This window comes from Janthinobacterium sp. UMAB-56 (genome assembly GCF_900095265.1).
GTDB lineage: Bacteria > Pseudomonadota > Gammaproteobacteria > Burkholderiales > Burkholderiaceae_D > Janthinobacterium.
Window position 1 is genome coordinate 171,745 of sequence record NZ_LT607670.1, and the last position, 56,094, is coordinate 227,838.

Consider the following 56,094-nt stretch of genomic DNA (forward strand, 5'->3'; position numbering starts at 1 on the left):
GCGTCATCCGCATTGGCGTCAAAGAACGGCGGCTGCAGGATGGACGCGGGGAAGACGATTTCATTCATCGTCGAGCTGTAATAGGCGTTCACCGTTTGCGGCGTCATGCCCCACTCTTCGCGGTTGATCGGCTTGCCGAGCTTGGCCACCTGGCGGGCGGAGCCAAAATTGGCGGCGCGCATCATGTTGCCCACCAGGTCGCCCTGGACGATTTGCAGCTTGGTGTAATCGCGCCACACATTCGGATAGGCGATCTTCGGCGTGAACTTGGCCAGCTTGGCTTGCGCTTCCTTCTTGGTTTCCGGACTCATCCAGTCCAGCGTGTCGATGCTGTCCTTGTAGGCCGCCAGCACGTTTTTCACCAGTTCCTGCATGCGCGCCTTGCGCTCTGCCGGGAAATATTGCGCAACATACAGTTTCCCGACGGCTTCGCCCAGCACGCCTTCGACGGCGCCCACGCCACGCTTCCAGCGCGGCTGGTTTTCCTTCACGCCGCTCAGTACCGTGCCATAGAAGGCAAAGTTCTCATCGACGAAGTTCTTCGACAGGTAGCTGGCGTAGCTGCGCAGCAACTGCCATTCGAAGTATGCTTTCAGGGTGTCCAGGTCGGTGGCGGCCAGCACCTTGTTGTAGCCGGCCAGGTAGCTGGGCTGGTTGACGATGACGTAATCGACCTTGTTGGCGATGCCCAGCGCAGCCAGGCTGGACTTCAGGTCATAGCCGGGGGTCAGGTCGTTCAGCTTGCTGAGGTCGGTCTTGTTGTAGCGCTTCACCGGGTCACGGTTCTCGACTTTGGTCCATTGCACTTCGGCCAGAGCCGTTTCCAGGGCGACCACGGCCTTGGCGCGGGCGGCGGCGTTCTTGTCGCCGGCCATCGCCAGCATCTTTTCCACGTGCGCCTGGTATTTTTCCTTGACGCCAGCCTGCTTGGCTTCCAGGTAGTAGTCGCGGTCTGGCATGCCCAGGCCGCTTTGGCTGACATACGCCGCATATTTCGTCGAGGCACGCGCATCCTGGCCCACGTAGACGGCGTACGGGGTCGACACGCCCGTCTGGCTCAGGTGGGCGATCAGGGCTGGCACGCCCTTCTTGTCGCGCAGCGAGCGGATGCGGTTCAGTTCACCGGCCAGTGGCTTCGTGCCCAGCGCATCGAGCTTGGCTTCATCCATGTAGCTGGCATACAGGTCGGCGATTTTCTGCGCTTCGGAACCGGCCTTCTTATTTTTGTCCTGTTGCGTGGCTTCGATGATGCCGCGCAACTGTGGCGTGGTGTCATCGCGCAGCTTGGCGAACGAGCCCCAGCTCGACTTGTCGGCAGGGATCTCGGCCGTGGCCAGCCACTTGCCATTCAAATGGGTAAAGAAATCGTCTTGCACGCGCACGGCGGGGTCGATGTATTGCACATCAATGCCGGAAACGACACCGGCGGCGGCAGGCGCGGAAGGTGCGACACTGGGCGCCACGGTCGGCGCGGCCACGGCGGATGTGCTGGAGGCCGGTTCGGCGGCATGGGCAAACGCAGCCAACAGGGTCAGGGTCAGACTGCTTAAGAGATAGCGATTCACGGATTGTCCTTATGGGGCATGTCAAAAAGACCGGGCGCAGAGCTGCGGGCGGATAGCCTGCCGCGCCAGGCGCTGCAGGAATGTAGCACGTGACCATGCCCTTTGGCCATCCTTGCCCCCGGACTGCTGCGCAATTGCCGCTCAGTTCGACCAGGCTCAAGGGGCTTTCATTGTCCGGGCCGGCGAGCATGGCGTGGCTCGGAAAAGCGCATGGCGCGTTTATCCATATAAATAGAGCAGGTCGTCGATCAGCTCCAGCTCCTGTTGCGTGAACTGCGTGTTGTTGAACTGCCCGATGCCTTCGAGCACACCCCTAATCGGCACTTGCCGTGACGGATCCTGAACGATGTCGGTCAGCAGATCGACGTCAGGATGCCGCCCTTTCAGATACTTTTCAATCAGCACTTTGAGTGAGACACGTGCCTGTAAATCAGTTAACATTTTTTTTATCTGCGGGGAAAGAAGAAGTTCCAGTCTAAATGAGACTGAGCCCGCAGATAAAAAAAGCCTGCGTCCGCAGACGCAGGCAAAACCACTTCGGGTCGAGAATGCGAATCCACTATAGGGCCGTCGCACACGCTTTTTTTCGACTCTTACAAATGCTTACTCCCCTCAAGATGAACTATACATCGCATACAAAGCGGCAACATATGGCAAGCTGCAAGCCCCATTTTCGCGCGTAGACTGGCCCCGGACACGCTTTTTCCACGGCCGGCCCACGTCGGCAGAGATTCAGGTCTATACTTTCAACAAAGCGCCGCTCCACGGGGACTGGCGCTTGTGCAAGAGACGCTAGCTGCAAAGGTGCAATGATGGGCAAACTCAAAAATACCGGCTTGATCGGCCTTGGCGTGGTGGCCGGCGTCGCCGTGTCGCTGCAATTTTCAGCCATGGCGCAAAGAACCGTCGAGCCGCCCCTGCCGCTGGAAGAGCTGCGCCAGCTGGCCGATGTGTTTGGCCTGATCAAGTCCGATTACGTGGAACCCGTGGAAGACAAGAAACTGCTGGAAGATGCCATTTCCGGCATGGTCGCCTCGCTCGACCCCCATTCAGCCTACCTGGACAAGAAAGCCTACGCCGAGCTGCGTGAAGGCTCAGAAGGCAAGTTCGTCGGCCTGGGCATTGAAATTGGCCTGAGCGAAGACGGCTACATCAAGATCGTCTCGCCCATCGAGGATTCGCCCGCCTACCGTGCCGGCATCAAGGCCGGCGATTTGATCACCCGTCTCGATGGCCAGCCCGTGAAAGGCGTCAGCCTGGATGACAACGTCAAGCGCATGCGCGGCGAACCGGGCACCAAGGTGTCGCTGACCATTGCCCGCAAGGATGAACCGCAGCCGCTGGCCTTCACCATCACGCGCGAGGAAATCCATCAAAAGAGCGTGAAGGCCAAGATGGTCGAGCCGGGCTACGCCTGGCTGCGCGTGTCGCAATTCCAGGAACCGACCGTCGACGACATGGCCGCGCAGATCACGGCCCTGTACCAGCAAGACCCGCACCTCAAGGGCATGGTGCTGGACCTGCGCAACGATCCGGGCGGCGTGCTGCAGGGCGCCATCGGCGTCTCGGCCGCCTTCCTGCCGAAGGACGCGGCCATCGTCTCGACGAATGGCCAGTTGCCGGACTCGAAACAGGTGTTCTACGGCCGCGCCGAATACTATACTTTCCGCTCGGAAGGCGATGCGCTGGCGAAATTGCCGGCGGCCATCAAGAAAGTGCCGCTGGTGGTGCTGGTCAATACGGGTTCGGCCTCGGCTTCGGAAATCGTCGCCGGCGCCCTGCAAGACTACAAGCGCGCCACCATCATCGGCACGCAAACCTTCGGCAAGGGTTCCGTGCAAACCATCCGCCAACTGACGGCCGACACGGCCGTCAAGCTGACGACGGCCCGCTACTACACGCCGAATGGCCGCTCGATCCAGGCCAAGGGCATCATGCCCGACCTGCTGGTCGATGAAAATGCGGACGGCGACGGCTTGAACGGCTTGCGCATCCGCGAAGCGGACCTCTCCAAACACCTGAGCAACGACCGCGACCAAGGCAGCGCCAACAACGGCGCCAAGGCCGCGCCCGTCAACGACGAGATGGAAGAGCAATTGCGCATCATCGCCCTGGAAAAGACCCGCAAACCGCTGGAATTTGGCAGCAAGGACGATTTCCAGCTGCGCCAGGCGCTGAACCACCTGAAGGGTTTGCCGGTGCAACTGGCCAAGGTCGTACCGGTCGTGGTGCAGGCCGACGTCAAGCAAGAGCAAAAGAAATAAGCGACACCGCCAACGGGGGGCGCTATGCCCCCCGGCAAGCCTCCGGGCGACAAAAATCAAGCTTGCGCCACACTTCCCCCTCCGCCGCAACACGAAACTCTCTAAAGTCGAGCCCGTTTGTGTAAAATTTGCTTCACTTATCGGCATCGCGCCGATTGCCAAATTTGAAAGCATAACCATGAAACAAGTCGTCATCAGCGGTACCGGACTGTACACGCCGCCCTTTTCGATCTCCAACGAAGAGCTGGTCATCTGCTTCAATGCCTACGCGGAAAAATTCAATGCCGACAACGCCGACGCGATCGCTGCGGGCGAGGTGACGGCGCTGGACCTGTCGAGCGTGGCCTTCATCGAAAAGGCGTCCGGCATCAAGTCGCGCTTCGTGATGGAAAAGGAAGGCATCCTCGATCCGGCGCGCATGGTCTCGCGCATCCCGGAACGGGGTGATGACGAACTGTCCTTGCAGGCGGAAATGGCTGTCGCCGCCGCGCGCGATGCGCTGGCGCGCGCCGGCCGCACGCCGGCAGACATCGACATGGTACTGGTGGCCTGCAGCAACATGCAGCGCGCCTACCCGGCCATGGCCGTGGAGGTGCAGGATGCACTGGGCATCGACGGCTATGGTTTTGACATGAACGTGGCGTGTTCATCCGCCACCTTCGGCATCCAGCAAGCCGTGGCCGCCGTGCAAAGCGGCCAGGCGCGCGCCGTGCTGGTCTTGAATCCCGAAATCACCAGCGGCCACCTGAACTGGCGCGACCGCGACAGCCATTTTATTTTCGGCGACGCCTGCACGGCCATCATCGTCGAAGCGAAAGACTCGGCTGTGTCCAAGCACCAATTCGAAATCATCGGCACGGAACTGAAGACGCGCTTCTCGAATGCGATTCGCAACAATTTCGGCTTCCTCAACCGTTTTGACGAGTCCGGCGTGGGCAAGGCCGACAAGCTGTTCCGACAGCAAGGCCGCAAGGTTTTCAAGGAAGTGTGCCCGATGGCCGCCGAGATGATCAAGGCGACCCTGGCCAAGGCCGGCGTGGAAGTGGCGCAAGTGAGCCGCTACTGGCTGCACCAGGCCAACCTGAACATGAACTTGCTGATCGCGCGCCTGATCCTGGGCCGCGATGCGCAAGAGAACGAAGCGCCCGTCATCCTCGACACTTACGCCAACACCTCGTCGGCCGGTTCCATCATCGCTTTCCATAAATATCAGGATGACATGGCGGCAGGCAGCACCGGCGTCATCTGCTCGTTCGGCGCCGGCTATTCCATCGGCTGCGTGGTCGTGCGCAAGGTGTAAGCGTTTTGGGACGGGAGGCGCCTGATTGCCCCAATTAGACGCAGATCGCGGTGGATGGCATGCGTTCGTAGCCATCTGGACGAAGATATAGCGTAAATTTTTTGTAAAAAAAGCGGCAGGAAAATTCCAGCCGCAGCTTTGTTGCGTTTATACTCAATCGCTGAACCCCCTCTTTTTCCATCCGCACGTCCCTGTAAGGAACCCACCACGCATGCCCCATGACATCAGTCTGATCACCACCATCGCCGCCGCCCTCGGGTTCGGCCTCATCTTCGGCTTCATCGCCGCGCGCCTGAAACTGCCGGCCTTGGTCGGCTATCTGGCCGCCGGCATCATCATCGGACCGGCCACGCCCGGTTTTGTGGCGGATGCGGAAATAGCCGGGCAATTGGCGGAAATCGGGGTGATGCTGATGATGTTTGGTGTCGGCTTGCACTTTTCCATCGAGGATTTGTGGGATGTGCGCAAGATCGCGCTGCCCGGCGCCATCCTGCAGATCGGCGTCGCCACGGCGATGGGCATGGGCCTGGCCCACTGGTGGGGCTGGAGCCTCGGTGGCGGGCTGATCTTCGGCCTGGCCCTGTCCGTGGCCAGTACCGTGGTGCTGCTGCGGGCGCTGGAAGAACGCGGCATCCTCGACTCGCTGAATGGGCGCATCGCCGTCGGCTGGCTGGTGGTGGAAGACCTCGTCACCGTGCTGGTGCTGGTGCTGCTGCCGGCCTTTGCCGGCGTGTTGGGCGGCAAGGTCGCACCGGAAACCGAGGCCGTCAGCCTGTGGCAAACCCTGGCAGTGACCCTGGGCCAGGTGGCCGGCTTCATCGTCTTCATGCTGGTGGTCGGGCGCAAGCTGTTCCCGTGGATCTTGTGGCAAGTGGCGCGCACCGGCTCGCGCGAACTGTTTACGCTGTGCGTGATCGCCGCCGCCGTCGGCATCGCCTACGCTTCAACCAAACTGTTCGGCGTGTCGTTTGCGCTGGGCGCCTTCTTCGCCGGCATGGTGCTGCGCGAGTCCGAACTCAGTCACCGCGCTGCGGAAGAGTCCCTGCCGCTGCGCGACGCGTTTGCCGTGCTGTTCTTCGTCTCCGTCGGCATGCTGTTCGAACCGAATATCCTCATCGACAAGCCCCTGCAGGTGCTGGCCGTGTGCGTCATTATTATTTTTGGCAAGTCGATTGCCGCCTTTTTGCTGGTGATGGCGCTGCGCTATCCGCCGAAGACGGCCATCATCGTCTCGGCCAGCCTGGCGCAGATCGGCGAATTCTCGTTCATCCTGGCCGCCCTGGGCCTCTCCTTGGGCCTGATGCCGCAGGAAGGCCAAAGCCTGATCCTGGCCGGCGCCATCCTGTCGATCGCCCTAAACCCGCTGGTATTCAGCATGGCCAAGCCACTGCTGCGCGTGATCGGCAACAGCGATTTCGCGCGCAAGTTCGAACGCACCACCGACCCGCTGGCCGAGTTGCCGATGACGGTGCCGCAGGAAAAACTGTCGGGGCAGATCGTCCTGGTCGGCTATGGCCGCGTGGGCCGGCGCATCGCCGCCGCCCTGATGGAGCGGGGCATCCACTTTGTCGTGGCCGAGGAAAACCGTGAAATCGTCGACCTGCTGCGCAAGCAGGGCATTCCGGCCGTGGCCGGCAACGCGGGCGAACCGGCCGTCCTGATCCAGGCCCACATCACGCACGCCACCATGCTCGTCATCGCCACGCCGGACACCTTCCACGTGCGCGCCATGATAGCGACGGCGCGCGCGCTGAACCCCGCCATCATGACGGTGGTGCGCACGCACAGCGAAGAAGAGGCGGAATTGTTGCGCGCGGAAAACGCGGGCAAGGTGTTCATTGGCGAGCAAGAGCTGGCCAATGGCATGGCCGAGCATGTGCTGCAGAGTTTTGAGGCGGCTGGCAAGGGACACGGCGCGCATTGATGCTGGCAGCATAACTGACAGCATTATTCCAGCGGGGGCCAGGTCTGAAAGGACTGGCCCCTTTTTTATAGACTCGCGGCCAGTTCCGCCCCTTCCCGTATGGCCCGCTTGGCATCGAGTTCCGCCGCCAGCGCGGCTCCGCCGATCTTATGGAAACGGGGCACGCCCGTCTGCAGCGCCTTGCCATCCTTGTCAACGGGCGGCATGAGTTCCGTCAAGCTGTCCTGGCCCGCGCAGATGACCACGTTGTCCACGGCCAGCAGGCGCTGCTCGCCGCCCACGGTGATGTGCAAGCCCTGCTCGTCGATCTTGTCGTAGCTCACGCCGGCCAGCATGGCCACGCCGTTTCGCGCCAGCGCCGCGCGGTGCACCCAGCCCGAGGTCTTGCCCAGGCCCGCGCCCACTTTCGACGTCTTGCGCTGCAGCAGGAAAATCTGCCGCACGGGCGTGGGCGCCACGGGCGGCACCAGGCCGCCACCGGTCGCCGCATTCAAGTCCACGCCCCACTCGCCCGCCCAGGTCGAGACAGGCTGGGGCAGCGGATGCGCCGGGTCGTGCAGCAGGTATTCACCCACGTCAAAGCCGATGCCGCCGGCGCCGATGATGGCCACGCGCGCGCCCACGGGCTTCTTGCTTTGCAGCACATCCAGATACGACAGCACTTTCGGATGCTCGATGCCGGGAATGGCCGGCAGGCGCACCTTGATGCCCGTGGCGACGATGACGTCGTCATAGCCGCCAGCCAGCAATTGCTCGCGCGTCACGCGCTGGCCCAGCCGTACGTCGACATGCAGCAGCGCCAGGCGGCGGGCAAAGTAGCGGATGGTTTCCGTAAATTCTTCCTTGCCCGGTATCTGCATGGCCACCTTGAACTGGCCGCCCACGCTGTCGCTGCTGTCGAACAGGGTGACCTCGTGCCCGCATTCGGCCGCCACACAGGCGGCGGACAGGCCGGCGGGACCGGCGCCGACGACGGCCACCTTGCGCGGCACGGCCTTTTTCGCATACACGAGTTCTGTTTCATGGCAGGCGCGCGGGTTGACCAGGCAACTGGCGCGCTTGTTGGCAAACGTGTGGTCCAGGCACGCCTGGTTGCAGCCGATGCAGGTATTGATCTCGTCGGCGCGGCCTGAAGCGGCCTTGACGACAAAGTCAGGGTCGGCCAGGAAAGGACGCGCCATCGACACGAGGTCGCAGTCACCGCGCTCGAGGATGGCATTGGCCTCGTGCGGCATATTGATGCGGTTCGACGCCACCACGGGAATGCTCACTTCGCGGCGCAGCCGGCCCGCCACCGAGGCAAAGGCGGCGCGCGGCACGGATGTGACGATGGTGGGCACCCTTGCCTCGTGCCAGCCGTAGCCGGTATTGAGAATGCTCACGCCCGCCTGCTCCAGGGCCTTGGCGACCGTCACCACGTCATCCCAGGTATTGCCGCCCTCGACCAGGTCGAGCAGGGAATGGCGGTACATGATGATGAAGTTGGGGCCGACGGCGGCGCGGATGCGGCGCACGATGTCCACGGGCAGGCGCATGCGGTTATCGATGCTGCCGCCCCAGCGGTCCTGGCGCAAATTCGTGCGCGCGCACAGGAACTGGTTCAGCAGGTAGCCTTCGCTGCCCATCACCTCAATGCCGTCGTAGCCGGCCTTTTGCGCCAGGCGCGCGCAGCGCACGTAGTCGCAGATGGTGCGCTCGATGCCCCGCTCGCTCAAGGGGCGGGGGCGGAAGGGAGAGATCGGCGATTTCTTGGCCGACGCCGAAACGACGAACGGTTGGTAGCCATAGCGGCCCGCATGCAGGATCTGCATGACAATCTTGCCGCCCTCTTCGTGCACGGCGCGCGTCACCTTGCGGTGGTTCGGCACGTCGCCAAGGAAATTGAGGGTGCCGCCGAAGGGCAGCAGCCAGCCCTGGCGGTTCGGCGAGATGCCGCCCGTGACGATCAGCCCCACGCCACCGCGCGCCCGTTCGCGGTAAAACGCTGCCAGCTTGCCATAGTGATAAAAACGGTCTTCCAGCCCCGTGTGCATGGACCCCATGATGACGCGGTTGCGCAAAGAGGTAAAACCCAGGTCGAGCGGGGCCAGCAGATGGGGATAGGCAGTCATGGTCGGTCCGATAGATGGTGGTATGCAGGCCGTACGGTAACAAGCATTGCTGGCTGCCGCAGCGATTTTCTCTAGACCGGGAGTTCTAAATCGCCCGGCGCGCCCGCTGGCGATGGCTACAGCTTGTGCCGGGCGCAACTTTCCCGTAGGCTAGGTGCATGACGCGACTCTTCCTCTGCCTGTTGATGCTGTGCGCCGTTGCCTCCCCGGCGGCAGCACAAGTGCAGACGCAAGCGCCACGCCTGGACAAGCTCAGGGTCGACGTCAAGCGCATCGAGGTCGACGGGCAGCGCATGTATGAAGTCGATGCCAGCGGCAGCGTGCAGGCGCCGCCGGCGTCCGTGTGGAAGACCTTGACCACCTACGAGCGCATGCATGAATTCGTGCCCGACCTCAGTTCCTGCCGCGTGCTGTCGCGCAACGGCAATGAAGTCATCATCGAGCAGCAGGGCATGGCGCGCTTCCTGTTCATGAATCACGCCATCCACCTAGTGGTGCGGGCCACGGAAACGCCGTTCACGGCCATCGACATCGCCCTCATTTCTGGCGACATGCGGCATTACGAATCGCGCTGGAATTTGTATCCCGTGCCCGAGACGGGCGGCACGCGCATCGTCTTTTCCAGCCGGCTGATGCCGGGCTTCTATGTGCCCGGCATGCTGGGCACGACCATGATACGCGGCGATATCGAGCGCATGATGGCGGCCGTCCTGGCGCGTATCGACAGCCAGTACGCAGATAAATCAGGCTAACATTACGCCAGGTAGGTATCGCGGTCGCGGATTTCCGCGAAATTTTCCAGGCTGCCCAGTTTTACCGTGACGGGATTCAGACTGGCCTGCGGCTGCATCGAGCGCCACGCGAATAGCCATTCCTGCTCGGGGGCTTCGGCGCGCGTCTTGGTGAAGGCGGCGCCCAGTGCCGCGCGCTGGCCGTATTCGACCAGGCCATCGATGCCTGCCCAGCTGGGCAAGGTGCGCTGCACGGCGCGGTGCAGGCGTTCGCCGAATTCTTCCGTATTGTGGATGATCAAACAGGCATCGGCCGGGGCAAACAGGTCGAACAGTTGCTTGTCCCACACTTGCGAAAAGCTCAGGGTCAGACAATTGCCCGCCGGCGCCAGGCGGAACTGCCCCAGGCTCAGCGCCAGTTCGAGTTCACTGCGCTGGCCGTAGCGGTGCAGGGTGGGGGGACGTTTGTAATCGTGCATGCTGGACTCGTTCTTCAATAGTAGGGTAAAACGGCGCGCCGCTTAACGTGGCGGGCGGATATGGCGCCGGATGCGCTGGGCCGTCGCGGCCAGGTAAATTTCGCGCAGTAAATAAATAAAACAGCCGATCAGGCAAAGCACGGCCAGCACAAAGAAGGCCGCGATGTATTTGTCCAGGGTCAGGTTCAGGATGTCGCCCAAAAACAGCATGGCGATGATGACGCAGACGAAGAAACCGCACGCCGTGCTGAGCGAAATCGAGTAATTGATCAAATGGGTACGCCGATACAGGGTATCTAGCTCATCCATATAAAAATCGTTGTAGCCGATGTCGAGCCGGTCTTCCAGCACGCGCGTGCGGTCGATGATGCGGCCCAGGCGGTTGGTCAGCACCACCAACATGGTACCGATACCGGTCAACAGGAAAACCGGCGCAATCGCCAGCTGGATGATATGGCCGATGTCGCCGATCTGTATGTTCATGGATAAAAAGTCGTGGGGTCACACAGGCCCTAGTGTAGCAGGTGGCGCACGCCGGCTGGCCGCATTGCCAGGCGGCGTGCTTGAACGTCATGCGAAGCCGCGCCCCGGCAAGAAGCGCTCGGTGGCGCGCACCAGCGCCGAAGCGATGCCGTGCTCGAGCGCGCCATGGCCCGCATCCGGTATCATTTCCAGCTGCGCGCCAGGCCAGGCCTGCTGCAGGCGGTAGGCCGACAGGGGCGGGCAGATGGCGTCGTAGCGCCCCTGCACGATGACGGCCGGCAAATGCGCGATGCGCCCCATGTTGCGGATCAGCTGGTCTTCCTCGAAGAAACCGAGATTGGCCATGTAATGCGATTCGAGCCGGCCCACGCCCAGGTCGAGCGCATCGTTCGGCGCATCTTCCGGCTGCGGCATCAGGTAGACGCGGCGGCCCTCGAAGCGGCTCCAGGCGCGCGCGGCCGGCCAGTACACGGCTGGGTCGCTGCTGAGGATGCGTTTCACGTAGGCGGCCAGCAAGTCGCCCTGTTCCTCTGGCGGAATGAGCGCGGCAAATTGCGCGTGCAGTTCCGGATAAAACCAGCGCACACCGTCGATGAACCAGTCGATTTCCGCCTGCGTGCAGAGGAAAATGCCACGCAGCACAAAGCCCAGGCAGGCTGCGGGATGCGCCTGGCCATACGCCAGCGCCAGGGTCGAACCCCAGGAGCCGCCAAACACCAGCCATTGGGCGATGCCGAACTGGGCGCGCAAGCGTTCGATATCCTCGATCAGCAGCTGCGTCGTGTTGTTGCGCCATTCGCCCAACGGCGTGGACTTGCCCGCGCCGCGCTGGTCGAACAGGATCACGCGGTAGCGCAGCGGATCGAAGAAGCGGCGGTGCTGCGGCGACAGGCCAGCGCCGGGGCCGCCATGCAGGAACAGCACGGGGATGCCATCGGGATTGCCGCACTCTTCCCAATAAAGGGTGTGGATGTCATCGACCGCCAGCATGCCGTGCCGGTTCGGCGTCAGGGCGGGAAACAGGGGGGACAAAGAATCAGGCATGGCGGTCCTCGGAGTGGCGATCAGGGGCCAGGCACGCGTCCTGGCAGTGATCCAATTATAGTGCGGCCCCGGCGGCTCAGGCCAGCGGCAAGGGCAGGCGGTTCGACGACTTGATTTCGCGCATCGACAGGCTGGACTGGATTTCCGCCACGCCGGGCAGGCGGCGCAACACCGTCGAGACGAATTCGCCATACGCTTCCAGGTCGCGCGCCACCACCTGCAGGAAATAATCGGCTTCGCCAGCCACATTGTGGCACGACAATATCTCGGGTATCGTCGCGATGGCTTGCTCGAACTGCGAGGGCTGCTCGCCGCCGTGGTTGGCAAACACCACGCGAACGAACGCGACCAGGCCTATGCCCAGTTTCTTGCGGTTGAGCAAAGCCTGGTAGCCGGTGATAAACCCTTCCTCTTCCAGGCGGCGCAAGCGGCGCCAGACGGGGGTTTCGCTCAGCTTCAAGCGCTCGGCCAGGCGCGCATTCGACAGCCGTCCTTCATCCTGCAACAACCTGAGTATCTGCAAATCGGTGGCGTCGAGGCTTACTTCTGAAATTTTCATCTAATTTTTGTTTTTATAAGAGTGGAATCTACCCGAATACTAGGGCATCCAGGGCAGGAAAAGCAAGCACATTTCATCGTGACGAGAACATAATGGGGCCCGGCGAGCAGGCTGCAGCGTGCACATGCTGCCGCCCTCCTTTTCGACTGGCCCATGTCCGATTCTACCTTCCTGATGTACCTGCTGGCACTGGCCGGCGCCTTTTTATTGCCGGGCCCCGACATGGCGCTGGTGCTGGCGACGGGCGCCGCGCGCGGTGTGGCCACGGCGCTGGTGACGGCGCTGGGCATCGCCGGCGCGCGCGCGGTCCACGTAGCGCTGTCCGGCGCGGGCCTGGCGGCGCTGATGGTGACGCATCCGCAAGCCTTGCAGTGGGTCAAATGGGCGGGCGCCGCCTACCTGCTGTACCTGGCGCTGCGCCTGCTGCAATCGGCCCTGTCGCCACAAACGGCGCAGGCAGCAACCGCGCCAGCCACGGCGCACAGCGCCCGCGCCAGCCTGGTGCGCGGCTTCCTGACGAATCTGCTCAATCCAAAGGCACTGCTGTTTTGCAGCATGTTCCTGCCGCAATTCGTCACCGGTGGCGACAGTGTCGGCATGCAATACCTGCGCCTGGGCGCCATCCTGGTGCTGATGGGCCTGCTGTTCGACGCCGTGTACGCCGTGCTGGCCGCGCGCCTGGCACGCCGCCTGCGCGGCAAGCCTTCACCTTACGGCAAGTTCGTGCTGCCTTCCGTCTTCGTGCTGCTGGCCGGACGGCTGGTGCTGGGCTGAACTGTCGGCTGCAGCGGCGCACCATCGGCAAAGAAGGCGGGGTAGTCACTCATCAAGTCACGCTCAAGATTGTTGACCTTGCGAAATTGCCGCAGCGACGGCGCCATGGCACGGCCCGCATCCCAGCTGCGCCAGGCATTCGGCGCATCGAACTGCGCCAGCAAGGCGTCGCCCAGATCCTGGTACACGGCGGCCATGTGCGGTTTTGCCTGCAGCACTTGCAGATACAGCGCGGTCGCTTCCGGCCATTGCCCCAGCTTGGCGCGCAAATTGCCCTCGAACAAGGCCAATACGGGCTGTTCCAGCCCTGTTTGCACCCTGAAGGCCTGCACGGTGGCCAGCGCGGCCGTGATGCCGTCCCGCTCCTTGGCCAGCAGCGCCCGCGTCAAGTCGTGGATGGGCTGGCACTCCTGCATCGCCAGTTGCTGCTGGGGTGACAGCTTCTCGACCAGCGCGCCGGTGGAAAAATGGTCTTCCAGCATGCTCAGGAAGGCGTCAAAAGGTTGTGCCGCCGCAAACAGGCGCTCCGCTTCGGCGCGCAGTGCCGGATGCGCCTGAGGGCCCAGCGGCGGCAGCCGCGCCGCTTGCGCCAGCACTCTTTCGAGCGTTGGCGCATCGGCCGCCAGCGGCCGCGGCCGATAGACGGCCAGGGAATACGTGGCGGGCGCGTCCACCACAAGCGCGCTGATGCGGAAATGGCGCGTGACCGTCGCGCTCACTTCCTGGTAGTGCAAGGTGAAGTCGGCGGGAAGGCGCTTGCCGGCGGCCAGCATCTGCAGCACCAGCGGATGGCCGCCCCAGGTGTAGCGCAGATACTGGGCAAACGCCGTGGCCTCGGCGCCGCTGACGGGACTGCCGCTCACCCCAAGGCGCAGCAAAGGCTGCTCATCGAGCGACCACAGCACGGCGCCATCGAGCACCTGGGGCACCAGGGCGCCGCGCCGCCTTGCCAGCGGCACGGACAGCGCTTGCTCGTCATAGACGGGCGACGTGACGTGGGCCGGCAAGCCACCAGCCTGCAGCGCGCCAGCCCTACCCTTGCGGTGTGCTAGCTCAAGATGGCGCAAGCCTGCCACGTCGAACAGCGAATAGGCGTCGTAGGTGGACGCCGCCGTATCGACCACGTAGCGTCCGCGCGTGGCAAAGTCGAACACGGACAGGGTCTTGCCATCGCGCACACTAATGAAATGCGGCCCCAGCACAATATCGCTCTCCTTGCTTTCCCGCGCCGGCAGGCTGGTTTTCAGGCCTGGCTTGGTGACGCGCTCGGTAGTCACCGTGACGTGGAACGCGACGCTGGCCTGGGCCACGCTGGCGCCCAGGAAAAGGATGGCGGCCACGCTGGCGCGGCGCAAGGCAGGAAAGAGCGACATGAAGATGAGGCATGGGAGAAATGCTGATTCTAAGGCAAAGCACGCGCTTGCCCTGTTTTGCTTGCCGGCATAAAAAAAGACAGCCGCAGCTGTCTTCCTGTTGTGCCTCTAGACTGCTTACGACATGTGCTGGCCGCCGTTGATCGAGATATTCGCGCCCGTGACGAACGCTGCCTCGTCGGAGGCCAGGTAGGCCACCAGGCCGGCCACTTCTTCCGGCTTGCCCAGGCGCGCCATCGGAATTTGCGGGATGATTTTGCTGTCGAGCACTTCCTGCGGAATCGCCATGACCATCTTGGTGCCGATGTAGCCCGGCGAAATGGTGTTGACGGTGACGTTCTTGCGCGCCACTTCCAGCGCCAGCGACTTGGTGAAACCATGCATGCCGGCTTTCGCTGCCGAATAGTTGGTCTGGCCGAAGGCGCCCTTCTGGCCATTCACGGACGAAATATTGATGATGCGGCCCCAGCCGCGTTCCACCATGCCGTCACAGACCGGCTTGGTCATATTGAAGACGGAATCGAGGTTGGTGCTCATCACGGCATCCCAGTTCGGCTTGTCCATCTTCTTGAACGTCATGTCGCGCGTGATGCCGGCGTTATTCACCAGCACGTCGACAGGACCGATTTCCGCTTCCACTGCCGCCACGCAGGCAGCCGCCGAATCGTAGTCGGCCACATCGCAGGGATACGCCTTGAAGTCATAGCCCATGTCCTTGGTCGTCGCCAGCCATTCCGCGACCTTCGGATTGCCTGGAGAATATGTGGTCACCACGCGATAGCCGAGCGCCGCCAGCTTGAAACAGACTGCTTCGCCCAGACCACCCATGCCACCAGTTACCAATGCAACTCTTGCCATTTTCATCCCCTCAGTGTCGTTCTATTGCTAAAAAGTTAATTATTTAGTGAAAGCAATCCAGCTTCACCGCATGACTGCGGCGTATCGCACCCAGGCGGCACGCACTGCGTGCAACCGCCCGGGTTCTGTGGCAGCGCTTAATCCCTTTCGATGGCCAGGGCAACACCCATGCCGCCGCCGATGCACAAGGCGGCCAAGCCTTTCTTGGCGTCGCGGCGTATCATTTCGTGGATCAGGGTAACGAGGATGCGCGCGCCGGACGCGCCGATCGGGTGGCCGATGGCAATCGCGCCGCCGTTCACGTTGATCTTGCTGGTATCCCAGCCCATTTCCTTGTTGACGGCAATCGCTTGCGCGGCAAACGCTTCGTTGATTTCCATCAAGTCCAGCTCTTCATGCGTCCAGCCGGCTTTTTTCAGGCACAGGCGCGAGGCGGAGACGGGGCCCATGCCCATGACGGCAGGGTCCAGGCCCGACGAGGCATAGGCCTTGATGCGCGCCAGCGGCTTCAAGCCCAGTTCCTTCGCTTGCGAGGCGGACATCATGATCACGGCGGCGGCGCCGTCATTCAGCCCCGAAGCGTTGCCGGCCGTGACAGTACCGTCCTTGGCGAACGCGGGGCGCAGGCCGGACAGCGATTCCAGGGTCGAACCGGGCTTGATGTATTCATCGCTGTCGAAGACCACCGTGCCTTTTTTGTTGGCGATTTCCAGCGGCAGGATTTCGTCCTTGAACTTGCCCGCTTTTTGCGCCGCTTCCGCCTTCAGTTGCGACTGCAGCGCGAATTCATCCTGCTCGGCGCGCGTCACTTCGTATTTCTTGGCGACGTTTTCCGCCGTGATGCCCATGTGGTACTGGTTGTACACGTCCCACAGGCCGTCGACGATCATGGTGTCGATCATCTTGAAGTCACCCATGCGGAAACCGTCGCGCGAGCCGTTCATGGCATGCGGCGAGGCGCTCATGTTTTCCTGGCCACCGGCGATGATGATGTTGGCGTCGCCGCACTTGATCGCTTGCGCCGCCAGGTGCGTGGCCTTCAGGCCGCTGCCGCATACCTTGTTGATGGTGAATGCCGGGATGGAGCTGGGCAGGCCAGCCTTGATGACGGCCTGGCGCGCGGCGTTCTGGCCGACGGCAGCCGTCAGCACCTGGCCCAGGATCGCTTCGCCGATCAGGTTCGGGTCGATGCCGGTTTGTGCCAGCAAGCCCTTGATTACATGCGCGCCCAGTTCGGACGCAGGAATCTTGGCCAGACTGCCACCGAATTTGCCGACTGCGGTACGGCCGGCGGCCACGATTACGACATCATCCATTTATTTCTCCGATATGCTGGCCACGAGGGCCAAGGTCAAGGTACTAATAGAATCCAATTGGAATCCAGTGAAACCGGGAAGACACAGCAAGCTGTGTTTCATTCTAGCGCGGCATGCGCCGCAGTTCCAGCGCCGCACCGCTGGCGGCGACGATGACGGCCTGCTTGCGGTACTGGCGGGCGGACTGGCGCGGCGGATAGCCGCTGACGGGCCGCAAAACGCTTACGCCTGGCGAGCAGGATGCGTCTTTTTATTTTTATCATACCCTTCATCGGTGCCGCCGAAAGTGGTTTTTAGAAAATTATTGAAGGGAATAATCAGTGGCACGGGCGTTTGCTTTACCACCTGCAACAGCTCGCCAAATTTTTGATGCGATGCAGCAAACTCACCCTTTGTCACAGTGTCGAATTTCTCCTGGGTTTCTTGGGCAACATCCTTTGCCTGGCGGCCATATGCACCGATGCGTTCGATGGCCAGTTGCGACTGCGTGCGCGACAGTTGCAGCAACGCTTGCGTATCCTTCACGGACAGCAGCTGATTGCCCGCCACCGTAGCAGCGGCCAGCGCCGCACGGGCCGTGTCGAGCTGCCAGGCGAGCACGCTGGCGCCGCTGTCGGCAGAGGCCTGGACGTACGCCTGCGCAGTGCTCAATTGCGCTTCCACCACGGCCTTGCCGGCCTGTGCCCATTGTTCGAAAAATGAAAACATGTCCTTCCCCCCAAAGAGTAGACGGCGCCATGTTGCGCCGCACAGTGCTCAACTGTAAGCGGTGCTTCATTGCTGAACCTTGATATTTATCAAGCTTTCCTGTTGGTTTGTTTCCAATTCAACGTTGATCAGGACAACAACTTGATACCGTCGAGCGAAGCGGCACACTGCTCGCGTATCACGCTGACGAAATCGCGCACGTATGCCTTGTCCTGCAGATGCTCGGGCACGGATACGTACAAATCGCTCCACAAGCCGTGCTCACCCACCGGGCGCGCCACCACATAATCGTAATCGACGTAATTCTTGATGGCCCAGTTCGGCAAGGCGGCGATGCCGCGCCGGCTCGCCACCAGCTGCAGCACGGCCACGGTCAGTTCGGCCGTGCGGCGTTCAAACTCGATGCCGGCCGGCCGCAGCACTTCGCGGATCAGATCGATGCGCGCTTCCGGCACGGGATAGGTGATCAGGGTCTCGCCCGTAAAGTCCGCCGCCACCAGCCGGCGCTGCGCCTGCAGCCGGTGCTTCTGCGCCATCACCACCAGCATTTCAAAGCGGAACAGGGGAAACACGGTGAAATCGGGCCCATACGGCGAGCCGATCACGAGGTCCGCCTCGCCCGAACGCAGCAAGTCCACCGGTTCGCTGTGAAAGCCCGACACCAGGTCGATTTCCACTTCAGGCCAGCGCTGGCGGAACGCATCCATCACCGGCATGAGCCAGTCGAAACAGGTATGGCATTCGAGCGCCACGCGCAACTGCCCCTTGTCGCCCTGCGACAGGCGCGCCACGTCGCGCTCGGCCAGCTCGATCTCGGGCAGCAGCATGTCGGCCAGCTCCAGCAGCCGGCTGCCGGTGGCCGTAAACGCAATCGGTATCGACTTGCGCTCGAACAGCGGGGCCTTGTAGCGCTCTTCCAGCAAACGGATCTGGTGCGACAGCGCCGACTGTGTCAGGTTGAGCAATTGCGCGGCACGCACCAGGCTGCCGGAAGAGCGCAAGGCACTCAGGGTGCGCAGATGACGGATTTCTAGCATCGGGAAAGGGAAGGATCTACGTGAATTATTTTCATGTTATTCGGTAAAATGTTTCCTTTTAATTATAGATCAAGTTGCCGCACACTCTAGCGCATTCACATTAAATCTCGATGACATCACGACCATTCGTAGCCATTCCTTGGCTTTCCCCATATCGGCGCTGGAAAGCCACTGGCGTGGCGAGATCTCCGAAGCGGCCCTGGAAGCGACGGGCCGGCAACTGCGGGCGCCTGCAACTGCCCGACTTCCCGACGACGACCATCGGCTTCCACCCGCAAATGGCGGCCATCCGCGCCGCGCATCCCCTCGACCGTCGACATGGTGAAATTACTGCAAAAAACCAGCGCCATGCGTCCGCCCGCCAATTGATGGGTGAAGCCGGACTGCGGTTTGAAGACGCGGGGCGGGGTGGCAACGCCAGCGGCGTTGCTGAATAGGTGCGCGGCTTGATCCGGAACAGCGCCGTCAGGGCGCATGTCCGGCTGCTTTCAGGGCGGCGCAGCGGTTTTCCGCAGCACCGCCCATTTTTTTTGACATGAAGTAGGGGTTGCCCTGCGGAATAGCACGCGCCAGGCCCCTGATGCTGATTTTTTTGCAGTAGAATGCAAGAAATTTACTGCTCCCATTGTTGCCGTACGGAACAGTTGGCTTGCCGCAGTTTCACTTTGATAAATGTTTATGTCCAAAAGCCCGTCGCAGAAGCCTATCGAAATCAAGATTTCCACCGTCGTCGCTGTCTCCGCCATCATGCATAGCGCCGATACGCAGGCACTCGATGCCGCCTTGCGCGACATGACGGGAGGCGTGGCGGACTTTTTCGAGGACGACCTGGCCGTGCTGGACGTGGCCGCCTTGCCACCCGGCAGCACGCCCGTCGACTGGGCCGGCCTGGTTGCACTGCTGAAAAAATATCGCTTGAATGCCGTGGCCGTGCGCAATGCGCCGGCCGAGGTGCATGACGCCATCCTAGCGCAAGGCTTGAGCCTCGACAGCGGCAAGACGCGCGACGACGCGCCGCCCAAGGATGGGCCGAAGGATACCGCCACGGCCGCCGCCCAGACGGGCGCCGACGCACAGGTGATGGTGATCGACACGCCCGTGCGGGCCGGCCAGCGCATTTATGCGCGCGGCTGCGACCTGATTATCACCGCTGTCGTCAACAATGGCGCCGAAATCATCGCCGATGGCAGCATCCACGTGTATTCCTCGCTGTACGGCCGCGCGCTGGCCGGCGCCTCGGGCAATGCCCAGGCGCGCATCTTCGCGCTGGCAATGGAACCGGAACTGGTCTCGATCGCCGGCGTGTACCGCACGTTCGAGGATGGTTTCCCCCCAGAAATGGCGCGCGGACCCGCGCAAATTCGTTTGGCCGGAGACAGAATCGATATACACTCTGTCAATCCGGTCACTCCCGTGAACCGCTCTTAAGCTGCACAATTCAAGAGATATCTGAAAAGGATTATTTGTGGCAAGAATTATTGTTGTGACGTCCGGCAAGGGCGGTGTCGGCAAGACGACCTCTAGCGCCAGTTTTTCCACTGGCCTGGCCATGCGCGGCCACAAGACAGCCGTGCTCGACTTCGACGTGGGCCTGCGCAACCTCGACCTGATCATGGGTTGCGAGCGCCGCGTCGTCTACGACCTGATCAATGTGATCAACAAGGAAGCCACGCTGAACCAGGCCCTGATCAAGGACAAGCACTGCGACAACCTGTTCATCCTGCCTGCCTCGCAAACGCGCGACAAGGATGCCTTGTCGGAAGAAGGCGTGGAACGCGTGTTGAACGACCTGATCAACATGGGCTTCGAATTCATCATCTGCGATTCACCGGCCGGCATCGAGCATGGTGCGCTGATGGCGCTGACGTTTGCCGACGAAGCCATCATCGTGACCAACCCGGAAGTGTCGTCGGTGCGCGATTCGGACCGCATCCTGGGCATCCTGCAAGCCAAGTCGCGCCGCGCGCAGACGGGCGGCGAGCCGGTCAAGGAACATTTGCTGATTACCCGTTACTCGCCGAAACGCGTGGAATCGGATGAAATGCTGTCTTACCAGGACGTGCAGGAAATCCTGCGCATCCCGCTGGTGGGCATCATTCCGGAATCGGAGCAAGTGCTGGCCGCCTCGAACCAGGGCAATCCGGCCATCCATTTCAAGGGCACGGACGTGGCGCAAGCCTATGAAGACGTGGTCTCGCGTTTCCTCGGCGAAGATGTCGAGTTGCGCTTTACCAACTATGAAAAGCCTGGATTACTCCAGCGCATTTTTGGGGCGAAGTGATATGGCCTTGCTTTCTTTCCTGTTCCCCCCCAAGCCGAAGACGGCCACCGCGGCCAAGGAACGCCTGCAGATCATCATCGCCCGCGAACGCAGCGGACGCGATGGTCCGGACTTCCTGCCCGCCCTGCACAAGGAATTGATCGCCGTCATTTCCAAGTACACCAAGGTCAATGCCGACGACATCAAGATTTCGCTGGACCGCCAGGGCAACCTGGAAGTGCTCGACGTCAACGTGGTGCTGCCGGACGCATAAGCTCTACTCCGGCCTCACCGTAAGCAACTCCTGCGCCACTGCGGCGCAGGCATTCACGTGCTGGTTGCCGATCTGGCGGAACACGGCGTAACCGATGGCGGCCGCCACCGCCTGGCCGGCGAAAGGCACGAAGCGCGCCACCTGCTTGGTGGCAATCTTGACGCCACTGCGTTTGAGCAGCTGGAGGATCAGTTCGCGCGACACCAGCTTTCCCACCAGCATGCCGCCCATGCCCACCGCCGCGCGGTAGGCCATCAGCTTGAACTGCGGGTTCAAGCGCTCGATCTGCTCGGGCGTGAGGCCGAATTCGTGGTTGATATCGTTGATCAGCATGGAAAATAGCCCGACATCCGACATCAGGTCGATGCCGGGAATGGGAATGGCCGAGGCGCCGGCCGACATCATGGCACGCCGCTGCACCAGGCGCCGGCAACGTTCGCGCACTTGCTCGATTTCGGCACGACTGGCCGGTATCAGGGTCCAATCGGTAGTGCTCTTGTCTGGCATGGCCGTTTCTCCGCGGTGAGGGGTCGATGGACAAGTGTAACGTAAAGGGCCTGCCCTGCGATTTCACTGGACACAGTTGCAATCTCTGTTATATTTCACTTGAGCATTCCTTAACATAACGATAAGCAGAGCGGGCCGTCTGTTTGTTGCTACACACTCCAAGCCATTATGCGAATTGCCGTACTCGATAGCGACCATAGCCAGGCAGAACTGATCTGCCAGGTGCTCACCGCCGCCGGCCACGCCTGCCACGAGTTTCAGAGTGGCAAGGAAATGCTGGGGCAACTGCGCAAGGACAGTTGCGACATGCTCATCCTCGATTGGCATGTTAGCGATCTGGACGGTGCGGAAGTATTGCGCCGTGCCCGGGAAAAACTGGCGCCTAAGGCGCCGGTGTTGTTTATGACCAACAGCACGGGCGAAGACGACGTGGTCGCAGGCATGACGGCGGGAGCCGACGACTACATGATCAAGCCCCTGCGGCGCAGCGAGCTGACCTTGCGCACCCAGGCGCTGCTGCGCGTGGCCTACCCGGCACAGAATGGCGCCGAATACTTGCAATTCGGTCCTTACACGTTTGAAACCCGCCCCGGCCGCCTGCTGCGCGATGGCGAAGTGCTCGACGTGACGCACAAGGAGTTCGCCTTGGCGCTGCTGTTTTTCCGCAACCTGGGCCGTCCCCTGTCGCGCGCCTACATCCATGAAGCCGTGTGGCAACGCGACACGGCCCTGCCCTCGCGCACCATGGATACCCACGTCTCGCGCGTGCGCAACAAGCTGCAGCTGAAACCGGAACACGGCTACCGTCTGGTGCCCGTCTACAGTTATGGCTACCGCCTGGAAAAACTGGGCGGCTGAATGGCGGCAAACGGCTGACCTGCTCAAAGCACGGGCACAAAGCGTTATAATGTCGCCATAAGTCACCCCAACAGCCCTGAAATGCAACTGCTCGCCGTCGGCCTCAACCATACCACCGCCCCAGTGTCGCTCCGCGAACAGCTGGCGTTTGCGCCTGAGCACTTGGGTCAGGCGGTGATGGCGGCGCGCACCTGGTTCCAGCGCATCGACTTGCGCGACAACGACGAGGCGGCCATCCTCTCTACCTGCAACCGCACCGAGCTGTATGCGGCCAGCCATGTGCCGAACCCGCTCGACGCGGGCGCGCATTTCCTGGCCGACTATCACCAGCTCAACTACAGCGAGCTGCGGCCGCACTTGTATATGCTGCCGCAACACGATGCCGTGCGCCACACCTTCCGCGTGGCCTCCGGGCTGGACTCGATGGTGCTGGGCGAAACGCAGATACTGGGGCAGATCAAGGACGCCATCCGCACGGCCGACGAGGCGGGCGGCCTGGGCACGTATCTGCACCAGTTGTTCCAGCGCAGCTTTTCCGTCGCCAAGGAAGTGCGCAGCAGCACGGAAATTGGCGCCCACAGCGTTTCCATGGCGGCCGCCGCCGTGCGCCTGTCGCAGCGCATCTTCGACAAGATTGCCGAGCAGAACGTGCTGTTCATTGGCGCCGGCGAAATGATCGAATTGTGCGCCACGCACTTTGCGGCGCAAAACCCGAAAAGCATCACGATTGCCAACCGCACCATGGAGCGGGGCGAAGAGCTGGCGCACCGCTTCAACGGCAAGGCCATTCGCCTGGCCGACTTGCCGGAGCAACTGCAGCAATTCGACATCGTCATCTCGTGCACAGCGTCGTCCTTGCCGCTGCTGGGCCTGGGCCTGGTCGAGCGCGCCATCAAGGCACGCCGCCACAAGCCCATGTTCATGGTCGACCTGGCCGTGCCGCGCGACATCGAAGCGGAAGTGGGCCGCCTGAACGACGTCTTCCTGTACACGGTCGACGACCTGGGCAAGGTCGTACAGACGGGTCTGGAAAGCCGGCAAGCGGCCGTGGCGCAAGCCGAAGCCATCATCGATACGCGCGTGCAATCCTTCATGAGCTGGGTCGACGACCGCGCCATGGTGCCCGTGATCCAGCATTTGCATGAAAACAGCGAAAGCTTGCGTCTGATGGAAGTGGAACGGGCGCGCAAGATGCTGGCCAAGGGCGCCGACATCGACGCCGTCCTCGAAGCACTGTCGAAAGGCTTGACAGCCAAGTTCCTGCACGGCCCGCAGCAGGCGCTGCACCACGCGCAAGGCGACGAGCGCAAGCAGCTGGTTACCTTGCTGCCGAAACTGTTCCGCCCCCGCCGTTAGCGCAGCCGCGCTGGCCGCCCGCGCGGCCGCCCCCTGCCCGCCTGCCGGGCTTGCCGGACCCGCACTCTCCCTACCCACTTTTACCGCGAATCGCTATGAAACCATCCATGCTGGCCAAACTCGATCAACTGGCGAACCGCCTGGTCGAACTCGACGAACTGCTGATGCATCCGGACGCCACGTCGAATATGGACAGCTACCGCAAGATGACGCGCGAGCACGCCGAACTGGGCCCGCTGGTAGCCCTGTACCGGTCCTACCAGGAAGCGGGCAACGACATCGCGACAGCGCAAGAGATGCTGGGCGATCCGGACATGAAGGAATTCGCACAGGAAGAGATCGAAGCGGCCAAGGCCACCATGGCACAGCTCGAGCGCGAATTGCAAACCATGCTGCTGCCGAAGGATGTCAATGACGAGCGCAATATCTTCCTGGAAATTCGCGCCGGCACGGGCGGCGATGAATCGGCCCTGTTCGCCGGCGATTTGCTGCGCATGTACACGCGCTTTGCCGAGCGCAACCGCTGGCAAGTGGAACTCGTATCGGCGTCCGACTCAGACCTGGGCGGCTACCGCGAAGTGATCGTGCGCGTGGTCGGCAACGGCGCGTACTCTAAACTGAAATTCGAGTCCGGCGGCCACCGCGTGCAGCGCGTGCCAGCCACGGAAACGCAGGGCCGCATCCACACATCCGCCTGCACGGTGGCCGTGATGCCGGAAGCCGATGAAGTCGAAGACGTCAACATCAACCCGGCCGACCTGCGCATCGATACCTACCGCGCCTCGGGCGCAGGCGGACAGCACATCAACAAAACGGATTCGGCCGTGCGCATCACCCACTTGCCGACCGGCATCGTGGTCGAATGCCAGGACGACCGCAGCCAGCACAAGAACAAGGCGCAAGCCATGAAAGTGCTGGCCGCGCGCATCAAGGACGTGCAGCTGCGCGAGCAGCAGTCGAAGGAAGCGGCGACGCGCAAGAGCCTGATCGGCTCGGGCGACCGCAGCGAACGCATCCGCACTTATAATTTCCCGCAGGGCCGCCTGACGGACCACCGCATCAATTTGACGCTATATAAACTGGACTTCATCATGGATGGGGATTTGACGGACTTGACGAATGGCCTGGCGGCTGAACACCAGGCAGAGCTGTTGGCTGCGCTAGGTGACTAACGGCTGGGGTCAGACCCTCTCCACCGCTGACGGCAGATCAGGCGTCGGCGCCAACGGGGATCTGAACCCGGGGTTTAAGTAGCGGCTAAGCAATAAAAATCCGGCCTTGTGCGAAAATGACCAGCTCGATTCCATCCACCTCACCGTGTCGCCCATGAAAAATTCACGCACCGTCCTCCTGTTGATCGCCGCCCTGTGTTTCCTGATGCTGGGCGTGGCCATGTATTTGCAGCATGCCCTGAATATGGCGCCGTGCCCGCTGTGCGTGATCCAGCGCTACCTGTTCCTCGCCATCGGCATCGCCTGCGTGGCTGGCGCGGCCGCGAAGGGGCCAAAAATCGGCGCCGGCATCGGCCTGTTGGCGGCCCTGGGCGGCCTGGGCGTGGGCGCCAAGCATTTGTATGTGCTGGCCCATCCCGGCTTCTCGTGCGGCATCGACCCCGTGGAAACGGCGCTGAACAAGGTCTTCACGGCCGAACTCATGCCCTTCATGTTTGAATCGTATGGCGCCTGCGAAAACGCCGGCGAGCCGTTTTTCGGCCTGTCGATCCCGCAATGGGCATTCGCCTGGTTCGCCATCTTCGCCATCGGCCTGCTGTGGACCTTGCTGCGCCGTCAGAAATAATTGAAAGCACCATGCCAGAAACACTGATTCCCGCCGGCAGCACTGTCGGCGCCCTGCAAATCCGTCCGCTGCTCGACCCGCTCGACAATCGCATTCTGCTGGGCCACGCGCTGGGCCTGTCGCGCGTCAGCCTGATCACGCAATCGGAGCGTGTACTCACTGCCGATGAAGCCAAACGCCTGTCAAGCTTGCTGGCACGCCGTCTGCAGGGTGAGCCGATCGCCTACATCGTCGGCCAACGCGAATTTTTCGGCCTGCCGTTCGAAGTGAACGAGGCCGTGCTGATCCCCCGCCCCGACACGGAAGTGCTGGTTGAACTGGCGCTCGAGCGCCTGCCGCCAGGCGGACGCGTGCTCGACATGGGCACGGGCAGCGGCGCCATCGCCGTCGCCCTGGCATACACGCGACCCGACGCCGTCGTCACGGCCCTGGATGTGAGCAGCACGGCCTTGGCCGTGGCACGCCGCAATGCCAGCGCCAACGGCGTCAACATCACCTTCATGGCCAGCGATTGGTTCGAAGCGCTGGGCACGGAAAAATTCGACCTGATCGTCTCGAACCCGCCGTATATCGCCAGCGGCGACCGCCACCTGGCCGAAGGCGATTTGCGCTTTGAGCCGCCGGGCGCGCTGACCGACCATGCCGATGGCCTGTCGGCCCTGCGCACCATCGTGTCCGGCGCCGCGCGCCACCTGGCTTCAGGCGCATGGCTGCTGATGGAACACGGCTACGACCAGGCGGCTAGCGTGCGCGACTTGCTGGCCGCCGCCAACTACAACAAAGTGCAAAGCTGGCGCGACCTGGCCGGCATCGAACGAGTCAGCGGCGCTCGCCTGGGCTGACCATTGCCGCCGGCGCAAAGCTTGACCTGGCGGCGCGCCAGATCCCCCCGCAGTTTGTTAAAATATCAAGCGAATTCCTGACCGAAGCGCCGTCCCCCTTGCCCGGGGCGGGCGCTGGCGAGGCAGCGGTTTTTGGGCCGGCGCCGACGCATTTGCCAAAATTCGGTTAATCTCAGCACAAATTATTTATCTGCTGCACAAGAAAGGAAGCTCAAATTGCCCAACCTGTTGACTCGCCGCCTGGCATTGCTGACCGAAGATGCCAACCATGCGCTACTGGGGGGCTTGCGCGGCATCGAGCGCGAAACCCTGCGCGTCGACCATGCCGGCCATCTGGCTTCCACGCCCCACCCCGCCGCCCTGGGCTCGGCGCTGACGCACCCTGAAATCACCACCGACTACGCCGAAGCGCTGCTCGAATTCATCACGCCGGCCGAACAAGACATCGCCGTCACGCTCGACAAGCTCGATACCGTGCACCGCCACGCCTACAGCCGCCTCGGCGACGAGTTGCTATGGAGTCAGTCGATGCCGTGCCAGCTGCCGCCCGAAGCGGAGATAGCCATCGCCAACTACGGCAGCTCGAACATGGGCATGCTCAAGCACGTCTACCGGCGCGGCCTGGCCTTGCGCTACGGCAAAGCCATGCAATGCATCGCCGGCATCCACTACAACTACTCGCTCGACGAGCAGCTGTGGCAAGTGTTGGCCAGCCAGCCTGGCACCAGCGCCAGCGCGCAACATGCGGCGACGACGCCGAAAGACGTGCAGTCGGAAAGCTACCTGGCAACGATCCGCAATTTCCGCCGCTACAGTTGGCTGCTGATGTACCTGTTCGGCGCTTCGCCGGCCCTGTCCGCCGGTTTCCTGCGCGGCCGCGCGCACAAGCTCGACACCTTGTCCGACGACACGCTGTTCCTGCCGTATGCCACCAGCCTGCGCATGAGCGACCTCGGTTACCAGAACGATGCCCAGTCCGGCCTGCGCCCGCACGAAAACAGCCTGGAAGACTACGTCAACGCGCTCACGCACGCCGTCAACGACCCGTATCCGCCGTATGCTGAACTGGGCACGAAGAAGGATGGCGAATGGATACAATTGTCCACCAACGTGCTGCAGATCGAAAATGAATACTATTCGACCATCCGCCCGAAGCGCGTGATCCGCACGGGCGAGCGCCCGATCCAGGCCCTGTGCCTGCGCGGCGTGCAATACATCGAAGTGCGCTGCATGGATGTCGACCCGTTCGAACCGGTCGGCATCAGCCTGGAAACGGGCCGCTTCCTCGACGCATTCCTGCTGTTCTGCGCGCTCGACGACAGCGGTCCCATCTCGGCCGAACAAAGCGCCTGCTACACGAACAATTTCGCCCGCACCGTCAAGGAAGGCCGCAAGCCGGGCTTGACCCTGCGCCGCGACGGCGAGGAAATCACCCTGCAGGCGTGGGGCGAGGAGTTGCTGGCGCGCATAGCCCCTGTGGCGGCCTTGCTCGACGCGCGCCAGGGCGGCACCTCGCATGCGGACAGCCTGGCGGCGCAGGCGGCCAAGCTGGCCGACCCGGATGCGACGCCATCGGCAAAGGTATTGGCCGAGCTGCGCGCCAACGGCGGCTCGTTTGCCGCCTTCGGCCTGCGCCAGAGTGAACGCCACGCCGCCTATTTCCGCGCGCATCCGGCAACGCAGGAACAAAGCGCGTATTTCGACGCGATGGCCGCCAGCTCGCTGGCCGAGCAGCACGCCATGGAAGCGGCACCGGCCGGCAGCTTCGACGATTTCGTCGCCGCCTACCGCGCCAGCACCCTGTGTTCGCACGCCTGATCCTGCCTGACTTTCCGCCTGGCGCCCCATGCTGACCTTCTACAATGAATTGCACAGCCAGCACCGGGGCCGCTTCGAGCTGTTTCGCGGCACCATGGTGCCCTGCTTCGAGACACCGGAGCGGGCCGACATGGTGGTGTCCGAGCTGGGACGGCGCAACCTGGGCCGCATCGTCACGCCGCATGGCGTGCCGCTGACGTCGCTCGAACGCATCCACACGCCCCGTTACCTGCACTTCCTGCGCCACGCCTGGCACGACTGGCTGGCACTCGATCCCGACAACGCAGGCAAGGACGCGCTGCCGTCCGTGTGGCCGGTGCGCACCTTGCGTAGCGACATCGAACCGGACGACTTCACGGCCAAGCTGGGGCTGTACTCGATGGACAATGGCACGCCGCTGACGGCCGGCACGTGGACGGCGGCCAAGACGGGTGCCGACTGCGCCGTCAACGCGGCCCACGCGTTGCGCCTGGGAGAACGGGCCACCTTTGCCCTGACGCGCCCGCCCGGCCATCACGCGGGCAGCGATTTTTTTGGCGGCTACTGTTTTCTCAATAACGCGGCCCTGGCCGCGCAGCATCTGCTCGACGACGGCGCCCGTAAAGTCGCCATCCTCGATATCGATTACCACCACGGCAACGGCACGCAGAGCATCTTTTATGCACGCGACGACGTGCTGTTCGCCTCGATCCACGCCGACCCGCGCAGCGAATACCCGTTTTACCTGGGCCACGCCGATGAAACGGGCAGCGGCGCGGGGCTCGGCTACAACGTCAATCTGCCGCTGCCGGCCGGCACGTCCACGGCCAGCTGGTTCGCCGCGCTCGAAACGGCTTGCCTGCGCATCAATATGTACGCGCCCGACGCGCTGGTGGTGTCGCTCGGTGTCGATACTTTCGTCGGCGACCCGCTGTCACACTTCGCCCTGCAAAGCGGCGACTACCTGCGCGTGGGCGAGCGCCTCGCGCATCTGAACCTGCCCACCGCCTTCATCCTCGAAGGCGGCTATGCGGTCAAGGAACTGGGCATCAATGTGGTGAACGTGCTCGAAGGTTTTGAAACCGCAGAGTAATTTCAGAGTCATAATTCTGGGGTCAGACCCTCAACACCGCTAACGTCAAGCTCAGTGCCAACACAAACGGGGGTCTGACCCCGGCTCTACATATTCCGAAACAAACTCATGAACGGCTGGCTCACGGCCAGGGTTTCCGGCCGCGTCTTCAGGCGCAGGGCGCCGCGTCCCACCTCGTCGCGCGTGACGGCTGCCACCATCTTCATGTTGACGATGGTGGAGCGGTGGATCTGCTTGAAAATGGCCGGGTCAAGCACGTCGAGCAGTTCACGGATCGGTTTGCGCAGCAGCGCCTCGCCGTCCGCCGTCATGACGGCCGTGTACTTGGTGTCGGACTGAAAATAAGCGATGTCTTCCACCATGATCAAACGCGTATCCTTGCCGCTGCTGGCCGTCAGCCACACCAGCGGCGGCGACTTGGCCGCCGCCGGCAAGGCGCGGCTCAATTGCTGCAGCAAGCCGGCCAGCGCGCCATCGCCCGCCTGGGTCTTGCCGGCCCGCGCCCGCACGCGCTGCAAGGTCGCTTGCAGGCGCTCGCGGGCGATGGGTTTCAATACATAATCGACGGCGCCCTTGTCGAAGGCATCGATCGCGTACTGGTCGTAGGCGGTGACGAACACCACCTGCGTGGCGGGACTCGCGTCGAGCGCGCCGGCCGCCACTTCCAGCCCCGTCAGGCCCGGCATGCGGATGTCGAGGAAGGCGACGTCGGGCTTGTGCGTGGCGATGGCCTCGAGCGCCGTGCCGCCGTCGTCGCAGGCGGCGACGATGCGCAAGTTGGGCCACTCTTCGGCCAGCAGGGCCACCAGCGCGTCGCGCAGCAGGGTTTCATCTTCGGCGATGACGCAGCTCATCTCAGGCTGATGCATACGACACTCCTTGCGCCGTGCTGTCAGGCACCGTGATGGTGGCCGTCACGCCATCGGGGAAATTGGCGACAATGGCAAACGCGGCGGCATTGCCGTAGGTCAGGCGCAGGCGTTCGCGCACATTGCGCAAGCCGATGCCCGTGCCGGCGCCGTCGTCGCTGAAGCCCTTGCCGTCGTCGGCCACCGTGACGATCACCGTGCCGTTGCCGCTGCGCGCCATGATCCAGATCGTGCCGCCGCCGCTTTTCGGTTCCAGGCCATGCTTGATGGCGTTTTCCACCAGCGTTTGCAGCATCATGGGCGGCAGCTCCACCTGGCGCAGGTATTGCGGTACCTCGATCTGCAGGTTCAGGCGCGCGCCCATGCGGATTTTCAGGATATCGAGGTAGGCGCGCGCCCGTTCCAGTTCCGTGCCCAGAGTCGACATGGCTTGCTCCGTGCGCGGCAGCGAATGGCGCAGGTACAAGATCAGGTTGCCCAGCATCTCGTCGGCGCGCACCGGGTCGCTGCGCGTGAGCAACTGGGCGCTGGCCAGGGTGTTGTACAGGAAGTGCGGCTCGACCTGCGCATGCAGCAGGCTCAGCTTGGCGACCGTGAGTTCCTTTTCCGTCACCGTCTGGCGCGCCTCGGCCTGCTCGCCGCGCCGGCGCTGCGCCACCCGGCGCGTCATCGCCCGCGTCACCGCTTCCGCGTTTTCCAGGTTGCTGCCATGGTCGACGAGGAACCAGTCGGTCCAGGCATTGCGTGCCGGCTCGCAGATCAAGGTCACGCTGCCCGCCTCGCCATTCGGCGTGACGGTGGCAAGGATCTGGTTCGGCCGCGGCTCGAGGAAACCCAGCAGGCGCATGCGGGGCAAGCCCGTGTGCGTGTACGGCGCGGCGCGGCGCACGCGGGCCTGCACCTGCAGGCTGTCGCGCGCACTTTCGACCACTTCACTGCCCGGCAGTTCACGGATGGCCGCGTCGATCATGTCGAACGCCTCGCCCGCCTCGAACGGAATTTCGATCTGGCGCCGCTGGCGGCTCGACAGGGTGCTGGCATTGACGGCGCCGGCGATCAGGCGCACGCGCCGCACGTGCGAAAACGCATTCGTGATGACGGCGCAGGCCAGCAGCGCGCCGACGATGACAAAAAAGCCTTCTGTCTGCCGGAAGATATAGCGCAGGAAGTTCTCGACCACGATGACGGTGGCGAAAATATACGTCAGCATCGTGGCCAAGGTGAGGCGGAGAATAAAAAAGAGGCTGGTCATGATTTTTCCCTGGGGTGTGAAGTGGGGCCAAGCATAACTATCGGCACCAGCGGCGGTGGCCATTATGCGATGGAAGGCCAATACTGGCGACAAAGGCAAGAAAATAAAGCACAAATGTGCACCGCCGCCAAATAAAATCGCTTGCAATTAAATAGCGCACGATATATATTGAGCACATGGACGCCGGCAATCAGTTCTTCAGACGGTCATCCTGGGGTTACGGCCCACGAAACAAGTAGCACACTATTTAGTAGTCAACTATTTATCTATCCAAAGGAAACCATCATGTCGATCAAACAAGTCCTGTACCGCGCTGTAGCTACCGCCACCGGAGGCCGCGAAGGCCGTGCCGTGTCGTCCGACAATGTGCTGGACGTCAAGCTGACCACGCCAAAAGAACTGGGCGGCAATGGCGCCGTGGGCACGAATCCGGAACAACTGTTCGCCGCCGGCTACTCGGCCTGCTTCATCGGCGCCATGAAATTCGTCGGCGGCCGCGACAAGATCGCCCTGCCAGCGGACCTGTCCATCGAAGGCAAGGTCGGCATCGGCGCCATCGACACGGGCTTCGGCATCGAAGTGGAACTGACAATTTCGCTGCCAGGCATGGAACGCGCCGCCGCCGAAGCACTGGTCGCCGCCGCCCACATCGTGTGCCCGTACTCGAACGCCACGCGCGGCAACATCGACGTCACCTTGACGATCGTGTAATCCCCGTCGCTCGCACTGCACCTCCCCGGCCGCGCCCCCTGGCGCCGCCGGGGATTTTTTTGTGCGGCAATGGTATGCGCAGCGTGATCCCACGCCGACGCCATGAAGCCGGTAAAATCACGGCCACTCTCAAGCAAGGATGACCCATGATCAGCTGGCAATGGAACACGTTCGACGAACTCGGCCCCCACGATTTGTACCAGGTGCTGGCCTTGCGCCAGCGCGTGTTCGTCATCGAACAGCAGTGTATTTACCCGGACCTGGACGGGCATGACCAGCAAGCCATGCATTTGCTGGGCTGGCAAACGGCCGATGGACAACGCCGGCTGGGCGCCTACCTGCGCGTGCTGGCACCGGGTGCCAAGTATGTGGAAATGTCGCTGGGGCGCGTGCTGACGGCGCCCGAGGCACGCACCACGGGCGCCGGCAAGCAGCTGCTGCTTGAGGGCATCGCGCGCGCCGAACGCCAGCACCCCGGCCACGCCATCCGCATCGGTGCGCAGCAGTACCTGGAGCGCTTCTACCAATCCTTCGGTTTTGTCACCGTCAGCGCGCCCTACGACGAAGACGGCATACAGCACGTCGACATGCTGCGCGCAGTAGCGACGGAGAAACCGGCATGACGACGGCCCTCATTTCCTGGAGCGGCGGCAAGGATTCCTGCCTGGCCCTGTGGCGCGCACGCAACGCCGGCATGCGCGTGCCGCTGCTGATCACGGCCATGGATGAAGATGGCCGCAAATCGCGCTCGCACGGCGTGCCGCCGGAACTGCTCGAAGCGCAGGCGGCCAGCCTGGGGGCGCGCCTGCAGCGCTATCACGCCAGCTGGGCCAGCTACGAAGAGAAATTCATCGCCATGCTGCGCGCGGCGAAGGACGAAGGCGTGGACCACGCCCTGTTTGGCGACATCGATTTGCAGCCGCACCGCGACTGGGAAGAAAAAGTCTGCGCCAGCGCCGGCCTGACGGCACACCTGCCCCTGTGGGGCGAAGAGCGGCGCGCACTGGTCGACGAATTTCTCGCCGCCGGCTTCAAGGCCATCGTCGTCTGCATCAATGGCCAGCACTTGCCACGGGAATTTTGCGGGCGCGAGTTCGACGCCGCCTTTTTGGCCGACCTGCCGCCCGGCGTCGACGCCTGCGGCGAAAACGGTGAATTCCACACCTTCGTCTACGACGGCCCCGCCTTCAGCGCCCCCGTGGCGCTGCGCCGCACGCAAGTGCTGCAATATGAGGCACCGGCCAATCTGGGCGGCGCCACCTACTACTTCCAGGAACTCGCCCCGCCTGAGGCGTAAAGGAAGCGCCAAAGCAAAAAGGGCGATTCCGTGGAATCGCCCTTTGTCCCTGCGCCCTGCACGTGCTTATTTTTTCGTCACGCCGATCAGCTTGACTTCAAACAGCAAGCCCGCGTAGCCGGGAACCTTCGGCGGGCTGCCCGCCTTGCCATAGCCCAGGTCGTACGGAATGGACAGGATGCGCGTGCCACCAACCTTCATGCCGACCAGGCCGCGGTCCCAGCCCAGGATGACCCGGCCGATACCCAGAGGGAAAGGGAAGCCGGCGCCCGTCTGGTTCGCATCGAACTGCACGCCCTTGTTGTCCGGCTTGCTTGCGTCATACAGCCAGCCCGTGTAAAGCACGGTCAGTGTATCGCCCGCCGCCGCCGCCGTGCCGGTGCCTACCACCACGTCGGGGAAGGTCAGTTCCTTCACCTGCGTATTCGGGTCGAGCACGACCGGCTTCTCGGTGTTGGCAGCGGCACCGCAAGCGGTCAGGGCCACTGCGCAAGCGAGGGTGGCGATCATTTGAAATACCGATTTCATGGTTTCCCTTTAAATATTGGTGTGTGACTGAAGCCCGTACGGTGCGGACCGGTACGGGCAGGAGTTTAACAGGAGTCGCCTGGCCAATTTGTAAGCAGACGTAAGCACGGCGCTAGATTGTGCACCAATACAACGTTGCCATAATTACCACCTTATCTAGATTTCCACCTGCGTGCCCAGTTCGATCACCCGGTTGCTCGGAATCTGATAGTAGTCGGCCGCCGTGCGCGCATTGCGCGACATGGTGACGAACAGGTGCTCGCGCCACGGCATCATGCCGGCACCCGGCGTCGAGATGATGGTCTGGCGCGCGATGAAGAACGACGTTTCCATCATCTCGATATCGAGGCCCTGCTCTGCGCACTGCGCCAGCGCGGCTGGAATATCGGGTTCGTCCTTGAAGCCGTAATGCACGTTCACCTGGAAGCACTGGTGGCCCAGCTCCACCACGCGCACGCGCTCCGATGGCGCCACCCATGGCTCTTCATGCATGTAGACCGTGAGGAAAACCACGCGCTCGTGCAGCACCTTGTTGTGCAGCAAATTATGCAGCAGCGCATGCGGCACGCCATCCGTTTCGCTGCGCAGGAAGATGGCCGTGCCGGGTACCCGCAGCGGCGGCGCGATGAACAGCGAGGAGAGAAATTCGTTGAGCGGAATCGCGTGTTTTTCCAGGTTCTGGAACACCAGCTGGCGGCCCCGCTTCCAGGTCAGCATGACGATGAACAAAATCGAGCCCAGCAGCAGCGGGAACCAGCCGCCGTGGAACAGCTTGAGCGCGGTCGCCGACACCAGGTTGACGTCGATGATCAGGAAAAAGCCCGTGGCGGCCCAGCACAGGGCCAGGTTCATCTTCCAGCGGTAGCGGATGACGAAGAAAGTCAGGATCGTGGTCGACAACATGGTGGCCGTGACGGCGATGCCGTAGGCGGCGGCCAGGTTTTCCGAGGAGCCGAAGCCGACGACGGCCAGCAGCACCACGGCCAGTTGCAGCCAGTTCACGGCGGGGATGTAAATCTGCCCGATTTCGCTTTCCGACGTGTGACGCACGCGCATGCGCGGCAAAAAGCCCAGCGCGATGGCTTGCTTGGTCATCGAGAAGGTGCCGGAAATGGTCGCCTGCGAGGCGATCACCGTGGCCATGGTCGACAGAATCACCAGCGGGTACACGCTCCACGCGCCCAGCTGCTGGTAAAACGGATTCGAGACGGCTTCCGGATGGGCCAGCAACAAGCCGCCCTGGCCCAGGTAGTTCAGCGCCAGCGCGGGAAAGGCGATAAGGAACCAGGCCAGGCGAATCGGCTTCTTGCCGAAGTGGCCCATGTCGGCGTACAGCGCCTCGGCGCCCGTCAGCGCCAGCACCACGGCGCCCAGGGCGACGAAGGCGACGAAACCGTTATTCATCAGGAAGGTCGCCGCGTGCAGGGGATTGAGTGCGGCCAGGATGGCGGGCGACTTGATGATGTTGAGCACGCCCATGCCGGCCAGCGCGGCAAACCACAGCACCATGATGGGGGCAAAATAGCGGCCGATGCCGGCCGTGCCGTGCGACTGCACGGAATACAGGCCCACCAGCACGAGGATCGTCAGCGGCACCACGTAGGGACTGAAGGCGGGCGTGGCCACTTCCAGACCTTCGATCGCCGACAGCACGGAAATGGCTGGCGTGATCACGCTGTCGCCATAAAACAGGGTGGCGCCGAAGACGCCGATCACCATCAGCGGGAAATGCCAGCGCGACAGGCGGCTGACGGATGACAGCACCAGCGCCATCAGGGCCATGATGCCGCCCTCGCCGCGATTGTCGGCGCGCAACACCAGGGTCACGTACTTGAGCGAGACGATCAGGGTCAGGCCCCAGAAAATCAGCGACACAATGCCCAGCAGGTTCTCGTGCGAGAGCAGCAGGCCGTGGGCCGGGTCGAAGACGGTCTTCAGCGTGTACAGCGGACTGGTGCCGATATCGCCGTAAACGATGCCGACGGCCGCCAGCGTCAAGCCGGCCAGGCCGCTTTTTTTATGTTCCGACGTCAAGGTTGCACCCGTTTTTGTTTTGTTGCATCGCACAATATGATAGGTATTAGCAAATAGCAAGAGTATTTTTGCATGGTTCCGGGCCGCCCCCAAGTCGTGGTTTTGTGCCGCTCCGCCTTGCTGCGCGGGCTTGCGGCCATTGATTTGTTGCCATTCTACCCTTCGTCAGCGGTGCCGGGCAGCCCCGGATGTTTTCGGCCATAATGACAGACTGTCTACTCTTCCGCGAACGCCATCATGAATCCAGGCATGTTGTACGCCTCCCTCGCCTTCCTGTGCTGGGGCCTGTTTCCCCTGTATTTCCATGCCATCGGCGAGATCGCCCCGCAGGAAATCCTGGCGCACCGCATGGTCTGGTCCTTGTTGTTCCTGGGCGTCGTGCTGACCGTGCGCCGCCAGTGGAGCTGGCTGGGCAAGCTGAAAGCCCAGCCCAGGGTCGTGGCCAGCTTCGTGGCCAGTGCATTTTTGCTCTCCGCCAACTGGTTCATTTATATCTGGGCCGTCAACAACGGCCACGTGGTCGACGCCAGCCTCGGCTACTTTATTACACCCCTGATCAACGTCATGTTGGGCTTCTTGCTGCTGCACGAGCGCCTGCGCCGCCTGCAATGGCTAGCCATCGGCCTGGCCGCCTGCGGCGTAGCCTGGCTCACTTGGCAGGCGGGTCAAGTACCCTGGATCGCCCTGCTGCTGGCGGCCAGCTTTGGCGGCTATGGCTTGCTGCGCAAGACGGCCGCGCTGGGCGCGCTGGAAGGCCTGTCATTCGAAACATTGATTTTATTCCCCCTGGCGCTGGCCTACATGCTGTGGCTGGCATGGCATGGCCAGAGCGGTTTCGTCAATACAGATTCCTCCGCCACGCGCGCCCTGCTGCTGGCGTCCGGCCCCATCACGGCCATTCCCCTGCTGCTGTTTGCCGCCGGCGCGCGCCGCCTGCCGCTGGCCGTGCTGGGGCTATTGCAATACATCGCCCCCACGGGCCAGCTGCTGATTGGCGTGTGGGTCTTCCACGAGTCGTTCACGCCGGAGCGCATGCTGGGCTTCCTCGTCATCTGGACGGCGCTGGGCCTGTATGCGGCCGAAGGCCTGTGGACGGCGCGCCGCGCGCGCGTCACCGCTTAGTCTTGCCCCTGGCGTCCGTTTCCGCAGCGCGCAGCGCTGGCCGGAAGCGGGCGTTTACCGTATCCTGTCCGTCTTTGTATATCACCCGAGATTTCTAATGGCAAATTACGTCTACACCATGAATCGCGTGGGCAAAATCGTCCCGCCCAAGCGCCAGATTCTGAAAGATATTTCCCTGTCCTTCTTCCCAGGCGCGAAGATTGGCGTGCTGGGCCTGAACGGCTCCGGCAAATCGACCCTGCTGAAAATCATGGCAGGCATCGACACCGACATCCAGGGCGAAGCCGTGCCGATGCCGGGCCTGAACATCGGCTACCTGCCGCAGGAACCGCAGCTGGACCCGGAAAAAACCGTGCGCCAGGAAGTCGAATCGGGCCTGGGCGAAGTATTTGAAGCGCAAGCCAAGCTGGAAGCCGTGTACGCCGCGTATGCCGAAGAAGACGCCGATTTTGACGCCCTGGCCACGGAACAGGCACGACTGGAAGCGATCATTTCCACGTCCGACGGCGGCAACCTGAATCTGCAGCTGGAAATGGCCGCCGACGCGCTGCGCCTGCCGCCATGGGATGCCACCATCGGCGTGCTGTCCGGCGGTGAAAAGCGCCGCGTGGCGCTGTGCAAGCTGCTGCTGTCCAAGCCCGACATGCTGCTGCTCGACGAGCCGACCAACCATCTGGATGCAGAATCGGTCGACTGGCTGGAACAATTCCTGCTGCGCTTCCCCGGCACCGTGGTGGCCATCACCCATGACCGTTACTTCCTCGACAACGCGGCAGAGTGGATCCTGGAGCTGGACCGCGGTAGCGGCATTCCATGGAAAGGCAATTACTCGACCTGGCTGGAGCAGAAACAAGCCCGCCTGAAGCTGGAAGAGTCGACGGAATCGGCGCGCCAGAAGGCTCTGCAGAAGGAATTGGAATGGTCGCGCCAGAACCCGAAAGCGCGCCAGGCCAAGTCGAAAGCCCGCCTGGCCCGCTTCAACGAGCTGTCCGAGCACGAATACCAGAAACGCAACGAGACGCAGGAAATCTTCATTCCCGTGGCCGAGCGCCTGGGCAATGAGGTCATCGAGTTCAAGAACGTGTCGAAAGCGTTTGGCGACCGCCTGCTGATCGACGATCTGAGCTTCACGATCCCGGCCGGCGCCATCGTCGGCATCATCGGCCCCAACGGCGCCGGTAAATCGACCCTGTTCAAGATGATCACGGGCCAGGAACAACCGGACAGCGGCGAAGTGGCCATCGGCCAGACGGCGCGCGTCTCCATCGTCGACCAGAACCGCGGCGACTCGCTGTCGGACAGCAAGACCGTCTTCCAGGATGTGTGCGGCGGTGCCGACATGCTGACCGTGGGCCGCTTCGAAATGCCGTCGCGCGCCTACCTGGGCCGTTTCAACTTCAAGGGCGGCGACCAGCAAAAAATCGTCGGCAACCTGTCCGGCGGTGAACGTGGACGTTTGCACCTGGCAAAAACCTTGCTGGCGGGCGGCAACGTCCTGCTGCTCGATGAACCGTCGAACGATCTGGACGTGGAAACCTTGCGCGCGCTGGAAGACGCCTTGCTGGAATTTGCCGGCAGCGTGATGGTCATTTCGCATGATCGCTGGTTCCTCGACCGTATCGCCACGCACATCCTGGCCTTCGAAGGCAACTCGCAAGTGAGTTTCTTTGACGGCAACTATCAGGAATACGAAGCCGACAAGAAGAAACGCCTGGGTGAAGAAGGCGCCAAGCCGAAACGTATCCGCTACAAACCGCTCACCGTATAAATCGGGTGCAGCAATGCAAAAAGGCAGTTACCTCGCGGTAACTGCCCTTTTTTTTCAGCAAGCTTCTAAACCATTAGAAGTTGTAGCGTGCGCCTAAAGCGAGGCCCGTAGCTTTGCGGCCCTGGTCGGCACTCTTGCCGAAGTGTTCCACTTCCGCCGTCAGCGAGACTTTCTCGTTGATCGCGTACTGGGCACCGACGGAAGCGTATACGCCCGTCTTGTCGTTGCCGCTGATGCCGGTCGACAGGCCGGTGCCGCTCAAGCTATTCTTGACCTTGGCCACACCGAGCTTGGCGAACACACCGACTTTGTCGCTCACCGGCATGCTGGCCTTGCCGGCCAGGTAGTAGCCGTGCGAATCGCTTTTCACGGAACCGTTGCCGGCGCCGGTGACATAGCTGTAATCCTTGCTGCCGAAATCGGCATAGCCGCCCTCGACCGCCCAGGTTTTATCGAAATCGTAACCGGCGAAGATCTTGGCGCCTGCCTTGTAGCCGCTGTGATTATCAGCGCTGGTGGCGCCAGGAATATCAAAATTGTAGCGGTTGCCCGTGATGCCTGCACCCACATAGGCGCCTTCGGCGTGCGCGGCGCTCATGCCGGTCAGTGCGGTAACGGAAGCGATCATTGCAAACAGGATTTTCTTCTTCATCATGCTCTCTCTCAATTAGTTGACGTGCCTGGATTCGCAGTTCAGCGAAGTGCGATGACTACACAATAACAGCCGAAAAAAACTACGTCTTTCACCATTCCGTAAGAACTGTGACAAGATGTAAGCTGAGATTCCAAACTGACAATAACTGCAAATTACGCCCTGTTGCACGAACTTAAGCCAGACTTAAGAACATTAGCGATTTTCAGTCAAGGGGAAAAGAGCAGGCATCAACGGCAGCGTCGTGCTGCCGGCATGGCCGCAGTGGAACTGCCCGCCATGGCGCGGGCCACTACTGTCGAGGTGTGGAAAACGACGGGCGCGCCGCAAGAGGGCGCAGTAAGCGTGCTGCTGCGCGCCATGGACGGCTGCGCGGCGGCGCTGCCCCTGGCCAAACGTTGCGCCCACTGCCCGTGGGCGCTGTATCACATCGGCGTGGAGCCGCTTGAAACAGCTTAAGCGTAGGCTTCGGCCATCGACATGACGCGTGGCGCGATGGTGATGCCGTGCTCCTCGAACAGGGCCGTGATGGCCGCCAGGTTGAGGGTGCACTCCTCGGTTTTCCAGCCCTTGAAGATATCCGTGCCATCCTTCTGGAAATGCAGGTCCAGCACTTTGCCCGTATCCTTGTGCAGGTAGGGCGAGCTATAGGTGTTCTCATAGCCGAGCGCCTTCAATTGCCCCAGCAAGACAAGTGGTGGATGGTCGGGATCGGTGGCGAGGAAAATGCCGAAGGTCTTGCCCGGTGGTTTGGCGGCGATGTCGACCTCGTAGATACCGGGGGCCTTGCTGACAGACGTACTCTTTAAAAATAACATACAACACTCCCTGCGCGTAATGTCCCGCGCCGGAAACGGGCGGCAAGACAGGGGCCGTGCGCAATAATTCCCCTCGTCAAATCTTATTGCTAATTTGCATCCCTGTCGACAAATCGGCGCTTTTATTTGGTAAGTCGTGGTTATCTTGTCGTGTTCACCAGCGTAAATTATCAATAAAGCCAGTTATCATTGCGCCAATACCCGCGCTGCTGCATACTTTTGGCTTGCGTCACGCTTGCCTTCCCGCCCGCCACCCCTCGTCTCCATGCGTCTTCTGTCGATCAAGTACCGCCTGCTCATCCTCCTGACCCTGATCCTGGGAGCGGGCTTCCTGGCCACCAGCCTGGCCAGCTACATGGCTTCGCGCCAGGCCCTCGAGCACGGCATCGCCGACCAGACCTTGCCTTTGACGGGCGACAATATTTACTCGGAAATCCAGAAGGACATGCTGCGCCCCGTCTTCATTTCCTCGCTGATGGCGCACGACACCTTCGTGCGCGACTGGATACTCGCCGGCGAAAACAATCCGGAACAGATCGTGCGTTACCTGGCCGAGGTCAAGCAGAAATACGGCGCCATCACCAGCTTTCTCATCTCGGACAAGAGCAGTAAATATTATTACGCGGAAGGAACACTGAAATCTGTCAGCCCGGAGGCGACGCGCGACATCTGGTACTACCGCGTGCGCGCCATGGCCAGCACCGATTATGAGACCAATGTCGACGTGGACATGGCCAACCGCGACAGCATGACCATCTTCATCAACCACCGCGTTTATGATTACGATGGCCAGTTCATCGGTGCCACCGGCATCGGCCTTACCCTGGCCACCATGAACCACATCATCGACCGCTACCAGGCACGCTTCCAGCGCAACATTTATTTTGTCGATGGCGCCGGCACCCTGGTGCTGGCGGGCAAGACCATGCGCAACGGGCACGGCAACATCCGCAGCCTGCCTGGTGTGAACACTATTGCCGAGCAGATCATCAATCACCAGAGCGCTCCGACGCACCTGTCGTACCAGCTCGACCATGCGCAAATCCTCGTCAACTCGCGTTTCATTCCCGAGCTGGGCTGGTACCTGGTGGTCGAGCAGAATGTCAGCGACGACGTCCAGTCGCTGCAGCGCGTCTTCATCCTCAACCTGGCCATCAGCTTTGGCGTGACCCTGCTGGTACTGCTGCTGACCTTGCTAACGGTGAACCGCTACCAGCGTCGCATCGAACGCATCGCCTCGACGGATGCGCTGACGGGGCTATTGAACCGCCAATCGCTGGAATTGCTGTTCCAGCGCGCCCTGCTGCTGTCCCGGCGCACGGCGCAGCCGATGTCCGCCATCCTCTTCGACATTGATTTCTTCAAGCGCGTCAACGACACGCATGGCCACCTGTGGGGTGACAAGGTCATCCGTGGCGTGGCCGACGTAGCGCGCGCCACCGTGCGCGAAAGCGACGTCATCACGCGCTGGGGCGGCGAGGAATACCTGGTGCTGCTAAATAACTGCAATCTGGCCCAGGCGACGGAAGTGGCGGAAAACCTGCGCGTCGCCATCGAAGGCCACGCATTCGGCCTGCCCGAGCCACAGCTAGCGGTGACGATCAGCCTGGGCGTGGCCGAGTATCGGCTCGACGAAAGCGAGTCGGCCTTCTTTTCGCGCGCCGACAGCGCGCTGTACCAAGCCAAGCATCACGGCCGCAATGGTGTACACGCCGCCTGAGTCATCCCCCGCGCTTGCGCCTGGCCAGATCTTGCGTGGGCGCCACCAGGGCCCGGTACAACTCGCCCGTGGCGCCATCCCAGCTTTGCACCGCCTGCTGCTGGCGTTGCACGGTGGCCGTATCGCCCCGTGCGATGGGCCCGGATAGCGCGGGCGCGGCGCCCAGGCGGAACACATTGGCCACCGCTTCCGTCACCAGCGGCTGCGCCAGTTCGCGCGCCACCGGCTCGGGAATGCCGGCCGCCTGATAGGCGCGCAAGGCCGCGTCGAGCACCGTCACCAGGTAATTGCTGGCGAAGACGGCGGCGGCGTGATACAGGGTCTTGGCGGCCGGATCGATGGGCACGGGGCGCGCGCCGATGGTGACCAAGGCCGGCGTGAGGAAGGCCAGCGCCAGCGGGTCGCCTTCGACGCCGCAAAACGTGCCGTCAAAGGTGGCGGCCACCTGCTGCGGGTCGGCAAAGCTGCGGATCGGGTGCGCGCTGGCCACCGATGCGCCGGCCTGCGTGGCCGCCAGCAGCACGTCCGAGGCCAGCGCGCCGCTGCAGTGGAACACGATGGCGCCCGCCTGGCGTCCCTCGGCCACCAGCGCCGCGCAGGCCGGGCCGATCTGGTCGTCCGCCACGGCCAGCATGGTGACGTCGGCGCGCCGCAAGGCCGCATAGCTGGCGACGGGAGTGCCGGCGCCCATGAATGCCACGGCCGCCTGCGCCGACGCCATCGAGCGCGTCAGCACGTCCTGTACGGCGATACCATCCACGCCGGAGAACAGACGGCCCAGCACGCGGCCCACGTGGCCGGCGCCGATGATATTCAGAGTCACGTTCATGCTGATAGCCTAGAAACTTGATCCCGGCTGGCGCAGGAATTCCAGCTCTTGCGGCGTGGAAGCGCGTCCGAGGATGGCGTTACGGTGCGGGAAGCGGCCAAAGCGGGCGATCACTTCCTGGTGCCGCTCGGCGTAGTCGAGCATGCCGTCAAACCCGGGCTGCGACTGCGACAGCAACTGGAACAGCTCGACGGCGCGCGCCTGCATGGCCAGGTCTTCCGCGTGTTCGAACGGCAGGTAGGCAAAGGCGCGCAGCATCGGCGGCAACTGCTGATCAAGACGCTGTTCGGTCATCGACACGGCCAGCGCCAGCGCCTCGGCGTCGCCGGCAAAGGCGCGCGGCGTGCCGCGATACACATTGCGCGCGAACTGATCGAGCACGATCAGGCGCGCCAGCGCGCCATGCGGCGTCGCATCCCACGCGCGCAAGCCGCCGTCGATGGCGGCATCGATCAGCGCGCCGAAACGGTCGCGTATCTGCGCATCGAAGCCGTCATCCTTGCGGAACCATTCCACGCGCGACTGGCCATAGCCGGGGTTGTCCGGCGGCAGGAACCAGAAATCGAGTACGTCTTGGGCCTGTGCATCCATGTCCATCCTCTCAGTATCCAGATCAATTACGGGCATGCGACAGCTGGAAGCCGGCGATGCCTTCGAAGGCGGCCAGTTCGGCCGACATGGCGGACAGGCTGGCGCCCGTGTTCTTGCCATGCGCGATGGCGACAAAGCGCCATTCCTGCATGCCGTCGCTGCTGCCGATGGTCAGCGAGCCACCGGCGATATCGTAGCCGCGCTTGGCGGCCATGCGCCGCAGCGCATCTTCGCGCGGAATGAACCCTTGCCTGAAGCGCATGGTGATGGCCACCGCGTGGCGCGACGGCAGCCAGTTCTCCAATTTTGACAGAAAAATCATCGCCATCGCACACAGGAAGGCCAGGCCCATGGCCGACAGGTAAAAGCCGATGCCGACCATGATGCCGATCACGGACGAGGCCCAGATCGAGGCGGCCGTCGTCAGGCCGCTGATATTGAAACCCTCGCGCATGATGACGCCGGCACCGAGGAAACCCACGCCCGTGACGATGCCCTGGATGACGCGAGTGGGGTCGCTGCCGACGATGGCGCCATGGCCGCCGTACCAGAACTCGGGATAGCCACCGAGCACCGTCAGCGCGGCCGAGGCCATGCAGACCAGGCTGTAGGTGCGCATGCCCGCCGCGCGCCCGTGATAGGAGCGCTCGTAGCCCACCAATAAACCCAGCAGCAGCGCGCCCAGCAGGTTCAGCAGGATCACACCATTCGTCGCCAGTTCGGCCGGCGACCAGTAGGCGCGCAGGAAGTCGATGGTCGGCATTTAATCCTGGGGCTTTTTTGTCAGCTGCTTTTCAAACGCCACGTCGAGCTTGCTGACGCGGCGCGCCTTTTGCGGTCCCAGGCCATTGACGAAGGCGACAAAGGCATCGAGTTCCAGCGGCGGGCACAGGGGCGGCAAGCCGGGGCCTTCCGTGAGGAAGAACAGTTCATCGCCCGTGCGCGCCATCGTGTACAGGCGCTGGCCGGTGCGTTCCTTGAGCCGCTCGATGGCGGACGTGGCGCGGGTCGAGCGCATCAGATGGCTCCCGTGCGCTGTTTCAGCCACGCCAGCGCATCGCCGGCCAGATGCGGCGCCAGACGCGCACGCACGGTGGCGTGATAGTCATTCAGCCAGGCCGCCTCGTCGTCGCGCAACAGGCTGCGTTCCACGCAGCGCGTGTCGATCGGGCACAGGGTCAATGTTTCGAAGCGCAGGAATTCACCGAACTGCGTCGTCCCGGCCAAGACATTGAGCACCAGGTTCTCGATGCGGATACCCCACTGGCCGGGGCGGTAGATGCCCGGCTCGATGGAGGTGATCATGCCTGTCTCCATGGCCGTCTGCGGCTCCGGCATGGCGGACTGCGAAATCGATTGCGGCCCTTCGTGGACGTTCAGGAAAAAGCCCACGCCGTGGCCCGTGCCGTGGCCAAAGTCGATGCCCTCGGCCCACAGCGGTGCGCGGGCAATCGCATCGAGCATGGGCGACTTCACGCCGCGCGGGAACTGCGCGCGCGACAGGGCGATCATGCTGCGCAAGACCAGGGTGAAATCGCGCTTGTGCTCGGCCGTGATCGTGCCAATGGGAACCACGCGCGTGATATCCGTGGTGCCGCCCCAATACTGGCCGCCCGAATCGATCAGCAGCAAGCCGTCGCCTTCGATGGTGGCCTCGCTGCCGGCATGCGCGTGGTAATGCATGATGGCGCCATGCGCATTAAAGCCGGCGATGGTGCCGAAGCTGGGACTGACAAAACCGGTGCGGCGCGCGCGCGCGGCCGTCAGGTGTTCATCGATGCCGATCTCCGTCAACGGTGCACGCTGCGGATCGGCCAGGGTGCTATCCAACCAGCTGAAAAATTCGCACAGGGCGGCGCCATCCTGCTCCATGGCGGCGCGCACGTGCGCCGCTTCGGCATCCGTCTTGCGCGACTTGGCCAGGGTGGTCGGGTTGATGGCTTCCACCACGCGCACGCCCTCGGCCACAGCCTGGCGCGTGCCGAAGGTGATGCGGCGCGGATCGAGCAGCAAGGTGGCACCGGCCGGCAGCGCACCCAGCGCGGCCGCTGTACGCTCATACGCGGCCACGTCCACGCCCTGGCTCTCCAGCGTGGCGCGCAGGGCGGCGGGCAGCTTGCCGTCAGCGACGAACAGGGTGGCGCGCTCGGGGCCCACCAGCGCATGGGCGAGGAAGACGGGGTTGTAGTTGACGTCGGCGCCGCGCAGGTTGAACAGGTAAGCGATATCGTCGAGAGTGGAAATCACATGGTGGCTGGCGCCGTGCGCGGCCATATTGGCGCGCAGGGCCGCCAGTTTCTGCATGCGCGACAGCGATGGATACGCGGCCGCATGTTCGACCACGGGGGCGGCTGGCATGGCCGGGCGCTGCGGCCAGACGGCTTGCAGCACATCGGTATCAGTGCGCAGGGTCACTTGCGCGCCCAGCGCCTGCTGCAGCAGGCGCGCATTGGACAGGCCCAGCACGGCGCCATCGACGGCCACCGTCTGCCCCGGCTGCATGGTCTCGCCCAGCCAGTCGATATACAGCACGCTGGCGCCGGAAGGGATTTTCTTCAGGACGATGCCGCTGCCAGCCAGCTCCGTCTCCGCCTGCTCCCAGTAGCGGCCATCGGTCCACACGCCGGCGAAATTGTGCGTCACGACCAGGGTGCCGACCGACCCCGTAAAGCCCGACAGCCACTCGCGGCCCTGCCAGCGGGCCGGCAGGTATTCGGACAAGTGCGGGTCGGCCGAGGGCACAATGCAGGCGTCGATGTGCTGCGCGCGCATGGCGTCGCGCAATTGCGACAAACGGGAGGCGGGAGTGGATTGGTCAGATGTCGGCATGGGGGCAAGAAAAGCGGTGCTGGGAAGTGCCTATGATACCGCGATTAGCCGCACACCTGCAGGCCCTTCCGGCAGCGTGGCTTCACTCGCCATCATCGGCCTCGTAGCGGCGCAAGCCTTCCAGGTCCAACACGCGGATGCCGCCGTAATCGAGGCGCAGCAAGCCCTTTTTTTCCAGTACCTGCAAGGCCTGGTTGGCGCGCTGGCGCGAGGAGCCGGACAACAGGCCGATTTCTTCCTGCGACAGCTGCACCAGCGTCTCCACGCCCGGGTACAGATGCGAGTTGAACATCGAGGCCAGGCAGCGCGCCACGCGCGTGTTCAGGTCCAGCAGGCGCTCGTTTTCCACCATGCCGATGAACTGTCCCAGGCGCTCGTTGAGCTGCATCAGCAAGAAGCGCGTAAACGGCAGGCTCGTTTCCAGCAGCCAGTGGAAGGTGGCGCCCGGCAGGCGCGCCACGCGCGTGTCGCGCAGGGCCATGGTGTCGTATTTGCGGATTTCGTTCTTCAGCAATGATCCTTCGCCGAACCAGCTGCCGGGCGGCACGCCGATGAAAGTCATGGCCTTGCCCGAGGCGGAAAAATTATTCATCTTGACCATGCCGCTGATGACGCCGATCCAGTTGTCCACCGGCTCGCCCTTGCGGCAGACAAAACCGCCTTTCGGGACGAAGGTTTCAAACACGTCTGCCTCGACGCGGGCCATTTGCACGGGATCGAGCAGCTGCGCCCAGTTGGCCGCGCGCACGGCATCTTTCAAACTGATATCAGGGTAGGTCATTGTGCGATGCACCATCGAAAAGTGGGTAAATGTCCCCGAAAAGACAACTCGGCAAACTAACGCAGGCTACTATCATTGCACAAACGCCTTACACATAAAAACACAGAGCGCCATCCAAAGAGATGGAGCCTGAGACAAGCAACAGGGAGACACTGGTGCAAACGACTACCACAGCAACCATGCCGACTTTTCCGCGGCGCTTATTGCAACACGGAAAAGTACGATCCGACAAACCTGCCTTTCGCGAAAAACACCTGGGCATCTGGCAGACCTGGACCTGGCTCGAGGTCAACGACGAGGTACGCGCGCTGGCCTGCGGCCTGGCCGCCATCGGTTTCCAGCGCGGCATGAACCTGGCCATCATCGGCGACAACCGTCCCCGCCTGTACTGGGCCATGCTGGCCGCGCAAAGCCTGGGCGGCGTGCCCGTGCCGCTGTACCAGGACGCGCCGGCCGCCGACATGGCCTATGTGCTGCAGGATGCGGAAATCCGCTACGCCATCGTCGAAGACCAGGAGCAAGTCGACAAGCTGCTCGAACTCAAGGCCCTGTACCCGCACATCGCCCACATCGCCTATGACGACGAACGGGGCATGCGGCATTACCGCCAGCCGGAGCTGATGTCCTTTGCCGCCCTGCAGGTGCTGGGCAGGGCCTATGACCGCGAACATCCAGGCTTTTTCGAAGCCGCAGTGGAAGCCGGTGCTGGCAGCGACTCCGCCGTGATCTTGTACACCTCGGGCACCACGGGCAAACCTAAGGGTGTGTGCCAAAGCCATGCGGCGCTACTGGCCGCCGGCGTTGGCGGCGTCGCCTTCGACAAGCTTACCGACAATGAAGACATCCTGTCCTACCTGCCCATGGCGTGGGTGGGCGACTGCCTGTTTTCGCTGGCGCAGGCCATGGTGGCCGGCTTCACCGTCAACTGCCCCGAATCGGGCGACACGGTGATGATCGACATGCGCGAAATCGGCCCCACCTGCTACTTTGCGCCGCCGCGCGTGTTCGAGAACATGCTCACCAGCGTGATGATACGCATGGAGGACGCCAGCAGCATCAAGCGCCACATGTTCAGCCATTTCATGGGCGTCGCCAAGCGCTGCGGCGCGCAGATTTTGGATGGCAAGCGCGTGTCGCTGGCGGATCGCCTCAGCTACAAGCTGGGCGAGCTGCTGGTCTACGGCCCCCTGAAAAACGTGCTGGGATTGTCGCGCGTGCGCGTCGCCTATACGGCCGGCGCCGCCATCGGCCCCGACCTGTTCCGCTTCTACCGCTCCATCGGCGTCAACCTCAAGCAATTGTACGGTTCCACCGAAACCTGCGCCTATGTGTGTCTGCAGCCGGACGGCAACATCAAGTTCGACAGCGTGGGCTTGCCCGCTCCCGGCGTGGAAGTCAAGCTGGCGCAAAATGGCGAAGTGCTGGTCAAGTCGCCGGCCACCATGAGCGGCTACTTCAAGCGTCCCGATGCCACCGCCGAAGTGATCGACAACGATGGTTACTTCCATACAGGAGACGCCGGCGTGTTCGACAGCGAAGGCCATTTGAAAATCATCGACCGCGCGGCCGATGTCGGCAAGCTGACATGCGGCGCCATCTTCGCGCCCAACTACATCGAAAACAAGCTCAAGTTCTTCCCCTTCATCAAGGAAGTGGTGGCCTTCGGCCATGCGCGCGACGAGGTCTGCGCCTTCATCAATATCGACATCGAAGCGGTGGGCAACTGGTCGGAGCGGCGCGGCATCGCCTACTCGGGCTACACCGACCTGGCGGCGCGCGCCGAGACCTATGGCTTGATCCGCGACTGCATCGAGCAAGTCAACGCGGAACTGGCGGCCGACCCCTTGATGGACCGCACGCAGGTGCACCGCTTCCTGGTGCTGCACAAGGAACTCGACCCGGACGACGACGAGCTGACCCGCACGCGCAAGGTGCGCCGCAAATTCATCGCCGAAAAATACGCGGTACTCATTTCCGCCCTGTATGAGGGCAAGACCTCGCAGTTCATTGAGACCCAGGTCAAATTCGAGGATGGCCGCAGCGGTTCGACCAGCGCCGACCTGCAGATCTGGACCAGCAAAACGTATCCGGCCCTGGGCCTGGCTGCATGATGGAGTACAGCACGATGCAAATGAACGAACCCGACGTCCACTTCGGCACGGCCCGCAAGACGGGCCCCGTGATCCTCGACCTGAAAAATATCTCGCTGTCGTTCGGCGGCGTGAAAGCGCTGACCGACATTTCCTTCGACGTCAAACAGCACGAGATCCGCGCCATCATCGGCCCGAACGGCGCCGGCAAGAGCTCGATGCTGAACGTGATCAATGGCGTGTACCGTCCGCAGCAGGGCGAGATCATTTATCGGGGCGAACACCGGCGCGGCATGGACTGCTACCAGGCTGCCAAGTCCGGCATCGCCCGCACCTTCCAGAACATCGCCCTTTTTAAAGGCATGACGGTGCTCGACAACATCATGACGGGGCGCAACCTGAAGATGAAGTCGAATTTTCTCTTGCAAGCCCTGTACTGGGGTCCGGCGCGGCGCGAGGAAATCGAGCACCGCAAGAAGGCGGAGGAGATCATCGACTTCCTGGAAATCCAGGCCATCCGCAAGACACCCGTGGGGCGCCTGCCCTACGGCCTGCAAAAGCGTGTGGAGCTGGGCCGCGCGCTGGTGGCCGAACCGGAAATTTTGCTGCTGGACGAACCGATGGCCGGCATGAACGTGGAAGAAAAACAGGACATGTGCCGCTTCATCCTCGACGTCAACGACCAGTTGGGCACTACCATCGTGCTGATCGAGCATGACATGGGCGTGGTGATGGATATCTCCGACCGCGTGGTGGTGCTCGACTACGGCAAGAAGATCGGCGACGGCACGCCCGACGAGGTGCGCAGCAACCAGGATGTCATCAACGCGTATTTGGGTGTCGCGCACTAGCACCAGACAAGGGATAGCAATGAATATCAATTTTTTCTTTGAAGTGCTGATCGGCGGCCTGCTGTCAGGCGTCATGTACGCGCTGGTGGCGATCGGTTTTGTCCTGATCTACAAGGCTTCGGGCGTGTTCAATTTTGCGCAGGGAGCGATGGTGTTTTTCGCCGCCCTCACCTGCGTCGGCATCATGGACAAGTTCGGCCTGTCGCTGTGGCTGGCCATCCCGCTGACGATGCTCACCATGATCGTCCTGGGCATGGCCATCGAGCGCGTAGTCTTGCGGCCCCTCGTCAACCAGCCGGAAATCACACTGTTCATGGCCACCATCGGCCTGACCTTTTTCATCGAAGGCCTGGCGCAGCTGATGTGGGGTTCGCAAGTGCACAAGCTGGACCTGCCCATCGAAGACGTGCCGATGCAATTCCTGATGGACCATTTCAATATCATCGTTTCACAGTTCGACCTGGTAGCAGCCGGCATCTGCGCGCTGCTGGTGATCTGCCTGGCGCTGTTGTTCTCGAAAACCAAGGTAGGCCGCGCCCTGCGCGCCGTCGCCGACGACCACCAGGCGGCGCTGGCCGTGGGCATACCGCTGCAGCGCATCTGGGCCGTGGTGTGGGGAGTGGCGGGCCTGGTGGCGATGGTGGCCGGCTTGCTGTGGGGCGCGCGCAACGGCGTGCAGTTCGCCCTCACCTTCGTCGCCTTGAAAGCCTTGCCCGTGCTGATCCTCGGCGGCTTTACCTCGGTGCCGGGCGCCATCGTCGGTGGCCTGATCATCGGCGCGTCGGAAAAGCTGGCCGAAGTCTACCTCGGCCCCATGGTGGGCGGCGGCATCGAAGGCTGGTTCCCGTATGTGCTGGCCCTGCTGTTCCTGCTGGTGCGCCCGGAAGGCCTGTTCGGCGAACGCATCATCCGGCGCATCTGACGCCGCACCGCCACCGCAACATGCATACGATGCACCCGACGCACAACGCTACCGCTCCATCGCAAAGGACACGCCATGATTTACCGTGAAGCAGGACAATTCAAGACCAGCTACCAGGCTGACAACCAGATTTTCCCGATCCGGCAAGACCGCCTGGCGCTGACGGCCACGCTACTCGTCGCCGTCTTCCTCCTGCCGTATTTTGCCTCGCCCTACCTGCTGTCGGCGATCCTGATTCCCTTCCTGATCTTCGCCCTGGCGGCACTGGGCTTGAACATCCTGACCGGTTACGCGGGCCAGCTGTCGCTGGGCACGGCCGCCTTCATGGCCGTGGGCGCGTTTGCCTCGTATAACTTCATGGCCCGCCTGCCGGGATTGCCGCTGCTGGTGTCGTTCATCCTGGGCGGCCTGTGCGCGGCCATGGTGGGCATCGCCTTCGGCCTGCCCTCCTTGCGCATCCGCGGCTTTTACCTGGCCGCTTCCACCCTGGCGACGCAGTTCTTTGTCGTCTGGTGCCTGACCAAGATCCCCTACCTGACCAACTACAGCTCCTCGGGCGTGATCACGGTGCAGAAAATGAGCATCCTCGGCTACCAGTTCGATACGCCGCAAAGCAAATACCTGCTGGTGCTGGCCATCGTGGCCGGCATGGCACTGCTGGCCAAGAACATGATTCGCTCGAACGTGGGCCGCTCGTGGATGGCCGTGCGCGACATGGACATGGCGGCCGAGGTAATCGGTTTCAGACTGATGCGCACCAAGCTGCTGGCGTTTGCCGTCAGCTCGTTCTACTGCGGCGTAGCCGGCGCCCTGTATGCCTATGCCTACCTGGGCACGGTGGAACCGGAAGCGTACAACCTGGACCTGTCCTTCCGCATCCTGTTCATGATCATCATCGGCGGCGTCGGTTCGATTCTCGGTTCCTTCCTCGGCGCGGCCTTCATCGTGCTGCTGCCCGTTTTCCTGAACACCATCGCGCATGGTCTGGCATTGCCGACCAGCGTGGCCTCGAACCTGGAATTGATGGTGTTCGGCGCGCTGATCATTTTCTTCCTGATCGTCGAGCCACACGGCCTGGCCAGGCTGTGGCAGATCGCCAAGGAAAAGTTGAGACTCTGGCCCTTCCCCCATTAAGTTTTTGCAGTCGATGTCGGTTCACTTGAATACCAAATAAAACAAGAGGAGACACACAATGAAACACATCAAATCGCTCATGCTGGCCGCCGCCATCGCCAGTGCCGCACTCACCATGGCAGGCAGCGCCCAGGCCCAGGACAAGGAACAGTACATCGCCCTGCCGTCCTACCGCGTGGGACCCTACGCGGCCGGCGGCTCCGGTTTCTACGGCGGCATCATCGACTACTTCAACCTGGTCAACCAGGCCGGCGGCGTGAATGGCGTCAAGATCAGCTGGGAAGAATGCGAAACCGAATACAACCCCTCGCGCGGCGTCGAATGCTATGAACGCCTGAAAACCAAGCAAGGCGGCGCCACCCTGGTCGAAACCCTGTCCACGGGCGTCGCCTACGGCATTCTGGACCGCGTGGCGCAAGACAAGATCCCCATGACGATGATCGGCTACGGCCGCTCGGACGCCGCCAACGGCAAGGTCTTCCCGTATGTCTATCCGCTGATCTCCAGCTACTGGAGCCAGGCCGCCGCCATGATCAAGTACCTGGGCGACAAGGATGGCGGCATGGACAAGCTGAAAGGCAAAAAGATCGTCCACCTGTATCACGATTCGGCCTTCGGCAAGGAGCCGCTGCCCGTACTGGAAGCGCTGTCGAAACAGTACGGCTTCGAACTGGTGAAAATTCCCGTCGCGCCACCCGGCAGCGAACAGCAATCGCAATGGCTGCAAATCCGCCAGGCCAAGCCGGATCACGTGATCCTGTGGGGCTGGGGCGTGATGAACTCCGTCGCCATCAAGACGGCGCAGCGCAACGGCTTCCCGCGCGACAAAATGCTGGGTGTCTGGTGGGCCGGCTCCGAGGAAGACATGATTCCATCGGGCGACGCGGCCAAGGGCTACACGGCGATGACTTTCAATACGCCGGGCAACTACCCCGTGCTCGACGACATCCGCAAGAAACTCTACGCGTCCGGCAAGGGCAACCTGTCCGACCAGTCGCGCATCGGCTCCGTCTACCACATGCGCGGCGTGACGGCCGGCATCCTGTGGGTGGAAGCGATCCGCGTGGCGCAGGAGAAATTCGGCAAGGGCAAACCGATCACGGGCGAGCAGATGCGCTGGGGCCTGGAAAACCTGAACGTGGACGATGCGCGCCAGAAGGCTGTGGGCGCGCTGGGCATGTTCCCTACCGTGAAAACCAGCTGCGACGACCATGAGGGCTCGGGCGCCGTGAAAGTGCAGCAATGGGATGGCAAGAAATGGAACGCCATCACGCCGAAATGGATCGTCGGCGACAAGGCCCTGGTGCGCAAGCTGGTCGAGGAATCCTCTGGCAAGTACGCGGAAGAGAAAAAGATCACGCCGGCGTGCATGAAGTAATGCAGTAGGCGAGAAGAACCGGACCGGCCATCGCCGGTCCCGTGTTTAACATTTTAAAGAAGCAGCCATGACCCACACTGCCACGCAATCCCCGATCCAGGCGGAAGCGCCGCCGTATCTGTCGGTGAACAATATCGAAGTCATCTACGACCATGTGATCCTGGTCCTGAAGGGTGTGTCGCTGCAAGTGCCGCAAGGCAAGATCGTGGCGCTCTTGGGCGCCAACGGCGCCGGCAAGTCGACCACCCTGAAAACCATCTCGACCCTGCTGCGCGGTGAACGGGGCGACGTCACCAAGGGCGAGGTCCAGTTCAAGGGCGAGCGCGTGGACCAATTGACGCCGAATGAACTGGTCAAGCGGGGCCTGTCGCAAGTGATGGAAGGCCGCCACTGTTTCGGCCATCTCACCATCGAGGAAAACCTCTTGACAGGGGCCTACACGCGCAGCCTGTCGCGCGGCGAGCTGAAAGACGCACTGGAAAAGGTCTACCACTATTTCCCGCGCCTGAAAACGCGGCGCAGCAGCCAGGCCGGCTATACCTCGGGCGGCGAACAGCAGATGTGCGCCATCGGCCGCGCGCTGATGGCCAAGCCGTCGATGATCTTGTTGGACGAACCCTCGATGGGTATCGCGCCGCAGATCGTCGAAGAAATCTTCGGCATCGTCAAAGACTTGAATCACAAGGAAAACGTGTCTTTCCTGCTGGCCGAACAGAACACCAACGTGGCGCTGCGCTACGCCGACTTTGGCTACATCCTGGAGAACGGACGGGTCGTGATGGAAGGGCAAGCCCAGGAATTGGCCAGCAACGAAGACGTCAAGGAGTTTTATCTGGGCGTCTCCAGCGCCGGACGCAAGAGCTTCCGCGACATGAAGTTCTACCGCCGCCGCAAGCGCTGGCTGGCCTGACAGCTGGGCAGCCTTCATGGACCTGGCGCGGGCGAAGCAGCTGTGCCGCGCCTTTCCCGGCGCGACAGTAGACATCAAATGGACGAACGTGCTGGCGTTTTGCGCCGGCGGCAAGATGTTCGCCCTGTGCGGCGCGCAAGCGCACAGCACGCGCGGCATGAGCGTCAAGCTCGATGCGGAACGCTTCCTGGAATTGACGGAGCGCCCCGGTTTTCGCCCGGCGCCCTGCCTGGCGCGGGCCGGTGGGTGCTGGTCGCCAGCCCGGACGCACTCGACGACGGGGAAATGGCGGCCCTGCTGCAGCGCTGATACAGCCTCATTTTTGCAGGACTGACGAAAAAAAATGCAACGTGACATTGGAGAATCCGCAACATGACCGATACGCTCGACAGTCTGGAAGCACGCGCCCCCGAGGCGCGCGAACGCGAATTGATGGCCGGCCTGCCGCAGCTGATCGCGCGCGCACAAAAGGCGCCGGGCTGGGCCAGCATCCTCGATGGCGTCAACGCGGCCGACATCACCAGCCGCGCCGCGCTGGCGCAACTGCCCGTGACGCGCAAGTCCGACCTGAAGCAATTGCAGCACGCGCAACTGCCGTTCGGCGGCTTGAACACGACGCCGAAGAACGCCTTGTCGCGCGTGTTCATCTCGCCTGGCCCCATCTTCGACCCGGAAGGGCGCGGCCCGGACTGGTGGCGCTTCGCGCGGCCCATGTATGCGGCCGGCGTGCGCACCGGTGGCTTGCTGCAAAACTGCTTTTCGTATCACTTCACGCCGGCCGCCTTCATGGTCGAAGGGGGCGCCGCGCGCATCGGCTGCACCGTCATCCCGGCCGGCATCGGCCAGACGGAAATGCAGGTGCAGGCGATGGCCGACCTGAAGCCGGACACGTATATCGGCACACCGTCGTTCCTGAAACTGATCATCGAAAAGGCGCGCGAAATGGGCGCCGACATCAGCAGCGTCACCCAGGCCCTGATGGGGGCGGAAGCCTTGCCCGAATCCTTGCGCAGCTGGTTTGCCGAGAACGGCGTACCACACGTGTTCCAGACCTATGCCTCGGCCGATATCGGCAGCATCGCCTATGAAACGGCCAGCAACGGCAAGCTCAATCCGGGCATGGTCGTTGACGAAGACGTGCTGCTCGAAATCGTCCATCCGGGCAGCGGCATTCCCGTCGCACCGGGCGAAGTGGGTGAAGTGGTCGTCACCGTCTTCAATGCCGACTACCCGCTGATCCGCTTCGCCACTGGCGATTTATCGGCCGTGCTGGTCGATACGCCGGAGTCGCCGTGCGGGCGCACGAATACGCGCATCAAAGGCTGGATGGGACGTGCCGACCAGACCACCAAGGTGCGCGCCATGTTCGTGCATCCGTCGCAGGTGCATGAAATCGCGCGCCGTCACCCGCAAATCAGGAAGGCGCGGCTGGTGGTATCCGGGCGCATGGCCAACGACGAGATGACTTTGCATTGCGAAGTCGACGATCCGCTTGACACCAGCGGCGTGGAAGCCATCATCGGCGCGATCCGCGAACTGACCAAGCTGCGTGGCGACGTGCTGCTGGTGGCCGTGGGCAGCCTGGCGCAGGATGGCAAAATAATCGACGACATGCGCGATTACAAATAAGGCGAAATTGCGGGATAATACCGGCATTGACCATCAGCCCCATTCATCGCCATGCAAGAGTCCATGCAA

The 56,094-nt window shown here is 62.6% G+C and carries 57 protein-coding genes (2 of these 57 cut by a window edge); 32 read left to right on the plus strand and 25 right to left on the minus strand.

What is annotated here, in order from left to right; genetic code table 11:
• Positions 1-1,565, minus strand: partial view of a M13 family metallopeptidase gene (locus tag K0F85_RS25450; protein ID WP_219118640.1) — the 5' portion only. The gene continues 529 nt to the left of window position 1, outside the view; only the first 1,565 of its 2,094 coding nucleotides appear in the window; it begins with the start codon at positions 1,563-1,565; its stop codon lies beyond the left edge, outside the window.
• Positions 1,566-1,784: 219 nt separating this feature from the next.
• A complete protein-coding gene (locus K0F85_RS25455; protein WP_219118641.1) occupies positions 1,785-2,006 on the minus strand; it encodes a hypothetical protein in 222 nt (73 codons plus the stop codon).
• 368 nt (positions 2,007-2,374) lie between these two features.
• Between K0F85_RS25455 and K0F85_RS25460 the strand changes: the two genes are divergently transcribed.
• From K0F85_RS25460 to ybaL, 3 genes are all read left to right on the plus strand, one after another.
• Complete coding sequence (locus tag K0F85_RS25460; RefSeq protein WP_219118642.1) at positions 2,375-3,829, plus strand: S41 family peptidase; 1,455 nt, start codon at positions 2,375-2,377, stop codon at positions 3,827-3,829.
• 178 nt (positions 3,830-4,007) lie between these two features.
• Positions 4,008-5,129, plus strand: coding sequence for a beta-ketoacyl-ACP synthase III (locus K0F85_RS25465; RefSeq protein WP_219118643.1), 1,122 nt, complete (start codon positions 4,008-4,010; stop codon positions 5,127-5,129).
• A gap of 211 nt (positions 5,130-5,340) precedes the next feature.
• On the plus strand, positions 5,341-7,053 hold the full coding sequence (ybaL, locus tag K0F85_RS25470) for a YbaL family putative K(+) efflux transporter (protein WP_219118644.1): 1,713 nt from the start codon (positions 5,341-5,343) through the stop codon (positions 7,051-7,053).
• A 65-nt stretch (positions 7,054-7,118) separates the two neighbouring features.
• Here the strand turns inward: ybaL and K0F85_RS25475 are convergent, their stop codons facing one another.
• Positions 7,119-9,164: an NADPH-dependent 2,4-dienoyl-CoA reductase gene (locus tag K0F85_RS25475; RefSeq protein ID WP_219118645.1), complete on the minus strand. Its 2,046-nt coding sequence runs from the start codon at positions 9,162-9,164 to the stop codon at positions 7,119-7,121.
• A gap of 158 nt (positions 9,165-9,322) precedes the next feature.
• Here K0F85_RS25475 and K0F85_RS25480 point away from each other — a divergent pair, with 158 nt between their 5' ends.
• A complete protein-coding gene (locus tag K0F85_RS25480) occupies positions 9,323-9,916 on the plus strand; it encodes an SRPBCC family protein (RefSeq protein WP_306985996.1) in 594 nt (197 codons plus the stop codon).
• A gap of 2 nt (positions 9,917-9,918) precedes the next feature.
• Here K0F85_RS25480 and K0F85_RS25485 read toward each other — a convergent pair whose 3' ends face one another.
• The 4 genes from K0F85_RS25485 to K0F85_RS25500 all read right to left on the minus strand — a co-directional run bounded on the left by K0F85_RS25485 (position 9,919) and on the right by K0F85_RS25500 (position 12,460).
• Complete coding sequence (locus K0F85_RS25485; protein ID WP_034752899.1) at positions 9,919-10,374, minus strand: hypothetical protein; 456 nt, start codon at positions 10,372-10,374, stop codon at positions 9,919-9,921.
• A gap of 42 nt (positions 10,375-10,416) precedes the next feature.
• The gene (locus K0F85_RS25490) at positions 10,417-10,857 is read right to left on the minus strand and encodes a DUF2721 domain-containing protein (RefSeq protein WP_092713338.1); all 441 of its coding nucleotides are present in this window, start codon (positions 10,855-10,857) and stop codon (positions 10,417-10,419) included.
• Positions 10,858-10,944: 87 nt separating this feature from the next.
• Positions 10,945-11,901 (minus strand): prolyl aminopeptidase, encoded by a 957-nt coding sequence (pip, locus tag K0F85_RS25495; RefSeq protein ID WP_219118646.1) that lies wholly within the window; start codon positions 11,899-11,901, stop codon positions 10,945-10,947.
• A 76-nt stretch (positions 11,902-11,977) separates the two neighbouring features.
• A complete protein-coding gene (locus tag K0F85_RS25500; RefSeq protein ID WP_010393611.1) occupies positions 11,978-12,460 on the minus strand; it encodes an Lrp/AsnC family transcriptional regulator in 483 nt (160 codons plus the stop codon).
• 153 nt (positions 12,461-12,613) lie between these two features.
• On the opposite strand from K0F85_RS25500, the gene K0F85_RS25505 reads away from it, so the two are divergent.
• Entirely contained in the window at positions 12,614-13,234 is a 621-nt protein-coding gene (locus tag K0F85_RS25505; protein WP_257638165.1) for a LysE family translocator, read from the plus strand.
• Here K0F85_RS25505 and K0F85_RS25510 read toward each other — a convergent pair.
• The 5 genes from K0F85_RS25510 to K0F85_RS25530 form a co-directional block, all read right to left on the minus strand.
• Complete coding sequence (locus K0F85_RS25510) at positions 13,171-14,607, minus strand: hypothetical protein (protein ID WP_219118647.1); 1,437 nt, start codon at positions 14,605-14,607, stop codon at positions 13,171-13,173. The genes K0F85_RS25505 and K0F85_RS25510 overlap by 64 nt on opposite strands.
• A 117-nt stretch (positions 14,608-14,724) precedes the next feature.
• Positions 14,725-15,465, minus strand: coding sequence for an acetoacetyl-CoA reductase (phbB, locus tag K0F85_RS25515; RefSeq protein WP_034752894.1), 741 nt, complete (start codon positions 15,463-15,465; stop codon positions 14,725-14,727).
• A gap of 137 nt (positions 15,466-15,602) precedes the next feature.
• On the minus strand, positions 15,603-16,781 hold the full coding sequence (locus K0F85_RS25520) for an acetyl-CoA C-acetyltransferase (RefSeq protein WP_035823614.1): 1,179 nt from the start codon (positions 16,779-16,781) through the stop codon (positions 15,603-15,605).
• Positions 16,782-17,003: 222 nt separating this feature from the next.
• Positions 17,004-17,489 carry a phasin family protein gene (locus K0F85_RS25525; protein WP_257638166.1) on the minus strand — a complete coding sequence of 162 codons (486 nt, stop codon included), beginning with the start codon at positions 17,487-17,489 and terminating at the stop codon, positions 17,004-17,006.
• Positions 17,490-17,617: 128 nt separating this feature from the next.
• Positions 17,618-18,526 carry a LysR family transcriptional regulator gene (locus tag K0F85_RS25530; RefSeq protein WP_219118649.1) on the minus strand — a complete coding sequence of 303 codons (909 nt, stop codon included), beginning with the start codon at positions 18,524-18,526 and terminating at the stop codon, positions 17,618-17,620.
• Positions 18,527-18,702: 176 nt separating this feature from the next.
• On the opposite strand from K0F85_RS25530, the gene K0F85_RS25535 reads away from it, so the two are divergent.
• The 4 genes from K0F85_RS25535 to minE all read left to right on the plus strand — a co-directional run bounded on the left by K0F85_RS25535 (position 18,703) and on the right by minE (position 21,060).
• Positions 18,703-18,963, plus strand: a complete 261-nt coding sequence (locus K0F85_RS25535) for a hypothetical protein (protein ID WP_219118650.1) — start codon at positions 18,703-18,705, stop codon at positions 18,961-18,963.
• A 241-nt stretch (positions 18,964-19,204) separates the two neighbouring features.
• Positions 19,205-19,954, plus strand: a complete 750-nt coding sequence (minC, locus tag K0F85_RS25540; RefSeq protein WP_219118651.1) for a septum site-determining protein MinC — start codon at positions 19,205-19,207, stop codon at positions 19,952-19,954.
• A 37-nt stretch (positions 19,955-19,991) separates the two neighbouring features.
• Positions 19,992-20,807, plus strand: a complete 816-nt coding sequence (gene minD, locus K0F85_RS25545) for a septum site-determining protein MinD (protein WP_071325832.1) — start codon at positions 19,992-19,994, stop codon at positions 20,805-20,807.
• 1 nt (position 20,808) lies between these two features.
• Positions 20,809-21,060 (plus strand): cell division topological specificity factor MinE, encoded by a 252-nt coding sequence (minE, locus tag K0F85_RS25550; RefSeq protein ID WP_034752886.1) that lies wholly within the window; start codon positions 20,809-20,811, stop codon positions 21,058-21,060.
• Positions 21,061-21,063: 3 nt separating this feature from the next.
• On the opposite strand, the gene K0F85_RS25555 is transcribed toward minE, so the two are convergent.
• Positions 21,064-21,567: a YcjF family protein gene (locus K0F85_RS25555; RefSeq protein ID WP_219118652.1), complete on the minus strand. Its 504-nt coding sequence runs from the start codon at positions 21,565-21,567 to the stop codon at positions 21,064-21,066.
• A 168-nt stretch (positions 21,568-21,735) separates the two neighbouring features.
• Here K0F85_RS25555 and K0F85_RS25560 point away from each other — a divergent pair, with 168 nt between their 5' ends.
• From K0F85_RS25560 to K0F85_RS25590, 7 genes are all read left to right on the plus strand, one after another.
• A complete protein-coding gene (locus K0F85_RS25560) occupies positions 21,736-22,425 on the plus strand; it encodes a response regulator transcription factor (protein ID WP_219118653.1) in 690 nt (229 codons plus the stop codon).
• Between the two features lie 81 nt (positions 22,426-22,506).
• A complete protein-coding gene (hemA, locus tag K0F85_RS25565) occupies positions 22,507-23,781 on the plus strand; it encodes a glutamyl-tRNA reductase (protein ID WP_219118654.1) in 1,275 nt (424 codons plus the stop codon).
• A gap of 95 nt (positions 23,782-23,876) precedes the next feature.
• The gene (gene prfA / locus K0F85_RS25570; RefSeq protein ID WP_219118655.1) at positions 23,877-24,953 is read left to right on the plus strand and encodes a peptide chain release factor 1; all 1,077 of its coding nucleotides are present in this window, start codon (positions 23,877-23,879) and stop codon (positions 24,951-24,953) included.
• 154 nt (positions 24,954-25,107) lie between these two features.
• Complete coding sequence (locus tag K0F85_RS25575) at positions 25,108-25,578, plus strand: disulfide bond formation protein B (RefSeq protein ID WP_219118656.1); 471 nt, start codon at positions 25,108-25,110, stop codon at positions 25,576-25,578.
• Between the two features lie 11 nt (positions 25,579-25,589).
• Complete coding sequence (gene prmC / locus K0F85_RS25580; RefSeq protein WP_219118657.1) at positions 25,590-26,420, plus strand: peptide chain release factor N(5)-glutamine methyltransferase; 831 nt, start codon at positions 25,590-25,592, stop codon at positions 26,418-26,420.
• Between the two features lie 216 nt (positions 26,421-26,636).
• The gene (gene gshA / locus K0F85_RS25585; protein WP_219118658.1) at positions 26,637-28,238 is read left to right on the plus strand and encodes a glutamate--cysteine ligase; all 1,602 of its coding nucleotides are present in this window, start codon (positions 26,637-26,639) and stop codon (positions 28,236-28,238) included.
• A 28-nt stretch (positions 28,239-28,266) separates the two neighbouring features.
• Positions 28,267-29,310 carry a histone deacetylase family protein gene (locus tag K0F85_RS25590; RefSeq protein ID WP_219118659.1) on the plus strand — a complete coding sequence of 348 codons (1,044 nt, stop codon included), beginning with the start codon at positions 28,267-28,269 and terminating at the stop codon, positions 29,308-29,310.
• A gap of 86 nt (positions 29,311-29,396) precedes the next feature.
• On the opposite strand, the gene K0F85_RS25595 is transcribed toward K0F85_RS25590, so the two are convergent.
• Both K0F85_RS25595 and K0F85_RS25600 read right to left on the minus strand, forming a co-directional pair.
• A complete protein-coding gene (locus K0F85_RS25595; protein WP_219118660.1) occupies positions 29,397-30,179 on the minus strand; it encodes a LytTR family DNA-binding domain-containing protein in 783 nt (260 codons plus the stop codon).
• On the minus strand, positions 30,166-31,431 hold the full coding sequence (locus K0F85_RS25600) for a histidine kinase (RefSeq protein ID WP_219118661.1): 1,266 nt from the start codon (positions 31,429-31,431) through the stop codon (positions 30,166-30,168). Before K0F85_RS25600 ends, K0F85_RS25595 begins: the two co-directional genes overlap by 14 nt.
• 285 nt (positions 31,432-31,716) lie before the next feature.
• On the opposite strand from K0F85_RS25600, the gene K0F85_RS25605 reads away from it, so the two are divergent.
• The 3 genes from K0F85_RS25605 to K0F85_RS25615 all read left to right on the plus strand — a co-directional run bounded on the left by K0F85_RS25605 (position 31,717) and on the right by K0F85_RS25615 (position 33,439).
• The gene (locus K0F85_RS25605) at positions 31,717-32,142 is read left to right on the plus strand and encodes an organic hydroperoxide resistance protein (protein ID WP_102121401.1); all 426 of its coding nucleotides are present in this window, start codon (positions 31,717-31,719) and stop codon (positions 32,140-32,142) included.
• 146 nt (positions 32,143-32,288) lie between these two features.
• Positions 32,289-32,765, plus strand: coding sequence for a GNAT family N-acetyltransferase (locus K0F85_RS25610; RefSeq protein ID WP_219118662.1), 477 nt, complete (start codon positions 32,289-32,291; stop codon positions 32,763-32,765).
• Complete coding sequence (locus tag K0F85_RS25615; RefSeq protein ID WP_219118663.1) at positions 32,762-33,439, plus strand: diphthine--ammonia ligase; 678 nt, start codon at positions 32,762-32,764, stop codon at positions 33,437-33,439. The genes K0F85_RS25610 and K0F85_RS25615 overlap by 4 nt, the downstream gene beginning before the upstream one ends.
• Positions 33,440-33,505: 66 nt before the next feature.
• Here K0F85_RS25615 and K0F85_RS25620 read toward each other — a convergent pair whose 3' ends face one another.
• Together K0F85_RS25620 and K0F85_RS25625 are read right to left on the minus strand one after the other, a co-directional pair.
• On the minus strand, positions 33,506-33,967 hold the full coding sequence (locus K0F85_RS25620) for an FKBP-type peptidyl-prolyl cis-trans isomerase (RefSeq protein WP_257638167.1): 462 nt from the start codon (positions 33,965-33,967) through the stop codon (positions 33,506-33,508).
• Positions 33,968-34,123: 156 nt separating this feature from the next.
• A complete protein-coding gene (locus K0F85_RS25625) occupies positions 34,124-36,001 on the minus strand; it encodes a potassium transporter Kup (protein ID WP_219118664.1) in 1,878 nt (625 codons plus the stop codon).
• Positions 36,002-36,238: 237 nt separating this feature from the next.
• Between K0F85_RS25625 and rarD the strand changes: the two genes are divergently transcribed.
• A complete protein-coding gene (rarD, locus tag K0F85_RS25630; protein WP_219118665.1) occupies positions 36,239-37,123 on the plus strand; it encodes an EamA family transporter RarD in 885 nt (294 codons plus the stop codon).
• A 97-nt stretch (positions 37,124-37,220) separates the two neighbouring features.
• Entirely contained in the window at positions 37,221-38,891 is a 1,671-nt protein-coding gene (ettA, locus tag K0F85_RS25635; RefSeq protein WP_219118666.1) for an energy-dependent translational throttle protein EttA, read from the plus strand.
• Positions 38,892-38,964: 73 nt separating this feature from the next.
• Here ettA and K0F85_RS25640 read toward each other — a convergent pair whose 3' ends face one another.
• Positions 38,965-39,546 carry a porin family protein gene (locus K0F85_RS25640; RefSeq protein ID WP_219118667.1) on the minus strand — a complete coding sequence of 194 codons (582 nt, stop codon included), beginning with the start codon at positions 39,544-39,546 and terminating at the stop codon, positions 38,965-38,967.
• A gap of 252 nt (positions 39,547-39,798) precedes the next feature.
• Between K0F85_RS25640 and K0F85_RS25645 the strand changes: the two genes are divergently transcribed.
• Positions 39,799-40,002 (plus strand): hypothetical protein, encoded by a 204-nt coding sequence (locus tag K0F85_RS25645; protein ID WP_219118668.1) that lies wholly within the window; start codon positions 39,799-39,801, stop codon positions 40,000-40,002.
• On the opposite strand, the gene K0F85_RS25650 is transcribed toward K0F85_RS25645, so the two are convergent.
• On the minus strand, positions 39,999-40,361 hold the full coding sequence (locus tag K0F85_RS25650; protein WP_219118669.1) for a hypothetical protein: 363 nt from the start codon (positions 40,359-40,361) through the stop codon (positions 39,999-40,001). The two genes, K0F85_RS25645 and K0F85_RS25650, sit on opposite strands and share 4 nt — an antisense overlap.
• Before the next feature lie 235 nt (positions 40,362-40,596).
• On the opposite strand from K0F85_RS25650, the gene K0F85_RS25655 reads away from it, so the two are divergent.
• Positions 40,597-42,081, plus strand: a complete 1,485-nt coding sequence (locus K0F85_RS25655; RefSeq protein ID WP_257638168.1) for a sensor domain-containing diguanylate cyclase — start codon at positions 40,597-40,599, stop codon at positions 42,079-42,081.
• Position 42,082: 1 nt separating this feature from the next.
• Here K0F85_RS25655 and K0F85_RS25660 read toward each other — a convergent pair whose 3' ends face one another.
• From K0F85_RS25660 to K0F85_RS25685, 6 genes are all read right to left on the minus strand, one after another.
• Complete coding sequence (locus tag K0F85_RS25660; protein WP_219118670.1) at positions 42,083-42,910, minus strand: Rossmann-like and DUF2520 domain-containing protein; 828 nt, start codon at positions 42,908-42,910, stop codon at positions 42,083-42,085.
• Between the two features lie 9 nt (positions 42,911-42,919).
• Entirely contained in the window at positions 42,920-43,507 is a 588-nt protein-coding gene (locus K0F85_RS25665) for a DUF924 family protein (RefSeq protein WP_219118671.1), read from the minus strand.
• A 16-nt stretch (positions 43,508-43,523) separates the two neighbouring features.
• Entirely contained in the window at positions 43,524-44,264 is a 741-nt protein-coding gene (locus K0F85_RS25670; RefSeq protein WP_219118672.1) for an MgtC/SapB family protein, read from the minus strand.
• The gene (locus tag K0F85_RS25675; protein ID WP_219118673.1) at positions 44,265-44,519 is read right to left on the minus strand and encodes a hypothetical protein; all 255 of its coding nucleotides are present in this window, start codon (positions 44,517-44,519) and stop codon (positions 44,265-44,267) included.
• The gene (locus K0F85_RS25680) at positions 44,519-46,330 is read right to left on the minus strand and encodes an aminopeptidase P family protein (protein ID WP_219118674.1); all 1,812 of its coding nucleotides are present in this window, start codon (positions 46,328-46,330) and stop codon (positions 44,519-44,521) included. The genes K0F85_RS25675 and K0F85_RS25680 overlap by 1 nt, the downstream gene beginning before the upstream one ends.
• Positions 46,331-46,412: 82 nt before the next feature.
• Complete coding sequence (locus K0F85_RS25685) at positions 46,413-47,111, minus strand: Crp/Fnr family transcriptional regulator (protein ID WP_219118675.1); 699 nt, start codon at positions 47,109-47,111, stop codon at positions 46,413-46,415.
• Positions 47,112-47,290: 179 nt separating this feature from the next.
• Between K0F85_RS25685 and K0F85_RS25690 the strand changes: the two genes are divergently transcribed.
• The 9 genes from K0F85_RS25690 to K0F85_RS25730 form a co-directional block, all read left to right on the plus strand.
• Positions 47,291-49,222 (plus strand): AMP-binding protein, encoded by a 1,932-nt coding sequence (locus K0F85_RS25690; protein WP_219118703.1) that lies wholly within the window; start codon positions 47,291-47,293, stop codon positions 49,220-49,222.
• A 14-nt stretch (positions 49,223-49,236) separates the two neighbouring features.
• Positions 49,237-50,052 (plus strand): ABC transporter ATP-binding protein, encoded by an 816-nt coding sequence (locus K0F85_RS25695; RefSeq protein ID WP_257638169.1) that lies wholly within the window; start codon positions 49,237-49,239, stop codon positions 50,050-50,052.
• A gap of 25 nt (positions 50,053-50,077) precedes the next feature.
• Positions 50,078-50,974, plus strand: a complete 897-nt coding sequence (locus K0F85_RS25700; protein ID WP_219118704.1) for a branched-chain amino acid ABC transporter permease — start codon at positions 50,078-50,080, stop codon at positions 50,972-50,974.
• 75 nt (positions 50,975-51,049) lie between these two features.
• Positions 51,050-52,108: a branched-chain amino acid ABC transporter permease gene (locus tag K0F85_RS25705; RefSeq protein ID WP_219118677.1), complete on the plus strand. Its 1,059-nt coding sequence runs from the start codon at positions 51,050-51,052 to the stop codon at positions 52,106-52,108.
• Positions 52,109-52,166: 58 nt separating this feature from the next.
• Entirely contained in the window at positions 52,167-53,486 is a 1,320-nt protein-coding gene (locus K0F85_RS25710) for an ABC transporter substrate-binding protein (protein ID WP_219118678.1), read from the plus strand.
• A gap of 67 nt (positions 53,487-53,553) precedes the next feature.
• Positions 53,554-54,396, plus strand: coding sequence for an ABC transporter ATP-binding protein (locus K0F85_RS25715; RefSeq protein WP_219118679.1), 843 nt, complete (start codon positions 53,554-53,556; stop codon positions 54,394-54,396).
• A 16-nt stretch (positions 54,397-54,412) separates the two neighbouring features.
• The gene (locus K0F85_RS25720) at positions 54,413-54,730 is read left to right on the plus strand and encodes an MmcQ/YjbR family DNA-binding protein (RefSeq protein ID WP_257638170.1); all 318 of its coding nucleotides are present in this window, start codon (positions 54,413-54,415) and stop codon (positions 54,728-54,730) included.
• Between the two features lie 38 nt (positions 54,731-54,768).
• On the plus strand, positions 54,769-56,025 hold the full coding sequence (locus K0F85_RS25725) for a phenylacetate--CoA ligase family protein (protein ID WP_219118680.1): 1,257 nt from the start codon (positions 54,769-54,771) through the stop codon (positions 56,023-56,025).
• Positions 56,026-56,088: 63 nt separating this feature from the next.
• Positions 56,089-56,094 carry the 5' end (the start) of a hypoxanthine-guanine phosphoribosyltransferase gene (locus K0F85_RS25730; protein ID WP_219118681.1) on the plus strand. The gene runs 576 nt beyond the window's last position, so 6 of the gene's 582 nt are visible here — the first part of the coding sequence; its start codon is at positions 56,089-56,091; its stop codon lies off the right edge, out of view.

Bases quoted from the DNA above. Each gene is read 5' to 3' on its own strand.
- K0F85_RS25455 (WP_219118641.1), bottom strand. From the start codon at position 2,006: ATGTTAACTGATTTACAGGCACGTGTCTCACTCAAAGTGCTGATTGAA.
- K0F85_RS25460 (WP_219118642.1), top strand. From the start codon at position 2,375: ATGATGGGCAAACTCAAAAATACCGGCTTGATCGGCCTTGGCGTGGTG.
- K0F85_RS25465 (WP_219118643.1), top strand. From the start codon at position 4,008: ATGAAACAAGTCGTCATCAGCGGTACCGGACTGTACACGCCGCCCTTT.
- ybaL (WP_219118644.1), top strand. From the start codon at position 5,341: ATGCCCCATGACATCAGTCTGATCACCACCATCGCCGCCGCCCTCGGG.
- K0F85_RS25475 (WP_219118645.1), bottom strand. From the start codon at position 9,164: ATGACTGCCTATCCCCATCTGCTGGCCCCGCTCGACCTGGGTTTTACC.
- K0F85_RS25480 (WP_306985996.1), top strand. From the start codon at position 9,323: ATGACGCGACTCTTCCTCTGCCTGTTGATGCTGTGCGCCGTTGCCTCC.
- K0F85_RS25485 (WP_034752899.1), bottom strand. From the start codon at position 10,374: ATGCACGATTACAAACGTCCCCCCACCCTGCACCGCTACGGCCAGCGC.
- K0F85_RS25490 (WP_092713338.1), bottom strand. From the start codon at position 10,857: ATGAACATACAGATCGGCGACATCGGCCATATCATCCAGCTGGCGATT.
- pip (WP_219118646.1), bottom strand. From the start codon at position 11,901: ATGCCTGATTCTTTGTCCCCCCTGTTTCCCGCCCTGACGCCGAACCGG.
- K0F85_RS25500 (WP_010393611.1), bottom strand. From the start codon at position 12,460: ATGAAAATTTCAGAAGTAAGCCTCGACGCCACCGATTTGCAGATACTC.
- K0F85_RS25505 (WP_257638165.1), top strand. From the start codon at position 12,614: ATGTCCGATTCTACCTTCCTGATGTACCTGCTGGCACTGGCCGGCGCC.
- K0F85_RS25510 (WP_219118647.1), bottom strand. From the start codon at position 14,607: ATGTCGCTCTTTCCTGCCTTGCGCCGCGCCAGCGTGGCCGCCATCCTT.
- phbB (WP_034752894.1), bottom strand. From the start codon at position 15,465: ATGGCAAGAGTTGCATTGGTAACTGGTGGCATGGGTGGTCTGGGCGAA.
- K0F85_RS25520 (WP_035823614.1), bottom strand. From the start codon at position 16,781: ATGGATGATGTCGTAATCGTGGCCGCCGGCCGTACCGCAGTCGGCAAA.
- K0F85_RS25525 (WP_257638166.1), bottom strand. From the start codon at position 17,489: ATGTTTTCATTTTTCGAACAATGGGCACAGGCCGGCAAGGCCGTGGTG.
- K0F85_RS25530 (WP_219118649.1), bottom strand. From the start codon at position 18,526: ATGCTAGAAATCCGTCATCTGCGCACCCTGAGTGCCTTGCGCTCTTCC.
- minC (WP_219118651.1), top strand. From the start codon at position 19,205: ATGTCCAAAAGCCCGTCGCAGAAGCCTATCGAAATCAAGATTTCCACC.
- minE (WP_034752886.1), top strand. From the start codon at position 20,809: ATGGCCTTGCTTTCTTTCCTGTTCCCCCCCAAGCCGAAGACGGCCACC.
- K0F85_RS25555 (WP_219118652.1), bottom strand. From the start codon at position 21,567: ATGCCAGACAAGAGCACTACCGATTGGACCCTGATACCGGCCAGTCGT.
- K0F85_RS25560 (WP_219118653.1), top strand. From the start codon at position 21,736: ATGCGAATTGCCGTACTCGATAGCGACCATAGCCAGGCAGAACTGATC.
- hemA (WP_219118654.1), top strand. From the start codon at position 22,507: ATGCAACTGCTCGCCGTCGGCCTCAACCATACCACCGCCCCAGTGTCG.
- prfA (WP_219118655.1), top strand. From the start codon at position 23,877: ATGAAACCATCCATGCTGGCCAAACTCGATCAACTGGCGAACCGCCTG.
- K0F85_RS25575 (WP_219118656.1), top strand. From the start codon at position 25,108: ATGAAAAATTCACGCACCGTCCTCCTGTTGATCGCCGCCCTGTGTTTC.
- prmC (WP_219118657.1), top strand. From the start codon at position 25,590: ATGCCAGAAACACTGATTCCCGCCGGCAGCACTGTCGGCGCCCTGCAA.
- K0F85_RS25590 (WP_219118659.1), top strand. From the start codon at position 28,267: ATGCTGACCTTCTACAATGAATTGCACAGCCAGCACCGGGGCCGCTTC.
- K0F85_RS25595 (WP_219118660.1), bottom strand. From the start codon at position 30,179: ATGCATCAGCCTGAGATGAGCTGCGTCATCGCCGAAGATGAAACCCTG.
- K0F85_RS25600 (WP_219118661.1), bottom strand. From the start codon at position 31,431: ATGACCAGCCTCTTTTTTATTCTCCGCCTCACCTTGGCCACGATGCTG.
- K0F85_RS25605 (WP_102121401.1), top strand. From the start codon at position 31,717: ATGTCGATCAAACAAGTCCTGTACCGCGCTGTAGCTACCGCCACCGGA.
- K0F85_RS25610 (WP_219118662.1), top strand. From the start codon at position 32,289: ATGATCAGCTGGCAATGGAACACGTTCGACGAACTCGGCCCCCACGAT.
- K0F85_RS25615 (WP_219118663.1), top strand. From the start codon at position 32,762: ATGACGACGGCCCTCATTTCCTGGAGCGGCGGCAAGGATTCCTGCCTG.
- K0F85_RS25620 (WP_257638167.1), bottom strand. From the start codon at position 33,967: ATGAAATCGGTATTTCAAATGATCGCCACCCTCGCTTGCGCAGTGGCC.
- rarD (WP_219118665.1), top strand. From the start codon at position 36,239: ATGAATCCAGGCATGTTGTACGCCTCCCTCGCCTTCCTGTGCTGGGGC.
- ettA (WP_219118666.1), top strand. From the start codon at position 37,221: ATGGCAAATTACGTCTACACCATGAATCGCGTGGGCAAAATCGTCCCG.
- K0F85_RS25640 (WP_219118667.1), bottom strand. From the start codon at position 39,546: ATGATGAAGAAGAAAATCCTGTTTGCAATGATCGCTTCCGTTACCGCA.
- K0F85_RS25645 (WP_219118668.1), top strand. From the start codon at position 39,799: ATGGCCGCAGTGGAACTGCCCGCCATGGCGCGGGCCACTACTGTCGAG.
- K0F85_RS25650 (WP_219118669.1), bottom strand. From the start codon at position 40,361: ATGTTATTTTTAAAGAGTACGTCTGTCAGCAAGGCCCCCGGTATCTAC.
- K0F85_RS25660 (WP_219118670.1), bottom strand. From the start codon at position 42,910: ATGAACGTGACTCTGAATATCATCGGCGCCGGCCACGTGGGCCGCGTG.
- K0F85_RS25665 (WP_219118671.1), bottom strand. From the start codon at position 43,507: ATGGACATGGATGCACAGGCCCAAGACGTACTCGATTTCTGGTTCCTG.
- K0F85_RS25670 (WP_219118672.1), bottom strand. From the start codon at position 44,264: ATGCCGACCATCGACTTCCTGCGCGCCTACTGGTCGCCGGCCGAACTG.
- K0F85_RS25675 (WP_219118673.1), bottom strand. From the start codon at position 44,519: ATGCGCTCGACCCGCGCCACGTCCGCCATCGAGCGGCTCAAGGAACGC.
- K0F85_RS25680 (WP_219118674.1), bottom strand. From the start codon at position 46,330: ATGCCGACATCTGACCAATCCACTCCCGCCTCCCGTTTGTCGCAATTG.
- K0F85_RS25685 (WP_219118675.1), bottom strand. From the start codon at position 47,111: ATGACCTACCCTGATATCAGTTTGAAAGATGCCGTGCGCGCGGCCAAC.
- K0F85_RS25690 (WP_219118703.1), top strand. From the start codon at position 47,291: ATGCCGACTTTTCCGCGGCGCTTATTGCAACACGGAAAAGTACGATCC.
- K0F85_RS25695 (WP_257638169.1), top strand. From the start codon at position 49,237: ATGCAAATGAACGAACCCGACGTCCACTTCGGCACGGCCCGCAAGACG.
- K0F85_RS25705 (WP_219118677.1), top strand. From the start codon at position 51,050: ATGATTTACCGTGAAGCAGGACAATTCAAGACCAGCTACCAGGCTGAC.
- K0F85_RS25710 (WP_219118678.1), top strand. From the start codon at position 52,167: ATGAAACACATCAAATCGCTCATGCTGGCCGCCGCCATCGCCAGTGCC.
- K0F85_RS25715 (WP_219118679.1), top strand. From the start codon at position 53,554: ATGACCCACACTGCCACGCAATCCCCGATCCAGGCGGAAGCGCCGCCG.
- K0F85_RS25720 (WP_257638170.1), top strand. From the start codon at position 54,413: ATGGACCTGGCGCGGGCGAAGCAGCTGTGCCGCGCCTTTCCCGGCGCG.
- K0F85_RS25725 (WP_219118680.1), top strand. From the start codon at position 54,769: ATGACCGATACGCTCGACAGTCTGGAAGCACGCGCCCCCGAGGCGCGC.